This is a genomic window from Mesorhizobium sp. WSM4832, from assembly GCF_055811115.1.
In genome coordinates, this window is the sequence record NZ_JBVVQH010000011.1 from 53859 (window position 1) to 109248 (window position 55390).

Below are 55390 nucleotides of genomic sequence, written 5' to 3' on the forward strand. Positions count from 1 at the left end.
CTGGATGTTCGCAGCCCTCAGCACGGTGGAGCAGCCGATCCTCGACCGCACGACGGCCGTGATCCTGGAGCACGATGCGCCGTGGCACGATGAGCGCCTGCCGCTGGTCGACGACCGGATCCGCAAGCGGTTGGGCGAACTCTCCCGCCATCTCGGCGATTGCGACTGGCTCGATGGCGCCTTCAGCGCCGGCGACCTTGTCATGGTGGGCGTGCTGCGCCGGCTGCAGAGATCGGGGCTGCTGAACGAATTCCCAAACATTGCTGCCTATGTCGCCCGCGGCGAGGCGCGGCCAGCTTTCAAGCGCGCTTTCGAAGCGCAATTGGCGGTCGCCATGGCGACGGCGAATGGCTGACCGGCGGCGCGTCACGCCGCCTGGCGATAGCGGGAAAGACCTTCGCGGATATGGCTGGCGAAGGCCTGCGCGGCCGGCTGGGTGGCGTGTTTGGGCAGATGCAGGTTGACGGAGAAATTCGGCAGGGGTGGCAGGCCGGCATCGGACAGGATGTCGAGATCGGCCGGAACCGTCGAGGCGAGCCATGTGGTCACCGCGAGGTCCGAGCGCACCGTCGCGGTCGTTGCATCGATGTTGCCGTTCTCGAACACGGTACGCCAGTCGAGCCCGTGCTCGCTGAGTGCGGCCAGCACCGCCGGCCGGAAGGCGCAGGTGTCGGCGACGATCGAAACCGGCAGCGGCCGCTTCAGGCGCGCCGCCCCGCCTCTCGCGCCGACCCAGACCAGCCGGTCGACAAGCAGGCATTCGCCGGCGCTGGGGCCGGCGCGTTCCTCGAGGACGGCAAGGTCGATCGTGCCCGCCGCCAGGGCCGCCGCGAGCTCCGGCGAGGAAGCGCAGACCAGCGATATCTCCACTTGCGGATAGGCTTCGGCGTAAGCTTTCAGCACTGGCGCGAGCAGCGTGCCGACAAGATCGTAAGGCACGCCGATCCGCACCTGTCCGGCAACCGCCCTGCCCTTGATCTCGGTGAGGATCTCGTCGTTGAGCTGCAGCAGGCGCCTGGCCTTGTCGAGCAGCCGCTCGCCGGAGCGCGTCAGCCTCAAACCGCGGCGATCGCGCTCGAACAGGCTTTGGCCAAGCACCTCCTCAAGTCGCTTCACCTGCTGGCTGACGGCGCCCTGCGTCAGATGAAGCGCATTCGCCGCCGCCGTCATGCTGGCCTTGTCGGCCGCTGTGACAAAGGTGCGGATGAGGGTCGTGTCGAGATCGCGGATCATAATTGCCATTATAGATGCTAATGCAAACCATATCAAACATTGCATTTACTGATGCCGGACCATGCCTACCATGGAGCCTCCGAGAAGGACGCCCATGCTCCAGCCCATCCTGCCGCTCATCCTGTTTGCCTTCGTGGCCACCGCCACGCCCGGCATCGCCACGACCTTGTCCACCGCCTCGGGCGCGCAGTTCGGCTTTCGCCGGTCGGTTCCGCTGATGATCGGCAGTGCCGCCGGCCTCGCCACCGTGACGGGGGCGGCGGCCGCCGGGCTCGCGGCCCTGCTGCTTGCGGTCCCTTCGCTGCAACTGGCGATGAAGGTGATCGGCTCGCTCTATCTCCTGTGGCTGGCGCTCAAGATCGGCCGCGCCGGCCCGCCCAATCTCGATGTGACGATGGCCAGACCGAACAGCTTCCTCGGCGGCGCCGGCATCCAGTGGGTGAACCCAAAGGGCTGGGCGATGGGACTGGGCGCCGCGGCCTCGTTTGCCGCCCTTGCCGACGGCCCGGCACAGCTCGCGTTGCTGCTCGGCTCGACCTTCGGCCTCACCGCCGCCGTCTCGCTGTCCATCTGGTGCGTGGCTGGTATGATCCTGGCGCGGCTGCTCAAGACCGAACGGCAATGGCGCGCGCTCAACATCGCGTTGGCGCTGGTGCTGGCCGCCTCGATCATTCCGATGTGGCGGGGGGCATAGGGTGACGACAGAACAAGGTCGGCGCCAGTACCCCCACCCGGACCTGCGGTCCGACCTCCCCACAAGGGGGAGGTAGGAAGCGCGGCGCCACCCTCCCCCTTGTGGGGAGGGTCGCTGCGAAGCAGCGGGGTGGGGGTCCTGGTTCGCAAAGCGAACCAGCCTCTTCACTCAACCCTCAACCCGCGTAGCGGGCCGCCGGCTTGTCGGCGTGCAGGCTGTCGAAGAACACTTGCCGGGCGCCGAGGAAGGTGTCCAGCTTGGCCGCATCGGCAAGCGCGGGCACGGTAACCGCTTCGCCCCTGGCCAGGCCGACAAGGGCGGCATCGACCATATCGTCGGCGGTCATGACGATCTCCTTCGGAACGCTGTCGATATCGGTGCCGGCAAGTTCCCAGAAATCGGTCCGGGTCGCGCCCGGCAGCACGGCCTGCACTGTCACATTGGTCCCCGCGACCTCGCGATGCAGGGCTTCGGTGAAGTTGACGACATAGGCCTTGGTGCCGCTGTAGATGCCGCCGAACGAAGTGTCGAAGGCAAGCACCGAGGCGATGTTGACGATGCCGCCGCGGTCGCGTGCCAGAAGCCCCGGCAGCACGGCGCGGGTCAGGCGCGTCAAGGCGACGGTGTTGACCTTGATCATGCGCTCGGCCGCGTCGGCGTCGGCGGTGGCCACGACGGCCTGGCCGCCGATGCCGGCATTGTTGACCAGCAGCGTGATACTGTCGTCGGCCGCGATCACCTGCTCGACGCGGCGCACATCATTGTCATCGGCGAGATCGGCAGCAACAACGCTGACCTTGCGCTTGTAGGCATAACGCAGCTTTTCAGCCAGCTCTTCCAGCCGGTCGGCGCGCCGCGCCACCAGCACAAGATCGTAGCCTTGGCCGGCGAGCCGGTCGGCATAAACCGCGCCGATGCCTGACGAGGCGCCGGTCACGACCGCTGTGCCCTTGTTGTTTTCTGCACTCATTGTCCTGCTCCTTGTGTTTGACCAATTGGTTCGTTTCGACCCCGGTTGCCGGGCCTCCGTGGGCAACCGCCCTCGCCTTCACCAAAGTCGCTCTGTTCAATAGTGGCATATGCCACCATCAGCGAAGTAGGCATATGCCACTACCTTGTCAATGATCTCAACGGGGATTATTTGTCAGGCTGCGACGGACATCATGTCTCGGCCGCGAGGACCTATCATGCCGCAAGACGCCCTGCCCGGCCTGAACCTTTGCAACAACGCCATGCTGCGGCGTGCGACGCGCAAGCTCGGTCAGTTCTATGATGATGTACTGGCCCCTTCGGGGCTCAAGGCGACGCAACACGGCCTGCTCTTCCAGATCCATGCCGGCAGCGAGCCGGCCATGAGCGCCATTGCCGACGCGATGATCATGGATCTCTCCGCGCTCGGCCATACGCTGAAGCCGCTGATCCGCGACGGCTATGTCGAGACCTTCGCCGACAAGGACGACCGCCGCGTCAAACGTGTGCGGCTGACACCGCGGGGCGAGGTCAAGCTGGACGAGACGATGAAATTGTGGAGCGTCGCCCAGCAACAGTTCGAGGACAAGGTCGGCGCGGAGCAGGCCGCCAAGCTGCGCGCGGTGCTGGACACGGTGGCCGACCTCAACCTGGAAATGCCTGCAGCCGCTCCTTCGAACTGAAGAAGCGGCCGCCAGTCAGGGTTTGAAGCAGTTACTCGGCCGGCATGGCGACTGGCCGACCCAACATCCGCCCGGCAAGCACGACACCCAGGCCCACGATCGGGAACACCGCCGCGATCAGGCCGAGATCGGCCGGCGCGCCGAAGCGCAGCACGGCGCCGCCGACCACCGCGCCAAGCGCGACGCCGAAATAGAGCGCCGAGGCGTTGAGCGACAGCACGATCGGTGCGGCGTCGGGAGCGAGCTTGATGATGCGGCTTGCTTGCGCCGGCGGGAAAGCCCAGCCGACGATGCCCCACGGCACCATCATTGCCATCAGCGCCGGCCCGGCGATCGAATGCGGCAGGAAGGTCGGGATCAGCGAAAAGGTAATCAGCATCGCAGCGGAGAGCGCCAGCGACCAGCAGACGGTACGCGTCGCGCCGAAACGGTCGGCCGCCTGGCCGCCGGCGATGTTGCCGATGACGGCGCCGACGCCGAAGGCGAGCAGCATGCCGGGCAGCGCCAGCGGGCTTAAGCCGCCGCCCTGGATGGCTAAAGGCGCAATGAAGGCAAAGACGGTGAAGGCGCCGATCAAGGCCAGCACGGTCGTGACCAGGATCGGCATCACGCCGGGGCGCACAGCCGCCGCCAGCCTGCGCTTCAGCGGCAGCCTGGTGCCGACGATACCGCGCGGCAGCCGGTACCACAGGATCGCACCAGACAGCGCGCCGAGGCCGGCGATGGCGAAGAACGTGCCGCGCCAGCCGGCAATCGCCGCGACCAGCGCGCCGAGCGGCGCGCCGACCGCCACCGCCACCGTGGTGCCGCCGACGACGACGGCGATGGCCCGGGCCCGGTGATGGTCGTCGACCAGCGCCACGGCAGTGCCTTGCGCGGTCGCCGCGAACAGGCCCGACGACAACGCCATGACGATACGGGCGATCAAAAGCAGCTCGAATGACGAGCTCACCGCCGCCACCAGATTGCCGATGACGAAGAACGCAATCGTCCACAGGATGACGCGCCGCCTGTCCCATTCGCCGGTCAGCGTCGCCAGCACAGGCGCGCCGATCGCATAGGCGAGTGCGAAGGCGGTGATCAGCGAGCCGGCGAGCGGCACGGATATGCCGGCATCGGCGGCGATATCGGGAAGAAGGCTCGAGATGACGAAGCCTTCGGTCGAGATCGCGAACGATCCGAGCGCCAGCCAGAAGATCCGCTTGTCCATGGGGGAATTGTCCTTAGTTCAAGAGTTATTGAACAATCGGACATAACAGGGCATGATGTCAACCGAGCCTGCGGAAAATAGCTGAACCATGCTGACAGCCCTGTGTCAGGACCGGACCGAAAATGAAGAACCAGTCTCTATCGGCAAAGAGAGGAGCCGCGTTGAAGTTCGTGCCGTTTGTGCTTAATTCTGGGCCATGAGCTTGCCCCATCCCACCACCGACCAGATCAGCCTGCCGATCGTGCTTGCCGTGCTCGGCGATCCGACCCGGCTTGCCATCGTGCGCTATCTGGCGAGCAAGGAAGGCGTGCCGCTGAACTGCAGCAAGTTCCTCGACCTCGCCTCCAAGACCAATCTCAGCTACCACCTCGCCAAGCTGCGCGAGGCTGGCGTCACCCGCAGCGAAGCGGCCGGCACCAGCCGGCTGATCACGCTGCGCCGCGACGACCTCGACAAGCGTTTTCCTGGCCTGCTCGACAGCGTGATTGCCGCGGCCGGCGAGGACAAGGCGTTGCCCATGGTCGGCACCGCCGAGACCGAAATCGACGCCTGATGCGCATTGCCGTCCTGGCCGACATCCACGGAAATTTGCTGGCCTTGGAGGCCGTGCTCGACGACCTCGGGCGCCGCGGCGGCGCCGATCTCATGGTCAATCTCGGCGACTGTGTCTCCGGCCCGCTGTGGCCGCGCGAGACGATGGAACGGCTGCAGGCGCTCGGCCTGCCGACGGTGCGCGGCAACCACGACCGCCGCGTGGCGCAGGACACGGCCAATGAGGCCATGTGGCCGTCCGATCGCTACGCGCAGGAACGGCTGACATCGGCGCAGCGCCAGGCACTGCTCGGCTTGCCGCTGACGTTGGAGATCGCGCCCGGCGTCATCGCCTTCCACGCCCGGCCGGACCATGACGAGAAATATCTTGCCGACGCCATTGTCGATGGCCAGTTGGTGCGCGCGCCGCTCGCCGCGATCAGGCGGCGGCTGAAACCGCTCGATCCGGCCTGTCGCCTGGTATTATGCGGCCACAGCCACCGCAACGAGCTGATCCGTATCCCCGATGGTCCGGTCATCTTCAATCCCGGCAGCGTCGGCTGCCCCGCTTATGACGATGACACGCCGCCGGCGCATGTCTCCGAACAAGGCTCGCCGCACGCCCGCTACGGCATCGTTGATCTTGGCTCGGACGGCGACCGATTCGAGAGCATCGCCGTGGATTACGACCATGAAGCCGCCGCAAGGCAGGCCGAGCAGGCGGGAAGGCCGGAATGGGCCTACGCGCTGCGGACCGGTTTTATGCAGGATCGAGCGAAGCTCGTATCCCGATTGAGCGCCATGGCCGAAGGATGAAAGTTGCGCTCCGATCGACGCTGCTGATCGCCGCTCCTTTGCTGCTGGCTGCGCTATCGGCGGTGGCGCAGGACGCGCCGGGACCTATCGTTTCGATCATCGGCGGCCTCGCGCCGGATGATCTTCTCAATATCCGCGCCACGGCTTCATCGGCTGGAAAGGTCGTGGCGCGGCTGCCGAACGGCGTGGCCCTGAAGAATTTCGGCTGCAAGGCCGTCAACAACAATCCCTGGTGCAAGATCGAGGATACGCAGGACGCGCACATCTCCGGATGGGCGCCCGCCCGCTATCTCAGCCCCAGCAACCCGGCGCCGGCGCCTGAAGAAGCAGCCGCGCCGGCCACCGGCGCAGGCCGGGAAGCCGGCGCGCCTCAGCGCGCCGAAGAGACGCCGCCGGACATCGCCGCGCGCCTGGGCGCAGGCGAGCCGGCCGAGCCGCCATCGGCGGCCGAGATCGGCAGGACCGCCATGCAGGATGCCTACGCCCTCGCCTTCGCGGCCTCGGCAACCGCTGATCCTGACGCCCTTGCCCCCGATGCCGCCGGCGGCGTTCCTTGCGCGCGCCATGTCGGCCAGCCCATGACCCGCTGCGAGGCCAGCGTCAGGCACACGGGCGGCGACAGCGCCGTGACCGTGACCTGGCCGGACGGCGGCAGCCGTCTCATCACCTTCCAGGACGGCAAGCCGAGCGGTTCGGACTCACCGGGCGAATTCCGCTTCACCCGCGAAGGCAGCCTCAACATGATCCGCATCGGCATTTCCGAACGTTTCGAGATCACGGACCAGCTGGCGTTGGGATTAGGGGAATAAGCAAGTAAGGGATTAAGGCAGTAGGGCAGTAGGGCAGTAGGGGAAGCTCCCCAGCCTCACATACTGCCTTACTGCCCTACTCCCCTACTCCCTTCATTTTCAGGGTTACATCCGCCAAAACTCTTCCCTATAAGGCCCTCCTAGCCTGATACCAGAATCGCAAGCACAACCGGCCGGGTCCTCCCCGCCCGGTTTTTCGTGCAAGCCGCTCGCCGAACGGAATTATCGAACATGCCAAGACGCACCGACATCAAGTCGATCCTGATCATCGGGGCCGGCCCCATCGTCATCGGCCAGGCCTGCGAGTTCGACTATTCCGGCACCCAGGCCTGCAAGGCGCTGAAGGAAGAGGGCTTCCGCGTCATCCTGGTCAATTCCAACCCGGCCACCATCATGACCGACCCGGAGTTGGCCGACGCCACCTATATCGAGCCGATCACGCCCGAAGTCGTGGCCAAGATCATCGCCAAGGAGCGGCCGGACGCGCTGCTGCCGACCATGGGCGGCCAGACCGCGCTCAACACGGCGCTCTCGCTGCGCCGCATGGGCGTGCTGGAGCGCTACAATGTCGAGATGATCGGCGCCGACGCGCATGCCATCGACAAGGCCGAGGACCGCGCCCTGTTCCGCGAGGCGATGAGCAAGATCGGGCTGGAAACGCCGAAGTCGATGCTGGCCAATGCCACCGACGTCAAGAACGCCGACCGCAAGACGCATGAGGCCGAGCGCGCGGCGCTCAAGGCGGAGAACCCGGAAAACCTCGATGCCGCGCTCGATGCGCTGGAAACGCGCTGGAACCTCGGCGAAGGCGACCGCAAGCAGCGCTATATCAGCCATGGCATGGCGATCGCCGCGCAGGCGCTCGACCATGTCGGCCTACCGGCCATCATCCGCCCTTCATTCACCATGGGCGGCACCGGCGGCGGCATCGCCTACAACCGCGCCGAATTCTACGACATCGTCCAGTCCGGCCTCGATGCCTCGCCCACCACCGAGGTGCTGATCGAGGAAAGCGTGCTCGGCTGGAAGGAGTATGAGATGGAGGTCGTCCGCGACAAGGCGGACAACTGCATCATCATCTGCTCGATCGAGAACCTCGATCCGATGGGCGTGCACACCGGCGACTCGATCACGGTCGCGCCGGCGCTGACCTTGACCGACAAGGAATACCAGATGATGCGCAACGCCTCGCTCGCGGTGCTGCGCGAGATCGGCGTCGAGACCGGCGGCTCGAACGTGCAGTTCGCCGTCAACCCGGCCGACGGCCGCCTGGTCGTGATCGAAATGAACCCGCGCGTCTCGCGCTCGTCGGCGCTGGCCTCCAAGGCAACGGGCTTCCCAATCGCCAAGGTCGCGGCCAAGCTTGCCGTCGGCTACACGCTGGATGAGCTGGAGAACGATATCACCGGCGGCGCGACGCCGGCCTCGTTCGAGCCGACCATCGACTACGTGGTGACCAAGATCCCGCGCTTTGCGTTTGAAAAATTCCCCGGCGCCGAGCCGGTTCTGACCACCGCCATGAAGTCGGTCGGCGAAGTGATGGCCATCGGCCGCACTTTCCAGGAATCGCTGCAGAAAGCTTTGCGCGGGCTGGAGACCGGCCTGACGGGTTTGGACGAGATCGAGATCCCCGGCCTCGGTCACGGCACTGCGCCGGCCAACCACGCCGACGACCGCAACGCCATCCGCGCCGCCCTCGGCACCCCGACGCCGGACCGGCTGCGCATGGTGGCGCAGGCGATCCGCATGGGCACCTCGCTGGAAGACGTGCACGCCATGTGCAAGATCGATCCTTGGTTCCTCGAGCAGATCGCCGGCATCATCGCCATCGAGGCGCGTATCCGCGAGCATGGCCTGCCGCAGGATGCCGAAAACCTGCGCATGCTGAAGGCGATGGGTTTCTCCGACGCCCGCCTCGCGTCGCTGACGAAGACCGACGCCGAAGTCGTTCAGAAGGCTCGCGAAAAGCTCGACGTTCATCCTGTCTATAAGCGCATCGACACCTGCGCCGCAGAGTTCGCCTCGCCGACCGCCTATATGTACTCGACCTATGAAGTGCCCTTCGTCGGCGAACTCGCCAACGAGGCGCGGGTCTCGTCGCGCAAGAAGGTAGTCATCCTCGGCGGCGGCCCGAACCGCATCGGCCAGGGCATCGAGTTCGACTATTGCTGCTGCCATGCGGCGTTCGCGCTGCGCGACGCCGGCTATGAAGCGATCATGATCAACTGCAACCCGGAGACGGTCTCGACCGACTACGACACCTCCGACCGGCTCTATTTCGATCCGCTGACGGCGGAGGACGTGCTGGAGATCCTGCGCGCCGAGCAGGCCTCGGGCGAGTTGGTCGGCGTCATCGTCCAGTTCGGCGGCCAGACGCCGCTGAAGCTGGCCGACGCGCTGGAGAAGGCCGGCATCCCGATCCTCGGCACCTCGCCCGACATGATCGACCTGGCGGAGGACCGCGACCGCTTCCAGAAGCTGCTGCACAAGCTCAACCTCAGCCAGCCGAAGAACGGCATCGCCTATTCGGTCGAGCAGGCCCGCCTCGTCGCCGGCGAGCTCGGCTTCCCGCTGGTGGTGCGCCCGTCCTACGTGCTCGGCGGCCGCGCCATGCAGATCATCCATGACGAGGGCATGCTGCAGACCTACCTGCTCGACACTGTGCCCGGCCTGGTGCCGGAGGACATCAAGCAGAAATACCCCAATGACAAGACCGGCCAGATCAACACGCTGCTCGGCAAGAACCCACTTTTGTTCGACACCTATCTGTCGGGCGCCATCGAGGTCGACGTCGATTGCCTGTGCGATGGCAAGGCCACCTTCGTCTCCGGCATCCTGGAGCATATCGAGGAGGCCGGCATCCATTCGGGCGATAGCGCCTGCTCGCTGCCGGTGCACTCGCTGCACCCGGACCTCGTCGACGAGCTGGAGCGCCAGACCGCCGCGCTCGCCCGCGCGCTCAATGTCGGCGGCCTGATGAACGTGCAATACGCGATCAAGGACGGCACGGTCTATGTGCTGGAGGTCAACCCGCGTGCGTCGCGCACCGTGCCATTCGTCGCCAAGACCATCGGGCGTCCGATCGCGAAAATCGCCGCCCGCATCATGGCCGGCGAGACGCTGGAAGACGCCTTCGCCCATTACGGCCCAATGCCCGACCCGCGCAATCCCGGCCATATCGCGGTCAAGGAAGCCGTCTTCCCCTTCGCCCGGTTCCCCGGCGTCGACATCCTGCTCGGCCCGGAAATGCGCTCGACCGGCGAAGTCATGGGCCTCGACCGCGACTTTGCGCTGGCCTTCGCCAAGAGCCAGCTCGGGGCGGGTGTCGATCTCCCCCGCTCCGGCACACTGTTCGTCTCGGTCCGCGACGAGGACAAGAAGGGCATATTACCGGCGGTGAAGCGCCTCGCCGGCCAGGGCTTCAAGGTGCTCGCCACCTCCGGCACCGCCCGCTTCCTCGCCGAGAACGGCGTGGTGGCGGAAAAGATCAACAAGGTGCTGGAAGGGCGCCCCCACATCGAAGACGCCATCCGCAACCGCCAGGTCCAGATCGTGTTCAACACGACTGATGGGCAGAAGGCCGTGTCGGACTCGAAATCGCTGCGGCGCGCCACGCTGATGCAGAAGGTGCCGTATTACACGACGCTGTCAGGGGCGGCTGCGGTGGCCGAGGCGATTGCGGCGTTGAGAGCGGGGAATTTGGAAGTGAGGCCGCTGCAGGAGTATTTTGGGTGAAGCAAATTTAGGAAATTGGGCCGGTCTCGTTATGATCTCGTCCAAACCAAAGATTTAGGGAAATTATCCCTTGGCATACGTTATTCCTCTTCGCGTGATGGCATCATCGACAACGGCCATGTTCCGGTAGCGTTCTGGGGATAGATACAGACTACTCATAAAAATCCAGACTGAGGCTGGACTCCTCGACCAAGCGGGAGTATTTGAATCGCCGCGTGCCTTGATGTGGGACGCTGTTTGTCCCCTTTGGGGATACGGAGGCGGCGATGGCCGATGAAGCAAACCAGTCTGCACAACCTGCTCCCTCAAAGCAGTCGGATCGGAATTCTCGTGAGCAATCCACCATTCAGTTCCCTTACGGCGATCTAAACGATGCTTCCGCCGTCGCGAATGCGTTGATCGCGGCCGGCGGCCATCCCGCGGATATTGACCAACTCGCCGGCATGATGAAGCAGCAGCCGAACAGCGGAAATTTTCGCCTCAAGATCGCGACAGCGCGAATGTTCGGCGTCATCGAAACCGTGTCCAACAAGTACACGCTGACAGACCTAGGCTTCGCGATAGTTGATGAAGCACGAAAGAAGCCGGCCCTCGCAGACGCCTTTCTGAACGTCCCGCTCTACAGGAGAGTCTACGACGATTACCGCAACAAGCAACTTCCGCCACGGCCGTTGGCGCTTGAACGTGCTTTCGTCGGATACGGCGTAGCCCCGAAACAGGCAGACAGGGCGCGTCATGCATTCGACCGCAACGGCCGCATCGCCGGTTACTTCGAACATGGCAACGACCGACTTATCCGTCCGGTTGTGGGAAGCTTCAATGCCACAACGCCGATCGACCGCGATGTCGCGGAGCCGCAGTCGGCGGATCAGAACCAGGTTAGCCAGAAGCGCAAGAACGGAGATGGCGGCGACGGGTTCCATCCCTTCATTCAAGGCTTGCTCAAGGAGCTCCCCGAACCCGGGACTGAGTTCAAGATGCAGATGAGGGTCAAGTGGTTGAGACTAGCAGCCAGCGCCTTCGACATGATTTACGAGGGGGGCGAGGGAGAAATCCACATCGGCGAGGCATGAAGAGAGGGACGTATTCTGCCTGAACACGTCGCTCTCTCAGAAGGATCGAGTGTGTCGCGGTCTGCCAGGAAGCGTGTCGCGACACAGAACACAAGCTAGGAGGCGGTAAGGGCCGCGAAGCCTATGGTTAGGTTAGGAGCATAAAGCCCCACCGGGTGACGTTGCGAAGCAGCGGTGAACCGGTGGGCACTTTCTATCACAGAATTCATTAGTATGCCAACGAATTCAACGTGCCAGGATACGGCCGTGAGTGTTGAACGTGACCAGTTTCTAGAGGCTCATAGCCGCTATCAGGGCTATAGGGACGCCGCCTTTGATCGGACGTGGGAAGAACTCCGTCGCTCCGTTCCCAAGGATTGCGATCTCCGAGTTATGCCCATTGATGCGGAGGCGCTTGGCTATTGGCAGGCTATCAAGAGCTTTGGCTTCGTTCACCCATCTGGTGGGTTCTTGTGGGATGACATTTTCTACCAGATCTATTCCACTCCGCGCCGTTTCGACATAGCGATTTGGGACGGCCCATCGCTTTGTGGTTTGGGCGCTGGAATGACCTCCAAAGGAGGCGAGAATGTAACCCTTAGGTGGGTAGAGCGCTTTGAAACCCCCACTAACCGTCTTAAGGGCTTTGTTCTAGAGACAGTCATTACCGCAGCGGATCACTACGCTAGGATACTAAACCGTCCACGCTTGCTCGTTAGGAGGCCTCTACCTGGCACAGAAGCTAGGTACGTGGACGGGTTCGGCTTTTCGCTTGCACCTAGGCGTTTCGGAGCCATATACTACCAACGCGACGTTGCCCAATAGCTTTCCCGGCAACGAAGTGCGTCGTTTTGCGTTTAGCGATTAGTTAACCGCTATGGTATTGAGTCTAGGGGAAGCTAGGAGCCAAAACTATGTCCCGCCATCGCAACATGGCAACGCGCACGGCTCATGCTAACGGTGACTCCGTTCGGCGTGAGGCGTATGAGCGCGCCATGCAAATTGTTGCGGGTCGCCCCGGCGTAAGCAGCGTCTTAACGAACGCTCAACGTGATATAGTTCGTAACTTTGATGGTCCGGAAATCATCGGCGATCGAAATCGCCTGCCTGCGAGGCGTCGCAATGCTGACGCTTCGTGAGGCATTAGAAACCGGACGTATCGAAGATTTTATTCGTCAATAGGAAGCGGCTGGCATCGGCGCCGTTGGGGAGGCCGTGTCCTCAAGTGCACACCCGTCAGATAGCAGGCTGGCCTGCCTCTGACACGCTAAGATCCAAAATGGCTCATTCAGCCGGAAATTCAGGTCGGCAGAGGGACGCAATTTCTAAACTACCGCCACACACTCAATCTCGATATCGAACTCCATCGGCCACGACGCCACCGGCACAAAACTCCGCGCCGGCGGGTTCACGCTGAAGTACCTGGCATAAACCCGGTTGATCACATTGTAGAAGCCGGAATTGACGGCGTAGACGCGCACCATCACCACCTTGTCCAGCGAGGTGCCGGCCGCCTCCAGGCAATGCTTCAGCGCCTTCAGCGATGCCTCGGTCTGGGTTTCGATGTCGCCGCGCACCATCTCGCCGGTCACCATGTCCACCGGCGGCGTCGCCGAGATGAACACAAAGCCATTGGCCCGCACCGCCGTCGAGCACGGCAGCCCGAGCGCCCGCACCTTGGCCGACATCACGGGTACTTCGATGACTTCCTTGTCCACGGCGATCCTCCCTTGTTTGTGGAGGAGCTTATCGCGGCGCGGGAGGAACGCCAGCGGCGTTCTTGCCTTCTCCCCTTGTGGGGTGAGAAGCGGTCCGCGCAGCGGGCGAAAAGCCAATTGCTTGGCTTTTCGAGCTTCGAACGCCCTGAGCCTGCGAAGGGCCGGGTGGTGGATCGGCGCGATAGCGCCGAGACGGATGAGGGGTGTTCCAGGGAACGCCAGCGTCTCACTCCGCTGGAACACCCCTCATCCGGCCGCTTCGCGGCCACCTTCTCCCACAAGGGGAGAAGGGGGAGCCAGGCATGTCGGAGCAGGTGATGATATCGTTCGGGTTGCGCGAGCAGTTTACCTGGGCCGGGCCCTGGGAAATTAGCCGAAGCAATTCGAACATCGTCATCCACGGGCGGAGCGGGAGCGAAGCGGACGCGCAGACCCGAGGATCCATTCCGTGACCTCGCGCAAAGGGCATGGCGGAGCAGAATTCTGGATCGCAGAAACGCCTCAACGTCACGGAATGGATTCTATGGTCTGCGCGCGTCGCTTCGCTCCTTGCTCCGCCATAGAATGACGAAGAGCCAGACCGTCAGAAAGGAGCGAATTGCGTTCTTCGCAACCACCCCTCACCCCTGATGCGCGACCGCCAGTTCCTTCGCGTGCTTCTCGTGCGTCTTCAGCACCGGCAGCGTCTTCTTGGCGAATTCCTTCATCGTCGGGTCGTCGCCCGAATTGGCGTAGGTGCTGAACAGGGCGACGGCATCCTTATGCGCGTCGGTCTGCATCTTGATGTATTTGGCGTCGAAATCCTTGCCGCTCGCGCCCTTCAATTCGTCGAGCATCTGCTGCTCCCTGGGCTGCAGCGCGGGGCCGGCGGGCTTGATCGACGCGGTGGTCTGGCCCTGGCTCAGCGCTGTCTTGAAATCCTCGCCGGCCTTGGTGTGATCCTTGATCATCTGCGCCGCGAAAGCCTTGACGTCGGCCGACGCCGACTTCTGCTCGGCCAGCTTGCTCGACTGGATCTCGAACGCGTTGGCGTTGGGCACCGTCGCGACGAAGGTCTGGGTGTCGACCTTGTTGTCGGTCACCATCGGTCCCACCGCGTCCGGGTTGGTGTCGTCCGATTGGGCGAGAACAGCCGGCGCGCCGGCAAAGAGCGCAACGGCGACCAGGGGCAGCAGCGTTTTCATCTCAATCTCCGATTTGAAACAGCCCCTCTGCATCCCCAACGCGGCATCGGCGTCGGGGTTGCCTAAGAGGTTGCCTGAGGAAGCGGGGGCGGGCGCGCCGCAGCCGGCTCAGTGGCAATGCGCGCCGGTGCCCTGGCCGGTATATTGCAGCTGCTCGTGCCAATCCGGGCGGCCTTCCGGCGTGAAATCCATCAGGTTCCACAGGATCTCGCAGGTGCCGATGGCGCGCGGGTCCTGTCCGGGTTCGGTCGGCGCGAAACCGAGCTCCGACGACCAGAAATGCCGGATGCCGTCACCGTTTCGGTGGAACACCGAAAGCAGCGGTATCTGCGCGCCCTCGGCGGTTTCGGAATTGTAGTCGCGCTTGAAACTGTTGCCGGCCGACGAGACGAGCCGCATGTTCTTCCAGCCGCGGTCGCGGCCGAGCGCCGTCAAATTGTCGAGCGCGGTCTTGGCCACCACCGCGAAGTTGAAGCCCGCCGCCTCCAGATGGCCGATCGCGCCGTCGAATTGGTCGAGCAGCGCGGTGCAGGACGGGCATGGCTGGTCCTGCCGGGCGAGCTTCGCCGTCTCGCCGCCCGTCGCCACCTCGCGCGTCTCCTGCGGATGGCGCGGGAACATCATCTGGTAGAGGATCAGCGAATCCTTGTCCGGCGCGAACAGCTCCGGCAGCCTCACCTTCGACGGCCGGCCATTGTCGTCCAGGGCGTCGAACACATAGTCCTGCGGCACCAGCCCGCCGGGCGGCAAGGCGCGTCTTGCTTCAGCCACCGCCTCCATGGCGTGGCGCAGCTCGATTTCCTTGCTCAGCAGCTTTTCGCGGGCGGTGCGGTATTTTGCGGATTCATTGGGAAAGGTGATCATGATCTTCTCCTTCGCGCCGGCGTCCCGGCGCGGGTTGGTCTACGACCAAAGGACGTGCCGCCCTGGCGCGTTCCGACATTTGAAGCGCGAGCTTTTTTCCTGACCTACCCCTTCACCCCGCCGGCGGTGAGGCCGGAAACGATGCGGCGCTGGAAGATCAGCACCAGCACCACCAGCGGCACGGTGACGATCACCGAGGCGGCCATGATGTTGCCCCAGGGGATCTCGAACTGCGAATTGCCTGACAGCAGCGCGATCGCCACCGGCACGGTGCGCTGCGTGTTGGTGGAGGTGAAGGTGAGCGCGAACAGGAACTCGTTCCAGGCGCTGATGAAGGCGAGCAGCCCGGTGGTGGCGAGCGCCGGCCACATCAGCGGCAGGAAGACGCGCGTGAGGATGGTCCATGGCCCGGCGCCGTCGAGGATCGCCGCCTCCTCGATCTCGACCGGCAGGTCGCGCACGAAAGTGGTGAGCACCCAGACCGTGAACGGCAAGGTGAAGATCATGTAGGACAGGATGAGCGCCAAGAGCGAATTGTAGAGCCGCAGCGCCCGGATGATCTCGAACAGCCCCGCAAGCGCGGCAACCTGCGGAAACATCGACACCGACAGGATGGCGAGCATCAGCACTGCGCGCCCGCGGAAACGGATGCGCGCCAGCGCGTAGGCCGACGTGACGCCGAGCAGCAGCGAGACCGCGACGACCGCGCCGGAGACAATCAGCGAGTTCACCAGATTGCGCAGGAAGGGGCCTTCGGTCAGCACGTTGCGGTAGTTGGCGAGGCTGAACGATCGCGGCCACAGGCCTGCCTGGAACAGCTCGGTTCCCGATTTCACGCTGGTGACGATGGCGTAGTAGAACGGAAAGACCGCGACGAAGACGATCGCCAGCAGCAGGAGATAGAAGGCGGCGCGCTTCAGCATTCTCATGTCAGCGGCCTCCTTCCAGGCTCAGCCGGCCGATCCGGATATAGGCGATGGTGAGCAGGCCGATGATGAGGAAAAGCAGCGTCGAGGCGGCCGAGCCATAGGCGAACTTGTCGAACTCGAACAGGTTTTCGCGCGCGAAGACCGACATCGATTTCGTTTGCACGTTGTTGGGCGTCAGCACATAGATCAGGTCGAAGATGCGCAGCGCGTCGAGCGCGCGAAAGATCACCGCCACCATCACCGCCGGACGAATGAGCGGCAGGGTCACCCACCAGAACACCTGCCATGCGCTGGCGCCGTCGAGCTTGGCCACCTCGACGATCTCGCGCGGCAGCATCTGCAGTGCGGCCAGGATCAACAGCGCCATGAACGGCGTCGTCTTCCAGATGTCGACGATCAGCACGGCGATCATCGCCGTGTCGGCGCTGGCGGTCCAGGCGATCTTGGCATGGATCAGGCCGAGGCCGAGAAGCGCGGCATTGATGATGCCGAACTGGTCGTTGAGCATCCACTGCCACATCTTGGCCGAGACGATGGTCGGGATCGCCCAGGGGATGAGGATCGCGGCCCGCACGATGCCGCGGCCGCGGAATTCGGCGTTGAGCGCAAGTGCCACGACCATGCCCAGCACCGTCTCGCAGGCCACCGAAACCACGGCGAAGCGCACCGTGTTCCACACCGCGCGCCACCAGACCGGATCGACCAGCAGCCCGTCATAGAGCACGCGGCCGCTCGGCATGCGCAGCACCGAGAAGTAATTGTCGAAGCCCACCCATTGCCGGGCGTCGAGATCGGCCAGCGAGGCGTCGGTGAAGCTGTAATAGACCGTACGCAGGAACGGCCAGACGGCGACGACGGCGAGCACGAAAAGCATCGGCGCGAGAAACAGCCATGCCGTGCGCACGCGTCGGCGCATCAGCGGCGATCGCCTTGCCGCGGTCACCAGCCCTTGCCCTTCAGCTTGGTCAGCCTCGCTTCAAGATCGGCCAGATTGTCGGCCGCAGAGCCTTGGCCGGAGATCGTGTTGTGCACGGCCGTCCAGAACTGGCTCGACGCCTCGTTGTATTTGATCCTGGCGGTTGCCGAGGGCCGCGGCTGCGCGTTGAGAAAGATCTGTTTCCAGCGCGGCACGATCGGCTGCTGCCTGGCGATATCGGGGTCGTCATAGAGCGCTGCGATGGTCGGCAGGTTGGACGTCTTCAGCGTCCGGTATTTCTGCATCTCGCGCGAAGCGATGAACTTGACCAGGTCGATCGCTGCGTCCGGGTGTTTCGAATATTTGGAGACGGCAAGGTTCCAGCCGCCGAGCGTCGCGACCGGCCGGTCGCCTTCACCACTGCCTGCCGGCAGCGGCGCCACGTCGAACTTGCCCTTGATCGGCGAGTTCTCGCTGTTGCCGAGCGCATAGGCATAGGGCCAGTTGCGCATGAACACCGCATTGCCGGTCTGCCAGACGCCGCGCACTTCCTCCTCCTGGTAGGCGAGCACGCCCGGTGGCGCGATCGTGCCGATCCAGCCCTTGACCATGTCGAGCGCGGCGGCCGCTTGTGGGTTATTGATGGAGATGCCGCCGTCCGGCTCGATGATCCCGCCGCCGCCATTCGACATCACCCATTCGAGCGCGTTGCAGGTCAGCCCCTCATAAGCGTTGCCCTGGAAGACGAAGCCCCAGATGTCCTTGTTGCCGGCCGCCCGCTCCTTGTCCATGACCAGCCTGGCTGTGTCCTGCAGTTCCTTCCAGGTTGTCGGTACCTTGGCGCCATATTTGTCGAGCAGATCCTTGCGGTAATAGAGCGCCGGCGCGTCGGTGAAGATCGGCAGCGCGACCAACTTGCCGTTGACCGTCTGCGATTGGATGATCGACGGGAAATGCTCGCCCACGACATCCCTGGTCGCCTCGGTCAGGTCGACGAGTTGGCTGGCAAGCTGCGGCGCCCAGATGACGTCGGTCTGGTAGACGTCGATGTCGCTGCTGCCGGCAGCGAGCCAAAGCCGGAATTGCCCGAACTGATCAGTGGTCGAAGGTGGGATGACGACGATGTCGACCTTGTTGCCGCTCTTTTTCTCGTAGAGATCCAGTATCTCGCGCAGCACCTTGATGCCGTTGCCGGTATCGCCCGACACGATCGACAGTTCCACCGCGCTTGACGGACCGGCGGCAAGCAGAACGCCGACGGCAAGCGCCAGGAATGCGGAAGCAAGTTTCACGAGATTGCGGACCTCCTGCGCGACCGGCGACGCGTACGTCGCGGCTCATCAAGGCCCCTGCGATGAATGCGTGGCGGCGCTTAGGGTTCCCGCGCTTGTTTCGTGCTGGTCAGACGGGCGGATCGATGAAGCCGACCTCGGTCGGCTCGACCGCGTCGGTGGCCCGTTCCTTCCACCCGTTTCGCGCAAAAGCGGACGGGCTCCGAAACCCCCGCCCCGGAGCCCGCCTGGGAGTGGCTGACGCATGCCGGCACAGCCTCCTCCGACGCCTTGCCCGCGTCGATCCGCCGATCGGCCGCCCGGCACGACGACGAATTAGCATGCCCTAACGTCAGCCTATGTGAAGGAATTCACAGTGCCGGGACGCCGTTAACCTTCCCAGCCGACCTGGATCATGCCGAGCCGCTCGTAGAGCCTGAAGGCCGCGGTATTGCTCACCGTATTGGTCTTGAGATCGACATGGTTCGCCCCGCGCTCGCGGAAGACCAGGAACACGTGCCGCATCAGCGCCTCGCCAAGGCCCTGCCTTCTGGCCTCCGGATGGACGGCGAGGTCCTTGACGAAACCGGACCTCCGGCAGAGCGCCGCGCCCGCCAGCAGGCCCTTGCCGTCGATCGCCAGGAAGCAGAGAGCTGGATCGAACTCGGCATCGCCGGCGATGCGCGGCCACCATTCGTCGAACGGCCCGTCGGTGCCGTCGTCGAACACCTCTTCCAGCAGGGCGTGCAGGGCTAGAGCATGATGCCGAAAAGTGTGAAGCGGTTTTCGGGCAACATCATGCTCCCTCTCTAATGCATCCCCGTGCTCGAACGTGCGCAGGAGGAAGCCTTCCGGCCAATGCGGCGCGGTCAGCGTGTCGTCGAGGACCTTGCGCAGGCGGATGTCGTTGGGAGCCGGCGGGCGGGGCATCTTGTTTTCATGCATGGCGCTGTCTCGAAACGCCGCGCGGGACTGGACGGCCCGCTCAGGCGTCAGGCGGCAGGCGATGCCGCCTGCGGTCGACGCCGAGGCCCGTCGCCTCGAGCAGGCCCTTGCGCTTGGCGTCGTAGTAATAGCCGGTCTGGTAGAGCGTATCGGCACGCTTGGCGTTGCCGCCCGAAACCAGCCAGGCGCCGCGCAGATACTTCACCGCGAATTTGAGATTGGTCTCGGCATCGAACAGGCCGGTCGCCGGCCCGTCATAGCCCATGCCGCGCGCCGTCGCGTGCTTGATCTGCATCAGCCCCCAATGGCCATGATTATAGGCTTTCGGGTTGAAGGTGCTCTCACGGTTGACGACATGGCGCACCAGTTCGACCGGCACCTCATAGATCATCGAATATTTCTCGATCAGCCGCTCGATCTCGCCGCGCGGGCCGCTGGCGTGCTGCTCGGGCTGGCCGGGTGCTGCAAGCAACGCCGGATTTCCCGGCACGACATAGGCGACCTGCTGGACACCGGGCATCGGGGCAATTTTCGCCGACTGGCCGGTGAGCGGCATGGCGACGCCGGCAGTCGTATAGACCGCCGCCTGCTTGATGGACCCCGTTTGCTTGATGGACGATGGGCCGGTCGGTGAACCACCGGCCGCCAGCACCGGCGGCGGCGGAAACTGGCTGAGGACTGGCGTCGAACCAGCGAACGCCACCGGCTGCGCCAAGGCCACGCCGGACTGCGGCGCGCCAGGCTGGACAGGTGGCGGCAGCGCGGCACCTGGCGCCGCCGCCATAGCGGCGGCATCGCCGGTCAGCGCTGCGGTCTGCACCTGCGCCAGACCCGACGGCTCGGGCAAGACGGCCACAGTTTCGGGCAGCGCAAGCGTCGGCGTATCGTCCGCGACAACAGGCGTCGAAGCCGCCGCAAGCGCGGGCGCGGCCTTCATCTGCGAGGTCGAGGTGCAACCGCTGAGACCGGCTGCCGCAATGAGCACGCCGAGCGCGGTGATGATGATTTTAGGTGGCAAGCCGTGCGGGTCCGGTTTGTCGGTTGTTAAGGAGTCCTTACACCAGCGATTCACCCCCGGCAATCGGGGCCACCCGGCGGTTTTCGGGTGGCGACAACAGGGCTGAAGTGCCATATTGTTCTGGATATGTACTCGTTTTTCGCTGTTTCGCGGAAGGAATACGTCATGAAACCCACATCCCAGATCACGGCCGGCCACGCAGTGTTAGAAACAGTGATCGGCTTCATGGGCATTGCCTGGAGCGAGAAGGGCCTGATCCGGCTTTGCCTGCCCGAGCGCAGCCGCGAAGCGGTCGAGCGCCGGCTGCTTCGCCACCCCGGCGTTTCAGCCTCGACCGACCAGCCGCCCTGGGTGGTCGAGCTGATTGCCTCGATCAAAGCCTATGCGGCCGGCGAGGACGTCGACTTCTCCGGCGTGCCGGTCGATCTCGACGGCGTCGACGATTTCCGCCTCGCCATCTATGACGCTGCGCGCAAGCTTCGCTTCGGCGAGACCACCACCTATGGTGAGTTGGCCAAGCGCGCCGGCCATGCCGGCCTGCCGCGCGAAACGGGCGCGGCACTTGGCGCCAATCCGGTACCGCTCGTCATTCCGTGTCATCGCATTCTGGCGGCCGGCGGCAAGATCGGCGGCTTCTCGGCGCCGGGCGGCTCGGCCACCAAGGAAAAGATGCTGGCCATGGAAGGCGTTCGCGTCGGCCCGCCGCCAGCCGCGCAGGCCTCATTCGGGTTCTGAACCGACGGTCAAGGCAGCGCGCCTGGAGGCCTGGATCAGTACATTGGTCGCTTGTTCATCGGATTGGCCGGCACCGGTTGCATCACGTCCCAGTGCTCGGCGATCTTGCCACCCTCGACGCGGAAAATATCCACGATGACGGTTTCGGGCATGTTGCCTGCCTTCGGTTGAACGACCTGGGTCATGACGAGGTCGCCTTCGGCGATCACCCGCTTGAAGTCGACCTTTTGTTTTGGCCAATTGGCAACACCCAGGCTTTCGAGAAGCTTTTTGACCGAGTCTCGGCCATCGGTCATCGTCGGGTTATGCTGAATGTAAGCCTCGGCCCAATAATGGTCCAGCGCGGTAAGGTCATGGTCGCCGAACAGCGCCTGATAGGCCTTCAGGACGAGCGCCTTGTTCTTTTGGGTTAGTTCCTGTTGCTGCACCGCCTTGACTGGCTTGGTGTTTCCCGCATGTGCGACGGCGGTGAGGGCCGCGACGGCGAAAGCAGCGGCCGCAAAGGATTTAAGTTTCAACATGGATGTCCCCTCGGTGCATGTCAGGTCAGGGCGCGCGAGACCAGGACCGTATCGACATATTGCCGCATGCGGATGATCTTGCCGTCGCGCAGTTCGTAAAGATGAGCGAAGGGGGCCGTCATGGATTTTCCCGTCGCCTTGTATATGCCGGAATATACGCCGAAGGCCGCCACCCGATCACCATCGGCAATGAAGCTGTGCACGTCCGCGTGGTATCCGGTCCATTCCGAGCCAAGTCGCTTGAAGACCCCTTGCATCAGGGCCTCGACGCCGACATACGTGCCGGGATAGGGGAATCCTTCTGCCTCGGTCCATTCGATGTCAGGGGACAGAACGGCAAGAAGATTGCAGCCGTTCTCCTCGGAGGTTCCCTCGTAGGTCCTGCGGATCAGGTCGAGGTTCGTCGCCATGTCAGCCCCACTTCATCTCGCCCTTGGCGACCTTGGATCCGATATCGAGGGCGACGCCCATACCGAGGCCGGGGAAGCGGGCCTCCATTGCGGCCTTTAGCGCGGCGCTGTCGGCCGCCTTGCTCAGTTCCTCCTCGAAGGTGAGAAGATAGGACTTGGTGAATTCCACGGCTGAAGGACCGGTCGCGGCATCGGGGGCTATATGGCCAGGCACCACCACGGCGGGCTTGCGGGCGGCAATCGCCTCCAGCGTCTTGACCCAGGCGGCGCGGCTTTCCCTGGTCTGCGTGTCGGCGGTCCAGACATGAACACCGGCGAAGATCATCACACCACCGAACACGGCATTAAGCGACGGCACGAACAGGTATCGGCGATTGGCGAGTCCTTCTTCCGCGTTGACGATCTCGATCGTTTCGCCGTCGACACTAAGCGTTGGGCCGTCGAATGCTTCGGGCAGAACGATGTCGGACAGTGCCTGGGGGCCGTTTTCCTTCAATTGCGGGCTCCAGACCGCGAGCTTTTTCTCCACACTGCCTTTGATGGCTTCGAGCGTGGCGGAGGCAGCAATCACTTTTGCGTCCGGGAAGGCCTCCCGCACCGGCTTCAGGCTGAAGTAGTAATCGGGATCGGACTGGCTGACATAGATGGTGGTCAGTTTCTTGCCGGTGGCCTTGATGGCCTCGGCGAGCGCCTTGCCGTCCGGATAGGTGAAGCCGCCATCGATCAACAGGGCCTCGCTCGGCCCGGACAGCAGCACCGGCGCGCGGAAGAAGCCGTTCGGACCTGCCGGGAAATGTTTCCAGTCAAGCTTGCTGCCGGCGGCCTGGCCGCGCCTGGCGAATGCCAAAACGGCGGTTGCGCCGAGGGCCAATGAGGTCTTCATGATCTGTCTCCTAGTGAACATGGAATGACTCGTTTGAACGGGATGGCATCAGGTCGCGGTGGCAATCCGCGGGTCCGCCGCTGATGAGAGAACAGCGCGGAAGGTAGCCCTGCTGGATTAATTGATAAATTGTCCATAATGATACAGAATGTATGCTGTAAGCTTACAATCAAGCGAAGGCTTCCGTGGAACCGATCAACCTCAACCGCCTCGCCTATTTTGCCACCGTCATCGACGCGGGCTCGTTTACCCGAGCAGCCGAGCGGCTCGGCATCACGAAGGCCGTCGTCAGCCAACAGGTCGCCCGCCTTGAAGCCGAACTGCGGACCACGCTCCTCGTGCGCACGACGCGGAGGCTCGAGCCGACCGAAGCAGGCCGCCTTCTGCACGCACGATGCGTCATGATCCTGCGGGACGTTGAGGAGGCAGTCGCCGAGGTCGGCGAGGGCAACACCGAAGTGGCCGGCGTGCTGCGCGTTTCCGCGTCCAATGATTATGGGACGATCGTGTTGGCCCCGATCGCAGCCCGTTTTCGGCAGAAATTTCCGGCCTGCGGCGTCGAGCTGTTCATTTCCGATGCCATAATTGATTTGATCGGCAGCAAGATGGACCTATCCATTCGGGTCGGCTGGCTGGAGGACTCCAGCCTGCAGGCGCGCCGCATCGGCACCTTCCGGCAAATCCTGGTGGCTTCGCGGGATCTTGCCGCCAAGGTCGCGGTGGACCAGCCGGAAGATATCTCTTCCTTGCCGCTCGTTGCCAATTCCGGCCTTCGCAAGCCGTTCACCTGGAGCTTCACCCGAGGCGGTTTCGAGCGGCGAACCGTCACCATGCGCGAGACGTTCTCCATCAACTCGACACCGGCCGTACTGGAAGCGACGCTCGCCGGCGGCGGACTGGCGGTTCTGCCGGACTATCTGGTCGTCGACTATCTATCGCAGGGCCGTCTCGTCCATATGCTCCCCGACTGGGCGCTGCCCTCCGGCGGCATTCACGTCGTCTACCCGCCTGCGCGCTTTCGCCCGCAGAAGGTGACGCAGTTCGTCTCCATGCTCATGGAACAGATCCGCGAATGAAAGCGCATGCCCCCGAGAGGCGCGGTCGTTCAGTTGAGCGAAGGCTTCCGGTGCGGTCGATGACTGGCCTAGTTGTTGTGGAAGAACCGCCGGCGGAAGCGCCGCTCGAAATCCGGACGCTTGCAGACATAGACCGCGCAGGATCTGGTGTCGGCGCTCGGCACGTAAGCACGCGCCCTCACCTCGCCCGCGTCGCAGAAGCGCTCGTCGCGCACATAACGGTCGTAGAGCGGCAGCCCCGGCACGCGCGTCGACTGATAGCGCAGGATGACGGCGCCCTGCCTGGCGATCGTCGCCTGCACCCGATTGCAGCTCATGCGCGTCGGATCGTAGCGCGATGCCGCCTGCGCCTCGGCGGCCATCAGCAGCAAGCACGCGGCAAGCAGAATGGTCTTCATGGTTCCTCTCCTAAAGCAATTCCAGGAAAGATGTGTAGCGGTTTCCGTGAAACGGCGAACCGCTCTGGAACGGCAAGCATCTTCATCCCTCCACAACGCGGGGCGGCTGTCAAAACTTCCATACGCCGCTCCAATTTCTCCTCGATGAGGACGACATGCCGACAGCGCCCGGGCGGCACGCCCCGAGCAACCCGTCTTGTTTTCTTGCTCAAACTATCCTATATCCGCAGCATTGAATTTGGCCGATCGATCGGGCCGCGATCTTCGCGTTTGCTGACGTCTATCTCCAAAATTTCGATACCGCCGGCCGGGCGTTTGGTCCGGTCAAACAAAAGCAAATGTGAAGGGCATTCTATATGGCAACTGGTACGGTCAAGTGGTTCAACGCCACCAAGGGCTACGGCTTCATCCAGCCTGACAATGGCGGCGCGGACGTTTTCGTCCACATCTCCGCTGTTGAGCGCGCTGGCATGACCAGCCTGGCTGAAGGCCAGAAAATCAACTTCGAGATCGAGCAGGACCGCCGCACCGGCAAGTCCGCCGCTGGGTCTCTGAGCAAGGCAGCCTGATTTGGCTTAAGCATTTTGCAGCCAGGCGTAACCGCTTGGCGTCGCAAGGTGCGACTAAGTAAAGGCGCGCGCCGGATGAAGGTTCGGGGCGTGCGGCAAGTCACGGATGTACTGACGGTCGCGCGATAAGCGCGCCGGAGCGAAAAGACCCGACAAGCTGGAACAGCAGATAGCTGCCAGCCCGGACCAGACGCTCCCGATCAGGCTACCGGCATAGGAAGGCGGGCATTGCCCGCCTTTTTTGTTGTCTGAATTTTGGCGAGTTGCTGTCTGGGTTTGATGGTCCCACCGGTGGTACTTTTAGCCCAATAGTGGTATTATTTGCCTATGACCAAGCTTGAACAGATCGAGAAATCCGTTGCCGAATTGAGCCCCGAAGAACTGAAGGCCTTTGCCGCTTGGTTCGAGGCTCTCCAGGCCGATTTGTGGGACAAGCAAATCGAAGCCGATGCAAAAGCGGGCCGACTGGACAGGCTTGCAGAGCAGGCTCTGGCAGATCACCGCGCAGGCCGGACCCGCCCTCTGTGAATCACTTTGCCGCCCCCTCATTTTGGGCCGCCTACGATAAACTACCTAAAGCAATCAGGGTGAAGGCTGACAGCAGTTTCGCCAAGCTACGTGCAGATCCGTTTCATCCTTCGCTCCATTTCAAGCGAGTTGGACGTTACTGGTCGGCTCGAGTTGACCTGGATTACCGCGCTGTTGCAGTCCGAGATCAGGACAATGTGGTGTGGTTTTGGATCGGCACCCACTCCGAATACGAACACCTTTTGAAGTAGCGCGTTACGGCCGCAGCCCCCGACCGGGCGGTCGCCTTGTTTGCGCGCCCATCCAGGTCAGCCGCAAGCGGCGATGGCGTGATGAAGAATTACCCCACCCACTCGATCGGCACATGCCCCTTGTCCGCCTCGATACGCTTCAGCCAGGCGGCGACGGCTGGATAGGCGTCGAACTGGAAGCCGCCCATCCCGGCGGTGTGGGTGTAGGCATAAAGCGCGATGTCGGCGACGCTGTAAGCGCTACCGGCGAAGAAGGCGTTCTGCTCCAGATGCTTGTCCATGACGCCCAGCGCCTTGTTGCCGCGCTCCAGCGTCTGCGCCAGCCGTTCCGGCGTGGCGTCCTTCGCCCGCTCCGGGAACGTCAGAAGCGCCTTGCGCACCGCGATATAGGGCTCATGGCTGTATTGTTCGAAGAACAGCCATTGGTAAGCCAGCGCGCGTTCATACCTGTCGCCCGGCAGGAAGCGCGTGCCTTCGGCAAGATAAAGCAGGATGGCGTTGCTCTCGGTGATGCGCCTGCCGTCGTCGAGCTCGAGCATCGGCACCATCGCGTTCGGATTCTTGGCAACGTAGTCCGGCCTGCGCGTCTCGCCGGTGTGCGAGTTCACCTCGACCCGCGTGAAGGCAATGCCGAGCTTGGCCATCAACAGCCGCGGCTTGTAGCAATTGCCGCTGTCCGCCATGTCGTAAAGGATCATGCCACATACCTCGCGCGTTTGATCGCTAAATGCATGTCGCCCAGAAGCGGTTCTGGGACAACGACATGCATCAAAACAAAAAGCTTAAAGCGCGTCGCCTGAATCCGTTTCAGCGCGACGCGCTTCAAGGCTCTAGCGCGCCACGGCGGGTTTCATCCAGTGATTTGTTTTTGAGAAGAACCATCAGTGGCGCTGATGCGTTTTTGGGATCGAGCATCAGCGATGCTGGTGCAGGGGCACGACCCTGTTGTTGGCGTCGAGCAGAGCGTCGACGGAAAGCGGCTCATCCTTGAAGATCATGCCGGCAAGCGCCGGGCGGGCAAGATGGAAACCCTGCAGCAGATCGACGCCGCCTTCGAGCGCGACGCGCAGATGCTGCGCGTGCTCTATGCCTTCGACCAGCACCTTGGCGCCGCGCTCGTGCAGCATCCCCACCAATGGCCGGAAGAAGCGCTCGGCGGCGGCATGGCGGCAGAGCTCGGCGAACCAGCCGCCGTCGATCTTGACGATGTCGGGCGCCAGCAGGTTGATCCGCGCCTCGGTCGAATGTCCCGTACCGAAATCGTCGATGGCGATGCGGATGCCGTCGCGCCGCATTTCGCGCACGAGGCTGGCAAGAACGTGATCGTCGGCGGCCTGCTCGGTGATCTCGCAGACCAGCAGGCCCGGTTCCAGCTCGAAATCGCCGAGATGCCTGGTCATCAGCCGGATTTCAGCGAGCGCGCGCCCGAGATGGTCGTTGATCAGCGGATTGTAGTTGAAGAACAGCGTCAGTCCCTCGACGCCGATGTGGCTGTAGTTGCGGAGATGCAGCATCCGGCACATCGTCTCGACAAACAGCCGGTCGGCCGCGGGAATGCCGTCGAAAAAGATCGACGGGGTCACCGGCTCAGCGATACGCCGCGGCTCGATCAGCCCCTCGACGGCGACCGCCTTGAGTACCCCGCCCTCCGGCGCGAAAATCGGCTGGTAGGCACTCCACAGCCGGAATTCGCCATAGATGCCGAACTGCAGGCCGATTTCGTCGGCGAAGATCGCCGTGGCGACGTCGCGCCGCCTCTCACGCCTCCCGCTCATGGCGAGACCTTGCGCCCGAAGACTTTCGCTGGCCGCGCCCGCGGCGCCGGAGCCGGCGGGCTTGCGGCGGCCGATGCCTTGCTCCCTTCGGCGGGAAGCTGCTGCGCGCCGGTACCGAAGACGCGAAAGCTGGTGGGGGCAAGCTCGGGCCGGGCGAGCACATAGCCTTGCACCATGGAAGCACCGGACCTCTCGGCAAGTTCCAGCTGCCAGCCTTCCTCGATGCCTTCGAAGACGGTGCGGATACCCTGGCTCTCGAAACTCTGCACCATTGCCGTCAGCAACGCGAAGCCGGCGCCGGACTCCATCAGCTGGGTGATCCAATGCGCATCGAATTTGACGATGTCGGGCTTGAGTTCCTTGATCCGGTTGATGTCGGATTCATCAGCCCCATAGTCGTCCACCGCGATGCGGAAGCCATTGGCCCTCAGCGCCTCGACAAAGGAGTAGAGCGTTTCCTGGGACGCCGACTTCTGCTCGGTGACCTCGCAGACGATGCGGCGCGGGTCGATGCCGGCTTCGTGCAGCACCAGCCGCATGTCGCGCAATGCCTTGTCGGCGATGCTGCGATCGGTGAAGACCGACGGGTCGAAATTGACGAAGACCGACGCCTCTTGCGGCAGGCAGGCGCCGGCGTTCAGAAGATGCAACGTGCGCGTCAGCGCCTCGATATGCAGCCGGTCGCCAGCCGGGCAGGTACCGAAAAATGCCGCCGGCGACTGCGGCTCGCCGTCGCGAAACGGCCGGATCAGCCCCTCGAAGGCCACGATCGAAAGCTTGCCTTCCTTGAAGGCGAAGATCGGCTGGAACGCGCTTTGCAGCGTATAAATGCCCCAGACACCGGTCGAGGTGCCGTCATCATGACGGATGATATTGCTCATCACGGAAGCACTTGATTTCATATGATGATTCTCAGGAAAGGGCTTCCGATCACTCTAGGATCACAAGGAACCCTTGAAATGGCTACAATCAGCAAGCGAAACGGTAAGTTCAACGTCCAAGTCAGACGGCTAGGACACACGTCGAGATCAAAGACATTCATCACCCGGCAAGACGCTGAAAGATGGGGTCGGGAGATCGAATGCCAGATAGACCGTGAAGAGATCGGACCAGACCGAAAGACGCTGAAAGGGATCACCCTGGCTGAACTCGTCACCCGATACCGTGATGAGGTCCTACCCAAGAAACGATCATGCCGGACAGAGACGGTCGAGTTGAACCGTTTCCTTCGGTATCCCATCACAAGGAAATCCCTGTTCAATCTTCAGCCCAGAGACTTCGCACAGTACCGTGACGAAAGGCTTAAGGAGGTCTCGAAGATTACAGGGAGGGTGATCACGGCAAGGTCATTGAAGCGCCAGCTTGCGCCGCTCTACCACATGTTCGAGGTCGCCAAGCGTGAATGGCACATTGAGTTATCGAACCCCTTGGAAGGGCTTTATCTGAAGGTCCAGGACGACAAGCGCCAGCGTAGGCTGCGGCCCGGAGAGGAACAGCGGTTGCTCCTAGAAGCCGGGAAGCTCACACTTCTCGACGGTAGTCCGAATCCCTTTGTCGGACCTATCATTGAGTTCGCCCTTCAAACCGGAATGAGGCAGGGTGAAATCTTGGCTATCACGGCCAAGGACATCGACTTTGAAAGGTCTCTCCTGCTCATCCCTGTGGCGAAGAATGGTCACTCCCGGTTCATCCCGTTGACAGCACGGGCCAGTGAAATCCTACGGGAGGTCATCGCTTGCCCTGTCTATGTCGAGACCATCAAAGCTGGACGATCTGTCGGACGTGTCATCACAAGAGGAATGATCGGGCCGCGTCATCTGACTCCATCGTCAAGAGCATTCCCGATAGACGTCTCTGCCCTGAAATCGAATTGGGTCCGTGTCTGCAAAAGGACTCAACCACCAATTCCCGACCTTCATTTCCACGATCTGCGGCATGAAGCCATTAGCAGACTGTTTGAGCTTGGATTGACGGTGCCAGAGGTCGCTTCTGTGAGTGGTCATCGGACTGTGACGATGCTCATGAGGTACAGCCACGCGAATTTGGAGAATGTCAGGGCGAAACTCACCAGAGCCGAACCTCAATCTGCATTAAGTCGGGGAGTGGCGATACCCAAGTTAGAGCTAACCACTTGAAAACATTAAATTTCGTCTCCTTATGGGCTGTCTTCGGACGGCCCTTTCTTTTACCCCTTGGCTTCGCTAGTGCGTTACCCCTTTCGACCCCTGTTTCAAGCATAGGTGCTATTTAGGTTCAGAACCGAAGGTTCCTCTAGGAGCTTCGCTCCGTCATACAGCCTGCTACAGGGGGTTCTCTCGTCTCTCCGCTGTCCCACACCGCGTCAGCCTGAAGCCCCTGTGTGAGCCCCTGTGAGTCAAGGAAGGGCATTAACTGCGGTCAGGTCGCGCCCATTGAATTACCGCAATTGACACACCATATTGTTGTGGCGGTCACCACTGGCACCAACGCCGACGACAGTCCCCCACCGTGAGCGGACCTAGGCGAGTCAGGGCTGGATAGCTGCAATTCCAAAACTGAATCCGGGTTCACCCTCTGGCGGCGACGCATGGGAACTTGTCGGACCGGACCGGCATATAGGCTTCCTTCTGTCCCTGTGACGGGATCGAGGGGCGCTGTGTGAGCGTAGGACAGTATTCCGTAGGCACCACCACCGGTGTCGGTCCTTTTGGAAGCGCAACAAACACAGCCGAAGGCGCGGTTTTCGAATCGTGTCGGCGATCAAACGTGGCCACTGGCGGATCAGGTCTACGACCCTAGCGAGCCTAAAGGTTCCCTTCCCGGAATTAAAAGCATCGCCCTTGTGATCAAAGCTGACTCAGTCGGTGGCGACGGAAGCAACAGCAATCATGGTCTGTTCTGTTGTGGCAAGAGCAAGAGCGGCGATGAACAACCCGGATACTCCTATCACGCATACCGAACCGGAGAACAACAATGGGAACTGTTACAGACTTCTTCCGTGGCTCACGCTCTATCTCTCGATCAAAGACACTTCCATCTGACGACCAAGACCTAAAGCTGCTCCAATTAGTCGATGAAAGCCGAAGGCTCAAAATCCGGGTTGTCGAACTGGATAGACTTATTCAGATGGAGTTGTTCGAATCAAACGACGCTCATCCATAATATTACATAGCATTCTGAGTATGATATCAAGTTTTATCAAAGGCTTGTCATTTTATCTCAAATAGATTACAATTACTATTGACTTTTGTGTCTATTCGTGGTACTATATAGATGAGGATAGGGAACATTTTACTCGACCTCCCCTCAGGCCGCGCTAAGAAGCTTAGGCCATCTTTCCAAATCCAAAACAATTTAACCGTAACTCCTAGCTTCGCTAGTCGAAGCGCATAGCGAAAGGACTTTTATGTCCAACATTAGTACCCGCATTCCGTCCCCGATGCCGTCAAAGAAGGGATCGCTGCTTTGGTCTCAATACGACAAGAACAAACCTCTTCAAGAACAACTCGTAGCCAACCCTCAGAAGAACCACCCCGTGAAGAAGGGGAACAACAAGCAAGGCAGGAATATCTAGTGCGTACCCAAGAGCCTGACGGAACGAAGCTCCTAGAGGAACCGAAGGTTCTGACTGACCTATCGAAGATTGCCACTCGTTCGACTATGTATGTTGATGATATGCGATTGGACTGGACCGTCATCACCGCTGTCAAGGGCAAGCTTAAATCCTACGTCAAGTCTCACATCGATGAATACTCACACCATTACCTGACATTCCAGGGCGATCTTCTTGACCCTGAGTTGGGACGATTTACATCTTGGAATACAACCATCCATGCCCTTGTCGATTGGGCTAACAGGTCTGGCCATACTGTAGCAATCTATCACATCTCGGAAGACGGCAAAGACCGTCTGGACGTCAACGTTTATTCTATAATCTGATTTTGAAAGGAACTATTATGAGTGTAAAATACAGTGTTGGGGACCGGAACATGATCGCCGGTTCTATTGAAAAACTCTCTCTCCCGCAGCGTGAGCTACTCGCCAAGAGGGCACACGAGTCTGCAACTGCCATCCGTGAATCTGGTGTCGATGATCTCGCTATCGCCTATGCCATCTTGGAACGTGCAGGCCGTTTAGAAGCCGGTACTGTTGACCGTTATGTCAACTCAACCCCAGTCGAAGAGAAGGCCCGAGACAATCGTTTCACGAGAGAGGGCATTACTGACGAAGATCGCCAGAAGGGCTCCCGGAATGCCTATGGCCGATGAGTGGAGCAAAGCTCCTAGAGGAACCGAAGGTTCTGATGATCTCCGTCGGCAAGGCGAAGCCATGAAGGAGGCCGCACTTCGGGAGTGGATGAAAGACCAGAACTTGAGTCGCGAAGCCAAGGCAGAGTTGGTCAAGATGCGGGTAACTCAGTTTACAGAAGAAGTCGCTAGCGGTCTCGACCATGATGCGGCAGCTGCTCGTATGCTTGAAGACTTGGGAGTAGTATCCCTGTGAAAGCCCGACTGGTTCGAATCGATGGTAATTCCGTCTATGTTTCGCTGGATCGTCTCGGCTCCCGACATGCTGTTATTGACTTTGATTCTTATCGAGACCTTCTTGAACTAGGATTGAAGCCGAATTGGAACTCGCTCGGCGGTAACGTCATGGGCAGGGGCACGAACGGAGCAAGAATCCTAGTCGCACGAGTCCTGAAAGATGCAAGGTCAGGACAAGTGGTTTCATTCAAGGATTCCGATAGGTTCAATCTCCGTCGTGAGAACCTTAGTCTACGTCGGGGTTTTTCTGTCAATCATGATCGTGCGCTATTGCTCCTCGACCGTGAGAAGATTCGGGCGAAGTCTTCAGAGGAACCTTGTTCTGACCTATCATGGGGAGACTTTCAGCCCTAATTTGAGTGGTTGATTTTACCTCTCAGAGAGGGGGTACAGTAGGTTTGTACCCCTTTTCATATTTTTGACTTTTATCGTAGAAATTCTCCTTATTTTTCAAGGCTTTGCAAGGTCCAATTTTATGAAATCAACCAATGAAGTATCAACATTTGAGCCGAGGTCCCGCCAACGTCTGAGGACAGAGACAGAGGCAATAAAATATCTGGATGAAAAGACCAAGTTCCCCACTCAAAGACGCATCAAACTAATCAAGCGGGTCAGGGGGGCAAAACAGCCTTTGCGAGAGGCGAACAGGATCATCCAAGAAACGCTTGTCGGAACAGTAGACACGCAAGGTTTGGACTTTTCAGACGTTCAGGAACTCAGGATTAAGCTTATCCGCCGTGACCTCTGGCTATGTCCCGAACAAGTCGACTGGCTGGACAGGTTAGACAGGCGAATAGCCAAGAAAGACATCACTCCAAAAGAGTTCAAGAAAGAAGCCCAGACGCTTCTAGAAATGCCGAACTCACTCCCGTTGTGGCACAGGGAACATGAGGCTGGCTCATACAAAGCTCTACGCTTGAACGTCCCCAATCCCAAGACAAACCCAAAGCCCCAAACAGGCGAGATCATCTACTTAGGCTTTGTCCATCTTCACGACGAATGCCCCTCGATTGGCTCTGGTCGTCGGAATGTGGAAGTTCGTTTTGATGGCGAGAAACATGTCAAGATCACATCTCTGAGTGCACCTTGGTTGAAGGCAAGCCGAATCTCGAAAGCCCATTGGGATAGTGTGAAGAAATTCGAGGTGGCAGCATGACCTCTGTCGAAATCCAAATAGATGATGTCTGGTCTGTCCATATGCGGCGGATTGTCTGGCTTGAAGATGCAGACCAAAGGACCGGGCGGCAACGCTATCGTGACCTAATGACTTCCAGCATGAAGCCTCAATACCGGTATATCCTTCGAAGGAAGGGGCGGGACTTTCGTTCTTACGAGACTATGAGAGAGTTGATTGAAGGCGCTAGGTTTATTGCTGGCATGGACTGGAATAAGGTGGCGCTTCAAGTGGCTGACGTAATCAGGGATCGACAGCCGGAAACCTTTGAGCGTGAAGAACCAAGGGGGATATCGTATTGGCTATAGATCGGAACAATCCTAGGAACCCCTTGGGTTCTGTAAACAAGTTCGATGACCTTGCGGCGCTCCTTGGCGTTGATGACGTTGCCGAAGGTCCTCGCTATTGGGTCGATGGTGTCGAGATCACGGAAGAGGAATACCTTAAGAGTGTCGGGGCTTGGGATGATTACCTTGCTTGGAAAGAGCGACAAGGTTCAGAACCACTCGGAAAGCTAGGGTCTGCGACGATTGCGGAGACCGAAAGACTATTCCGCGATGAATACAAGCACGACCCCAATGGAGACCAATGGGAAGGTCTGAAAGAGATCGCCAAGGTCTATGAACAAATGGCCGGTGGTCGTGCTGAAAGGGCGTTCTATCTGTCGTCATTGCCTACCGGCATGGGAAAGACGACGGTAGCGAAGCAGTCTACCAAGGCCCTTCTGGATAATCCCGAGTTCAAAGACGTAGGGGTGATCTACTTCCTGTCCCGCCGCGATCAAATCGAGGAGTTATTCAATGATCTTGTCGAGGGGATGAAGTTACCGAAGGGTGATTTTGCCATCATGACCGACAAGAAAGAACTCGAAGCTCTGGGCAATCCTGATCCACGGAAGGCCCGCGTTCTCTTTACGACGCAACAGAAACTTGAAGCTTATTCGAAAAAGAACGACGGGTCTTCGTTCGCCGATATCGAAGAGTTCCGATACAACGGCAAGCCACGGCAAGTCCGTGTGTGGGATGAAGCCATATTGCCTTCACTTGCACTGACTGCGAACAGGCGTGGCCTACTCTCTTTGGGAGTGGGGTTGGCACGGCTAAATGCTGATTTGGCCGATGAGGTCGAGGAGTTCGCAATCTCATTGAATGCCCATGAGGGCGAATACATCACGATGCCGGATATCGATAAGACCGGGGTCGAGTTCTTTGAGTTCCTCGGGCTGTTCCATTCCGAAGAGCAGAAGGCGATGGCAGAGGCGCTTTGGTATCTGTCCGGGCATGTGGTGAACGTCCGTCGAGACGGGAAGCACAACATCACGCTTTCGTATGAAGACATCCTGCCTGATGACCTAGCTCCTATGTTGATCCTCGATGCGTCGGGTGACCTCAGACAGACATATCGCCATTGGGAAACCGATCGCAGGACGCTTGTCCGACTGTACTCACCTAAGAAATCCTATGCTGGACTGACAATTCACCATTGGGAGAAGGCGGCGGGGAAACATTGGTTCGACCTCTATGACCAACGAAGGCACGCCAAGAACTCTAATCAGATCGCCAGTGTTGCAGATGGGGTCATAAAGATCATTGCCGGCATTCCAGAGGATGAAGCCATTCTGGTCGTGGCGCATAAGTGGGAGACGTACAAAGACAGGGTAGGAAACGAGAAGGACAAGCCGGGCACTCTGCCTGCTCTGGTAGAGGGAAAGCGGCCATATCGGGCGGGCTCTGTCGAATTCATCAATTGGGGTCGGCATACCGCGACGAACAAGTTTCAAGATGTCAGGCATGTCATTCTAGTCGGGGCTTTGCAGTACGACGACGCTTCGTATGAGGCGATGGCACGTGGTGCCAAGAAGGCCGCTCTTGAAGATCGCATTAGCCCCGATGAGATCAGGACGACACGACTAGGTGAGATATCACACCATACCTTCCAAGCCGCTGGACGTGGGTCGATACGCAAGACCGAGAATGGTGGATGTCCTGATGGATGTCATCTCTACACGATCTTCTCGACACGGGGAAAAGGTGGCTTCCCGAAGGAACAGCTTCTTACTGTCTTTCCAGATGCGGTTTTGGAGGATTGGAGGGTTGATGGTGCAGTTGAGAGGAAGCTCATCGGGAATGTCAAACGGGCTGTAGAGTTCATCCGAGATCACGACGAAGTCACGACGACGGAAGTCATGAGACATCTTGGGATGAAAGGCGGGAACTTCAAGAATCAGATCATGGACCATCCTGACTTCATGCCATCGATTCAAGAGAGCCACCTCTTCAAGCCGGGCAAGCCGGGAGTATTCCGACGGGGTTAAATGTTATCATCGCAACGGCAGAGGTAAATTCCATTTGGTTTGATAGAGACACAACAAACAATGTTATCATCCTATTCATATAAGGTACCTCTATTGAATAAAGTAATAACATTCCTATAAGGAGGTTCTTCCAATAATTCATGCTCAATCGCTAGGTCATTGGTAACAGTAGTTCCCACTCCGTGGAGGGGTCACTTAACAATAGCCTTGACCTAAGTCAGCCCGCGCCAGCGGGGAACTTAAGTTATCGCTCAAGGCCGATCCCAATACCTAGATGCATTTACAAGATTTATTGAGAAAGCTAAATCGTTTAGCCAAAGCTATTATTCCCTTCCCCCGTGATAATCCCAATTCAGGATACCAATAGTATGGGCGGCCCGGTTCGTGCCCCCCGGTACTGATCACTGGAAATCACACCAGGATCACACTGGCGTCACACCAGAAGGTCCAGAACTCTAGGAGCTTCGCTCCGTCAAAGGGGTTCTCCCTCAGTTCGACTCTTGGCCTAGGAACCTTGGGGTTCAAGAATTTCTTGGAGAAATTTTCGAGGAGTCATACCTACTGTACGAGCCGGGGGCGTCCCCCCTTGTACCCCTACCCGAGGGGTCGCCTGTGGAGGGTAAGCCATTGATATCCCTTGTGATTCTTTGCGTTATATCGGCTGGTGTCAGACGCAGCATCGTCTTGCCCACATAGACCGGTCGAGGTCGTTGAGGTCGGGAAGTCGAAGACCTTAGGAGCTTGCGAGTAAGCCGACCGGCCATGCCGTCAGCGAGGGGACCGAGCCGAGCCTTGCTTGACAAGGCGGTCATGACGGATGATGTGGGCAAGCCCGATGCTACGCGACAAAGCTTCCTCGTTCCGTGCAACTGGCGCAATTCGATCTGCGATCCTGCCAGCCAAGGGTTTACCGGCCGTTGATGAATTTAGCGTTGCCGCTCACGTCTCCTTGACCTCTGGCTCATCGCTCAATGCTTGCGCTTCGCCCGATGATGCGACATGAGAGGCGCCGCGGTCGCTCCTGGCCGCTTTCCTAGGAGACATTTCGTCATGGCCTTTCTTGCCGACGCCCTTTCCCGCGTTAAGCCTTCCGCGACCATCGCGGTGACGCAGAAAGCGCGCGAGCTGAAAAATGCCGGCCGTGACGTGATCGGCCTCGGCGCCGGCGAGCCGGACTTCGATACGCCCGACAACATCAAGAACGCGGCGATCGAGGCGATCCGCCGTGGCGAGACCAAATATCCGCCGGTTTCCGGCATCGTGCCGCTGCGCGAGGCGATCGCCAGGAAGTTCCAGCGCGAGAACAATCTCGATTACCGGCCGGAGCAGACCATCGTCGGCACCGGCGGCAAGCAGATCCTGTTCAACGCCTTCATGGCGACGTTGAACCCGGGCGACGAGGTCATCATCCCGCGCCCTTACTGGGTGAGCTATCCCGAAATGGTGGCGATCTGCGGCGGCACGTCGGTCTTCGCCGACACCTCGATCGGCAACGGCTTCAAGCTGACACCGCAAGTGCTTGAAAAGGCGATCACACCGAAGACCAAGTGGCTCTTGATGAACTCGCCGTCCAACCCGTCTGGCGCCGCCTACACCGAGGCCGAGCTCCGGGCGCTGGCCGATGTCCTGCTCAAGCATCCCCATGTCTGGACGCTGACCGACGACATGTATGAGCACCTGACCTATGGCGATTTCGTCTTCAAGACCATCGCCGAGGTCGAGCCGAAGCTCTATGAGCGCACGCTGACCATGAACGGCGTCTCGAAAGCCTATGCCATGACCGGCTGGCGCATCGGCTACGCCGCCGGCCCGGTGCCGCTCATCAAGGCGATGGACATGATCCAGGGCCAGCAGACCTCGGGCGCCTGCACCATCGCGCAATGGGCATCCGTCGAGGCGCTCAACGGTCCGCAGGATTTCATCGCCAGGAACAAGGCGATCTTCCAGGGCCGGCGCGACCTCGTCGTCTCGATGCTCAACCAGGCACGCGGCATCTCCTGCCCGTCGCCGGAAGGCGCCTTCTACGTCTACCCGTCCTGCGCTGAGCTGATCGGCAAGAAGACCAAGACGGGCAAGGTGATCGACAATGACGAGGCCTTCTGCTCGGAACTGCTGGAGTCGGAAGGGGTGGCGGTGGTGTTCGGCTCGGCCTTTGGCCTCGGGCCGAACTTCCGCATCTCCTACGCCACGTCGGAAGCGTTGCTCGAGGAAGCCTGCACGCGCATCCAGCGCTTTACCGCGTCGTTGACCTGACCGACGCAAAGCCGCCAAACGAGAAGAACCCGGCTTCACGCCGGGTTTTTTGAGCGTCGATCGACGTCACGCCTGCTGCTTCGCCTGCCTGGCAGAGCGCGCTTCGGCCGGCGCCCGCAACAGGCGCTGATCAGCCGTTATATTGCTCGTCGGAAACTTGCTCCAGCCAGTCGGCGTGGACGCCATCCAGCGCCTCCTGCATGGCAACATGGGTCATGGCGGTTTTCGATCCGGCGCCATGCCAGTGTTTTTCGCCCGGTGCGAAGGAAATGACGTCCCCTGCCCTGATTGCTTGGACCGGCCCGCCCCAGGTCTGGGCAAGTCCGGCGCCTGCGGTGACATAGAGCGTCTGCCCAAGCGGATGCGTGTGCCAATGGGTGCGCGCGCCAGGCTCGAAACTGACCAGCGTCGCCCTCAGTCGCGCCGGCGCTTCTTTCTCGATGATCGGCGTCTGCAGCACCCGCCCGGTGAAATACGCCTCCGGCGCGACGATCGTCGGCACGCTGCCGCACGCAATGATCTTCATCTGGCAATCCTCCAGTTGGGCGGACCCGACCCTGCCCTGGTGCTGGCTACCACCCCAGCCGCGGCCAGAAAAGGCCGGCTCGACCGCGATAGGCCTGGTAGTCGCCCGCCAACGGCGTACGCGAAAATTTCTTCTCTTCGCCCAGCGCCGCAAACACATAGAGGACGGCCATCCCGGCGACCGGCACCACCGCCCAGATGGACCAGGTCGCGATCCCCCATCCAATCCAGAAGATGATGTAGGACGAGTAGAAAGGGTGGCGGACATAGCGGTAGGGGCCATCGGTCAGCAGGCTGTGCGGGTTGTCGGACGCGAAGGCGAAGTGCAGCCGCGCCTTGCGCGACGTGGCAATCGCCCACCAGAATAGGGCAGAGCTTGCCAGTTCGACGGCAAGCCCGGTGAACTTTGCCGGAACCGGCTGCGATTCGATCCACAGTATGGCGAGAAAGAAAAGCGCCGTGGCAATCACCGCCGCCGAAATCACCATGGCGCCTGGAGACGTGGCCTGCAATTGGAAATGCGCCCGCATCGACCAGACATATTGGCCAATGGTCGCAATGCTGCAAATCGAGACCAGAAGATCGAGGACTAGTTCCATTGTCGGGATTCCACGGTGGTTGCCATGCAGCCGGTGGTCATGCCGGCCGTCTATTCTAGAAATCCTTTCTTAACCACATGCCTAAAGAAGATATAGAGCCCCCGATGCGATGTTGGCCGCCAGGCAATCTGAGGGTCTAATCCAGCATGAGCGTCACTGACCGCACAATCCGCACGCCGCAGGCCGATTTGCGCCTCAGCCAGTCGTCTGGTTCCGGCATGCCCATCGTCATGATCCATGGCTCGGGCAGTTCGCGCGCCGTTTTTGCCCGTCAGTTCGACAGTCCGCTCGCCGATGCCCACCGATTGATCGCCTTCGACCTGCCCGGCCATGGCGACTCCTCCGATGCCCGCGACCCGGCCGCAGCCTATACGATTACCGGCCTCGCCCAGACCACCGCCCGCCTTCTCGATAGCCTGGGCATTGGCCAGGCCATCATCTTCGGCTGGTCGCTTGGCGGCCATGTGGCGATCGAACTTGCCAGCTTCCACCATGCGGTGAACGGTCTGGTGCTGACCGGAGCGCCGCCGGTGTCGAGAGGGCCGCTCGGCATGCTGCGCGGTTTTCACGCCAACTGGGACGTGCTGCTCACCTCCAAGAAAGTTTACTCCGAACGCGACATCGAGCGCTTTGAGGCGCTTTGCTTCGGCGACAGCACAAGTCCGTCTTTCCGCGAGGCCATAAGGCGCACCGACGGCAGGCTGCGCTCGGGCGTGGCGTTCGGCATGTTTGCCGGCAAGGGTGCCGACCAGAAACAGGTAATCGAGCATGCCCCGTTCCCGGTCGCGGTGATCAATGGAGAGCATGACCCGCTCGTGCGGCTGAGCTACTTCGAGACAGTGGCCTACGCCTCGCTGTGGGAACAGTGCCATGTCATATCCGGCGCCGGCCATGCACCGTTCTGGGAAAAGCCGGACCTGTTCAATCCGCTGCTGTCACGCTTTGCCGAGACCGTAGCGAAGCAGAGCGCAGCCAGGCCGGCGCGCCGAACCGAGGCCGGCTGAGCCTTTATTGACACCTTCCGGTTCTGGCTTCTTGACCATCGTCATCGATGGATGGCGCGGACGACCAAATTGGCGGGCGACGGCTTGGTCTCAATAGCTTTTTAACGGCTGCGCTCTTGCCGCCTGACAAACGGAAATGACGACCCGGCCAACCCAAGCCGGCGAATATCCTATTTTTCTTGCCCTCCCGACAAACCCGTGTGACGATGGCCTTGGGAAGGGGTGGATAAACCCCGCCCGCGCCGGCCGAACAGGCCGGCCGCCGCTCTGCATAGGGTGCGATCGGACGCAAAACCGGTTTCCACTTTTGCTGATCGCTCTCTTGGGAAACGCCTGAGTGGAGGTCAGCCATGGGTACTCGCGCCGGAGGACGACGCACGGGACCGAAATGCATTGCCATAGTCGGTCCCTTTGCAAGCGGTAAGACAACACTTCTCGAAGCAATACTCGCCCGCACGGGCGCCATTCCCCGCCAGTCACCAGTTTCATCGGGCAACACCGTTTCCGATCATTCGCCCGAGGCCCGCGCCCACGCCATGAGCGTCGAGGCGACCTTCGCTACCACCGAATTCATGGGCGAGCAGCTCACCTTCGTCGACTGCCCCGGCTCCATCGAATTCGCTTTCGAGGCCGAGCCGGTGCTTGCCGCTTGCGACCTCGCGGTCGTCGTCGCCGAGGCCGACGAGAAGAAGATCCCGGCGCTGCAGCTCATCATGCGCAAGCTCGACGATCTCGGCGTGCCGCGCATCCTGTTCCTCAACAAGGTCGACAAGGCGATTGCCGGCGTGCGCGACACGCTGAAGATGCTGCAGCCGGCAAGTTCGGTACCGCTGCTGCTGCGCCAGATTCCGGTGCGCAAGGACGGCGTCGTCATCGGCTCGATCGATCTGGCGCTGGAACGCGCCTATATCTACCGCGAATACGCCGAGAGCGAAGTCGCCGAAATTCCTGGCGACGACAAGGCACGCGAACTGGAAGCTCGTTTCTCCATGCTGGAGACGCTCGCAGACCATGACGATCATCTGATGGAGCAATTGCTGGAGGAGATCGAGCCGCCGAAGGATGCGGTCTTCGACGATCTCTCGGCCGACCTGCGCACTGGCGCTGTGACGCCGGTGCTGATCGGCACGGCCGAGAAGGGCAATGGCGTGCTGCGCCTGTTGAAGGCCATTCGCCACGATGCGCCGGATGTCGAGGCAACGAGGAAGCGCCTTGGCGCGCCGGACGGCCAGACGGTAGTGCAGGTGATGAAAACCATCCACACCGCGCATGGCGGCAAGCTCTCTGTGTCGCGCATACTTTCGGGCCAACTGGCCGACGCGACCGAGCTTTTCGTTTCCAATGGCGATACGGCCAAGGTTTCCGGCATCTACAGGATGCTCGGCAAGGACCAGATCAAGCAGACATCCGCAAAGGCAGGCGACACGGTCGCGCTCGGCAAGCTCGACAACGTCAAGACCGGCCAGACGCTGAGTTCGGCCAAGGGCGGCATCCGGCCGCTGGTCGCGCTTGAGCCGCCGCAGCCCGTCTTTGCCTTCGCGCTTCGCCCCAAGGAGCGCAAGGACGAGGTCAAGATGTCGGCGGCGATCCAGCGGCTGGCCGAGGAGGATCCCTCCCTCAACCTGCGCCACAACCAGGACTCCGCCGAAACTGTCCTTTCGGGCCACGGCGAAATGCATCTGCGGGTGGTGCGCGAACGCCTCGAGGGCAAGAACCAGATTCCGATCGAGGGCCATGCCCCGGCGGTGCCCTACCGCGAGACGATCCGCAAATCGGTACAGCAGCGTGGCCGCCACAAGAAGCAGTCCGGCGGCCACGGCCAGTTCGGCGACGTGGTGATCGAGATCAAGCCGCTGCCGCGCGGTTCCGGTTTCCAGTTCTCCGACACCATCACCGGCGGCGTGGTGCCGAAGACCTACATCCAATCGGTGGAGTCCGGCATTCGCGACTATCTGAAGACGGGGCCGCTCGGCTTCCCGGTTGTCGACGTCGCCGTCAACCTGTCGGACGGCTCCTACCATGCCGTCGACTCCTCCGACATGGCCTTCCAGATGGCGGCGAAGCTCGCCATGAAGGAAGGCATGGCGGCCTGCTCGCCGGTCCTGCTGGAGCCGATCATGAAGGTCGAGATCGTCACGCCCTCCGACGCCACCTCGAAGATCATTGCGCTGATCCCGCAGCGCCGCGGCCAGATCCTAGGCTATGACGCGCGGCCCGACTGGCCAGGCTGGGACGTGGTCGAGGCGACCATGCCGCAGGCGGAAATCGGTGACCTGATCATCGAGCTGCGCTCGGCGACGGCTGGCGTTGCCAGCTACAAGGCCGCTTTCGACCACATGGCCGAGCTCACCGGCCGCCTCGCCGATGAGGCGATGAATGCCAACGGCAAAGCCGCCTGACGGCTTACGCTGCGGATGTGAAAACGGCGTCCGGATGATCCGGACGCCGTTCCTATTGCGGACCGTTTTCCTGGGAGGCAACGACGGGTCCGCCGCATCCGGAAAAAATGGTTCGGACGCGGTAGCTGCCTGAGCCCGGTCATTTCGAGTGATGCCCCCATCTCCCGAACCGACCAACCGCGTCCTATGATCTACTTAATCGATAGAGTGCGTCTGCGACATGTTACCTGATGTTACATGTCACTGTTACGCGGCGGATTCAGTCGTTCTTCCGCAGGCTCGAAGGCACGCGGGCAACAAAAAAGCCGGATCAATAAAGATCCGGCTGAGTTTGATTGGAAGTGCCGATTAAGGCTAACCTCCAGAGGGGAACACTCGAGGGCGCTAATGGGAGGAGAACGCGCCCTGGAGATGTGAATATATATGTGCTCATCATGCCCAAGAAACAAGCATCTATTTTGCAACACACGCATGCAAAAAGACGCAGGCTGTGGTCCAACTTGTTCCCGGAACCGATAGGACCAGGAAAAATGGCGGGAATCATGGCTTTCTGCGCCAAAAGCGATTGCTGATATGCGAAATGAGCCGATTCTGTTCCGGAAATACGCTGAATCCCAAATGATGTGGATTCGGGCAGCCCGAGTTTATTTTTGCGGCAAGAGAGCCTGATGCGGACTTTTTCAGCAATCGCCGGTAGCGCGCTATTCCTTGTCGTCGCGCCGGGCGTTGTCGCCGGACTGGTGCCATGGCTGCTGACCGACCACTACCGCAAACCTCTGGCGGTTGTGCCGGGCTTCGTGGCTGCGGGCTCCATTCTTGTGGTCGGAGCGACCGCGGCCCTGCTTCATGCCTTCGCCCGTTTTGCCCTCGAGGGCCTCGGCACGCCCGCTCCCGTCGCGCCAACCGAGAAGCTGGTCGTCGGCGGCATCTACCGCCATGTGCGCAACCCGATGTATGTAGCGGTGCTGTCGATCATCCTCGGACAGGCGCTGCTTTTTTCCAGCTGGTCGGTCATCATTTACGGGCTGATCGCCGCGGCCGCGATGATCTCCTTCGTCAAACTCTATGAAGAGCCGACGCTCGCCAGCCGCTATGGCGCTGAATACGAAACCTACCGCCGCGCCGTCCCCGGCTGGCTGCCGCGGTTGACGCCGTGGCGTGGATGATCCGCACGCCCAGGGTGCGCTGAATGTCGAGCACCGTGCCTTAGTAGGACCAGCTACGGGCCTTGGCGATGATGAAATCGCGGAAGACATGCAGCTTCGCCTGGTTTTTCATCGCGTCGGGATATGCGAAGTAGGTGTCGAAGGACGGCACCTCGGTTTCGGGCAGCAACTGCACCAAGTTCGAGTCCTTGTTGATCACATAGTCCGGCAGCATGGCGATGCCGGCGCCGCCCTGCACCGCCCGCTTGATCGACAGGATGTCGTTGATCTGCAGCGTCGGCACCCGCTGCGCGCCCTCGAAATCGCCGACCGTCTCCAGCCAGTTCAGCTCCGACAGATGCGACGGCACCGGCACGCCGAAGGTGACAATGCGATGGTTCCTGAGTTCGGCGATCGAGGCCGGCCTGCCGAATTTCGCGATATAGGACGGCGCCGCGTAGAGATGGAAATGCACCGTGAACAGCCGGCGCTGGATAAGGTCCGGCTGCTGCGGCTGGCGCAGCCGGATGGCGCAATCGGCCTGGCGCATGGTGAGATCGAGCTCCTCATTGGCGAGGATCAGCTGCAGGCTGATCTCGGGATAGAGCTCGATGAATTCCTGCACGCGCTCGGTCAGCCAGCCGGCGCCCAGGCCCACCGTGGTCGTCACACGCAGCACGCCCGACGGCCGGTCCTTGGTCTCGGTCAGCCGCGTCTTGATGGTTTCCAGCTTCATCAGCACGTCATGCGCCGTGCGAAACAGCATCTCGCCCTGCTCGGTCAGCACCAGGCCACGCGCATGGCGGTGGAACAGCGCCACGCCGACATCGTGCTCCAGCGCGCTGACCTGCCGCGAAATAGCCGATTGCGACAGATGCAGCGTCTCGGCGGCATGGGTGAACGACCCAGCCTCCGCCGCTGCGTGAAATACGCGTAGCTTGTCCCAGTCCAGCGCCATGATTCCCCTCGCGTTGCCTTTGGCGTCTGAATGAAAAATCAGGCTTTTAAACGGCTTTTCTCAGCCGGTTTGTTATTCCGCCGCTTCGCGGTGAACCTCGATTCCCGCCAGGTATTTTTCAGCCTCCAGCGCCGCCATGCAGCCAAGCCCGGCCGCCGTCACCGCCTGGCGGTAGATGTCGTCGGTGACGTCGCCGGCGGCGAACACGCCGGGCACGTCGGTGCGGGTCGAATCCGGCGCCGTCCACAGATAGCCGTTCGGCTTCTGCTTCAGCTTGCCGGCAAAGAGTTCAACAGCCGGCGCATGGCCGATCGCAATGAAGACGCCATCGACTGGCAGCTTCGATTCCTGGCCGGTCACCACATTGCGCAGCGTCAGGCCTTCGACCGAGGGCGGCAGCGGCGCCTTGCCGGGACGGCCGGTGATCTCGTCCACGACCGTGTCCCAGATGATGCGGACATTGTCCTTCTTGAGCAGCCGCTCGCGCAGGATGCGCTCGGCGCGGAAGTCGCTGCGGCGGTGGATGACGGTGACGCTCTTGGCAAGGTTCGACAAATAGAGCGCTTCCTCGACCGCGGAATTGCCGCCGCCGATTACCGCGACGTCCTTGCCGCGATAGAAGAACCCGTCGCAGGTGGCGCAGGCCGAAACGCCGAAGCCCATGAAGGTCTGCTCCGACGGGATGCCGAGCCACTTGGCCTGCGCGCCGGTGGCGATGATCAGCGCATCGGCCGTGTAGACGGTACCGGAATCGCCCGTAGCGCGGAACGGCCGCACATTGAGGTCGACCTCGGTGATGATGTCGTTGACGATGTCGGTGCCGACATGCTCGGCCTGCTTCAGCATCTGTTCCATCAGCCAGGGGCCCTGGATCGGATCGGCGAAGCCGGGATAGTTCTCCACATCGGTGGTGATCATCAGCTGGCCGCCCTGCTGCAGGCCGGCGACCAGCATCGGCTTCAGCATGGCGCGAGCGGCATAGACCGCCGCCGTGTAGCCGGCCGGACCGGAACCGATAATGAGAACGGGTGCGTGTCTGGTGTTCATGAAAAAAGTCCCCTGCGGCGCAAAGCCGTGGTTTGTTGGGCTTAATGTAAGGGTTGCCACCCATGGCAGCAAGACGAACGGATCGTCGTCCCCGGAAAGCTGTGGCTGAGCAGGTATTCGCGAAATCGCGACTTTTGTTACGCCCGAAAAATCGCTTCGGTTAATGCATGTCGCCCAGAAGTGTGCAGCGGTTCTGGGACAACGACATGCATCAAAACAAAGGCTTAAAGCGCGTCGCCGGAATCCGTTTCAGTGCGACGCGCTTTAGGGCTGGCGCGGACACAAAAGTCGTTTAATTACAAAATTGCGAAAGATTCTTGCGCACAGCCGGGACAGCCATGCCGCTCAAAGCCGACCTCGACGCCATCGACTGGAAGATCCTGCGCGAGCTGCAGGGCGACGGGCGCATGACCAATGTCGAATTGTCCAGCCGCGTCGGCATCTCGGCGCCGCCTTGCCTGCGCCGCGTCCGGCGGCTGGAGGAGGCCGGCATCATCCGCGGCTATCGGGCCCTGCTCAACGCGCCGGCGCTCGGCATGGATGTCGTCGCCTTCTGCCTGATCGGCCTGCATCATCAGGCCGATGCCGAGCTGAAGACCTTCGCCGAGCGCACGCGCGGCTGGCCGATCGTGCGCGACGCCTGGATGGTCTCGGGCGAATCCGATTTCCTGCTGCACTGCGTGGCGAGCGACCTCGGCACCTTCCAGACCTTCGTCATCGAGGAGCTGGCCTCCGCCCCGAATGTGGACACCGTGCGCACCGCCTTGACCATCCGCCGCGTTAAGGACGAGGGCCTCGTGGCCTTCCCGGCTTAATGTGCCGGCTTCCGATAAATTCTTCGAAAAAGCAGCAGCTTAGCGCCCGGCGTTGAATCAATCAGCGATCAGAGTGATCGTATCGCCGCGAGCAGTCCGTCAAGATCCTTCACATCGCGCAACGGCAAGACCGCAAGACCATCCGTCGCGGAGGCATCGCCATCGACAAGCCAGCCTCGCTGCAGGCCGGCGCGTTGCCCAGCTTTCATGTCCGCCGGCTTGTCGCCGACGATCAGCGATCGCTTCTGGTCAAGCTCAAGCCGACGGCCCGCCTCCAGCAGCATGCCCGGATTGGGCTTGCGCATCGGATGGTCGGCAATCGCCAGCGGGCCGGCGCCGGCCTCGTGGTAGGCGCAGGCAAGCACCATGTCGACGAAGGCATTCCGTTCGCCCAGAAGATCGAGCACGCGCCTGTTGACCCGGGCGAAGGCGTCCCAACCGAAATAGCCGCGCGCGATGCCGGACTGATTGGTCACGACAACGACCGGAATGCCGCGTTGGTTCGCGGCCTCGATGATCGGCGCGATGCCGTCGCGCAGCACCATCGCCGCCGCATCGTCGGGATAGCCGGTATCGACATTGATCGTGCCGTCACGATCGAGGAACAGCGCCGGCCGTCCAGCTGGAAAGCTTCTGTGGCCGATCCGCTCGACCCACAGGCCGGGCTCGGCAAGCGGAAAGCCCGAGCTCTCAGCCATCGCTGAGACGCGCTTCGACCGCCTCGCACAGATGATGGTAGAGGCACAGATGCCCCTGCTGGATGATCGGCGTCGAGGTTGACGGCACGTTGAGCAGGATGTCGGTGAGCGGCTTGAGCTTGCCGCCGCTCTCGCCGGTCAGGCTGATCACCGTCATTCCCATCGCCCGCGCCTGCTCGGCGGCGGCAAGGATGCTCGGCGAGTTGCCGCTGGTCGAAATCGCCAGCAGCACCGCGCCTTCCGAGCCATGCGCCTCGACCTGGCGCGAGAACACGGTGTCGAAGCCGTAGTCGTTGCCCCACGCGGTCAGCACAGCGGCGTTGGCCGGCAGCGCGATGACGTTGTAGGCCTTGCGTTCCTTCAGGAAGCGGCCGACCAGCTCGCCGGCGATGTGGATGGCATCGCTGGCCGAGCCGCCATTGCCGCAGATCAGCAGCGCCTTGCCGTGTGAAAGCGCCGTCACGACCGTGCTCACGGCGCGTTCCATCTCACCGGTCAGGTCGCGCTCGACCATCGCCGAGATCGCCGCCGCGGAGCGGACCAGGTAGTCGTTCAAATCGGACATCAGACCCTCAGTTTGCGGCACGCAGCTTGCCGATCGTGTTCGTCGTGCTCTTGCCGGCAACAAGGTCGACCAGCACCACGCGGCCGCCTGCCTTCTGCACCACATCGGCGCCGACCACGGTCTCGATCGTGTAGTCCGCGCCCTTGACCAGGATGTCCGGCAGGAGCGCCTCGATCAGCTTGAGCGGTGTGTCTTCCTCGAAGACGACGACGGCATCGACCGAGGCAAGCGCGGCCAGCACGCAGGCGCGGTCATGCTGGTTGTTGACCGGGCGTCCCGGCCCCTTGAGCCGGTGCACCGAGGCGTCGCTGTTGAGGCCGAGCACCAGCCGGTCGCACTGGCTGCGCGCGGCATGCAGCAGGCTGACATGGCCGGCATGCAGGATATCGAAGCAGCCATTGGTGAAGCCGACTGCCAGCCCCTCTTCCTTCCACGCCGCGACCATCCTGGCCGCCGCATTGAAATCGAGGATGGCGTCCTGGTGACCGGTAGGCCCATGTGAGCGAAACAGCGCGCCGGACAGCTCCTCGACGTTCAGCCGCGCCGTGCCGCGCTTGCCTACGACGACGCCGCCGGCCGCATTGGCGATGACGGCCGCGTGCACCCGGTCGGCCCCGGCGGCGAGCGAAAGCGCGAATGTCGCGATAACCGTGTCCCCGGCGCCCGAAACGTCGAACACCTCACGCGCTTGCGTGGAGATGTGGCGGGCATCCTCGCCGGAGACCACGCTCATGCCCTTTTCGCTGCGCGTGGCGACGATGAATTCGAAATCATGCATGGCGATCAGGTCGCGCGCCGCGTCCACGATCTCGTCGTCGCCGAACACCTTGCGCCCGACCGCCTCGCCAAGCTCCTTGCGGTTCGGCGTCACCGCCGTCGCGCCGGCATAGCGCGCATAGTCGCGCCCCTTCGGATCGACCAGAACCGGCTTGCCGGCATCGCGGCAGATCGCGATCAGCTCGCCGGCGACGCCGTCGAGCAGGATGCCCTTGCCGTAGTCGGAGAGGATGACGATGTCGGCGCGGCCAAGCGCCGCCTGGAAATGATCGATGAGCTTCGCCCGCTCGGCGGGCGCGAGCGGCTTGATCTCTTCCTCGTCGAAACGCAGCACCTGCTGGTTGAGCGCGCTGAAGCGGCTTTTCGACGAAGTCATACGATCCTGGCGCTGCAGAAGTCCGTCCGTGTCGACGCCGACCTCGCCGAGCATGCGTATCAGATTGTTGCCCGCCTGGTCGGCACCGATCACCGATACCGGTATGGCGGCCGCACCAAGCGAAACGATGTTGGAAACGACATTGCCGGCGCCGCCCATGTTGAGCGTCTCGCCCCGTCCATGCAGCACGGGGATTGGGGCTTCCGGCGAGATGCGCTCGATCACGCCGCTGACGAAACGGTCGAGGATGAGATCGCCCACGACCAGCACGGTGACGTCGCCGAACCGGGCGATGGTGCGATGCAAAGGTTCGGGGGAAGGCAGATGGTGCTTGATCATCTCACTCGAGGTATGCCTGAGGAACGCCGGACTTGATTAGATTTCAGCGCCGGAATTGTGGCGCGGCTACTCGAGGCGATGCCGATATACCGCAATTCGGGCGAGCGCAACGGCAGGCCTGGCGCCGACCGCGGCCGGAGCCGGCTGAGCAATCAGCTCTTCTGCAGGGCAACATGGACGCCGAGGCCGACCAGTACCGCGCCGCCTGCCCGTCGCATCAATCGCTGCGCGTGCCCTGAACGCCGCAGCCGCGCGATCACCGCGCTGGCCAGGAACACGCACGCTATGTCGGCCGAGGAGAACATCAGATTGACGATGGTGCCCAGGACGATGAACTGCACCCAGACTGGAAACCCGGCTGAGGCGTCGATGAACTGCGGCAGGAACGCCATGAAGAAGATCGCCGTCTTCGGATTGAGCACCTCGACCGCGATGCTCTCGACGAAGGCGCGGCGGGCCGACTTCCGCTCGATCAAGGGTAAAGCGACGTCGCCTTCCGCCTTGGCGCGGAACAACGAGATGCCCAGCCAGATCAGATAAAGCGCGCCGACGAGCTTGACCGCCATGTACAGCGGCGGCACGGCATGGAATAGCACCGACAAGCCGGCGGCGGCGGCGAAGACATGCACATATCCCCCGAGATGAATGCCGAGTGCCGCAGTCAGGCCGGACCAGCGCCCGCGCGCCATCGTCTGCGCGGCGGCGTAAAGCATGGCGGGGCCTGGGATGTAGGCGAAGATCGCCGTCGTAGCGAAAAACGCGATCAGCAGTTCGGTCGACGGCATTTTTCGTCCCTCATGATCCGGTTGCAGGCTGTTCAGTCCGCACGCGGAATGGCTTTGGATTGGCCTTTGCGGACAACCGCAATGAAAGCGGCCATGACTTTCTTGTGGAATGACGGACTGAACGCGCCAATGCGCGCACCCGGTTCGAAATAGGCCGACGATTCCAGGATATCGTGGTTGTACTCATCGACTATGACCCAAAGAGGGATAGGGTCAAGGCTGGCGCGGCGACGTTCAATTTCCGGAATGGCAACGGCCACACGATCGCGACCCGGCTGCGTGGAAGTGATTGCGAGGATGAAGAGGTTGGTGCCGCCGGCTCTCCCGGGAAGGACGGCCACGAAGGCGACGGGGCGTTTCTTGCGGCCTTCGGTCTCGCCGCCGCCATGTTGGCGATACCACAGATATGGATATCGCCAGACATCGGCGGCTATGGGTCTAATCACGATCCAGCTCGGCAGTGTATTGCTCAAGCATCTCGACATGTTCGGCCGGAGCGTCCTTCGCCGCGTAAACGCGGCGGCTATCGTTGACGAAGCGAGCCTCGTAAGTCTCGATGCTCATCAGGACGTATCTCGGCTTGTTGTGACGCGTGATGGAGACAGGCTGCTGGCTCGCAGCCGCAAGCACATCTCCGAGATTCTGTTTCAGATCGGTCGACGGATAGTGTTTCATGGGCACTCCATTTTGTACATAATAGACAAAAAAGACAAAATAGACAAGCGCAAGAACCTCAGGACGGCGCGACGCCTGCTTTGTCGACAGCCCGGCTGGCCTCCCCTATAAGAGCCGGAATCGGAAGCAAACAGAGGCCTTCATGATCATCGTCACGGGCGGCGCCGGCATGATCGGCTCCAACATCGTCGCTGCGCTCAATGCCGAGGGGCATGACGACATCGTCGTCGTCGACGACCTCACCGACGGCCACAAGATCGCCAACCTCGCCGATCTTCGTATCGCCGACTATCTCGACAAGGACGATTTTCTCGCCCGGCTCGAGGATGGCGGGCTTGGCCGCATCGAGGCCGTCTTCCACCAGGGCGCCTGCTCGACCACCACAGAGTGGAACGGCAAGTTCATGATGGAGGTGAACTACGCCTATTCGAAGCGGCTGCTGCATGCCTGCCTGGCGCTGCGTGTGCCCTTCCTCTATGCCTCGTCTGCTTCAGTCTATGGCGGCGGCAGCGAGTTCCGCGAGGAGCCGGATTTCGAGCGCCCGCTCAATGTCTATGCCTATTCGAAAAAACTGTTCGACGATTACATCCGCCGCAACGTCTTCGATACCGACCATTCGCAGGTCGCCGGCCTGCGCTATTTCAACGTCTATGGACCGCGCGAGGCGCATAAGGGCGCCATGGCCTCGGTCGCCTTCCATCTGTTCAACCAGGTCGAGCGCGGCGAAAACCCGAAATTGTTCGGCGCTTATGGCGACTTCGGCCCTGGCGAGCAGAGCCGTGACTTCATCCATGTCGGCGACGTCGCGGAAGTCAATCTGTGGCTGTGGAAACGCGGCGCGAGCGGCATCTTCAACTGCGGCACCGGCCGCGCCCAGCCGTTCCGCGCTATCGCCGAAACGGTCATCGATACGCTGGGCAAGGGCGAAATCGAGTTCATCCCCTTTCCCGATCACCTCAAGGGCAGCTACCAGAGTTTTACGCAGGCTGATATGTCCCGCTTGCGCGCGGCCGGCTACAATGGCCAATTCCGAACAGTCGAAACCGGCGTCAGGGACTATGTCGAATGGCTGAAGGCCCAACGATCCTCGTGATCGGCCCACGCTGGGTGGGCGACATGGTGATGGCGCAGTGCCTGTTTGCGGCGCTGAAGGAAAAGCATCCGAATGCTGCCATCGACGTGCTGGCGCCGGCCTGGGCGGCACCGCTGGTCAAGCGGATGCCCGAGATCCGCAGCCAGATCGACTTCCCTCTGATGCCGGGCGCGCTCGAATTCCGCAGCCGCAGGCGCTTCGGCCGCCTGCTGCGCGGCCGCTACGACATGGCCTATGTGCTGCCGGGAAGCTGGAAATCGGCGCTGATCCCGTTCTTTGCCCGCATCCCCCATCGTGTCGGCAATCTGCGCGAAATGCGCTACGGCCTGCTGACCGATGTCGTGCCGCTGCCCGAAGCGCTGAAACGGCGTACGGCGCGTGCCTATTTCGGCCTTGCGCGCCGCGGCACCTTTCGCGCGCCGAGGCTCACCGTCGACAAGGCCAATCAAGCCGATTTGCTGGCGCGCTTCGGACTGACCGGCCGGAAATTCGTCGCCTTGATGCCTGGCGCCGAGTTCGGCCCAGCAAAACGCTGGCCGAGCGATCACTATGCCGGGCTTGCCCGGGACATGATGGCGAGGGGTCTGGGCGTCGCGCTGCTCGGTTCGAAGAACGACGCCGACGTGACCGGCGAGATAGCCGCCCTGGCGCCGGGCGCCATCGACCTTGCCGGCAAGACGCGGCTGGAGGATGCCATCGACCTGATCGCCGCGGCGAAGCTTGCGGTGTCGAACGACAGCGGGCTGATGCATGTCGCGGCGGCAGTCGGCACGCCGATCGTCGCCGTCTACGGTTCGACCTCGCCGGAAAACACCCCGCCGCTCAGCGAACGCTCGGAGCTGATCTGGCTGCACCTGTCCTGCTCGCCCTGCCACAAGAAAATCTGCCCGCTCGGCCATCTCAACTGTCTGAACACGCTCGATGTCGCTCGCGTCACCGCCGCGGCAGAGCGCTTGCTCAAGGTTCCGGCAGCCGCATGAAAGTGCTGATCGTCAAGACATCGTCGATGGGCGATGTCATCCACACTTTTCCCGCCGTCGAGGACGCGGTCCACAATCGCCCCGACATAAACTTCGACTGGTGCATGGAGGAGCCGTTTGCCGGGATCGTGGCGTTGCATCCGGCAATTGGAACCGTCCACAAGGTAGCGATCCGGCGCTGGCGCAAGACGCTTTTCACCGGCGGCACATGGCGCGCGATGGCCGGACTGCGCGGAGCGCTCCGTGCCTGCCGTTACGATCTTGTCATCGACGCGCAGGGCTTGTTGAAGTCGGCCCTGGTCGCCATACAGGCCGGGGCGCCGATTGCCGGCTTCGACCGGGCCAGCGCCCGCGAGCCTTCGGCAACGCTGTTTTATCAGCGCAAATACGCCGTGCCGCGCGACCTGCATGCCATCGAGCGCACAAGGCGGCTGTTCGGGCTGGCGCTTGGCTACCAACCTGATCTGTCGACGCTTCGCTCCGGCATCGTGCCACCGGCGGGCGATCTTCGCGGCGTCGAAGGCAAAGCCGCCTTCCTGCTGCACGGCACCAGCCGCGAGGACAAGAAATGGCCGGTCGAGGATTGGATCGAAACCGCGCGCCAGCTGACCGACCGGCAGTTCACGCCGGTGGTCACCTGGTCGAATGAGGCGGAAAAATCTGTGGCGCAAGCCATTGCCGGGGCCGTGCCGAGGACGGTGCTGGTTCCGAAATCGCCGCTCGCGGACGTTGCCGCAATCCTCGGTCGCTCGACGCTCGTCATCGGCGCCGACACCGGCCTCACCCATCTTGCCAGTGCCTTCGGCCTGCCGACCGTTGCCATCTTCCTGGCGACGGAGCCAGGCCTGACCGGCCCGCGCGGGCCGTTCTCGTCGACGCTGCTTGCGCCTGCCGGCGGCAAGGTCGCGCCGGCTGAGGTGATGGCGGAGGCGGAAAGATTGCTGGCGCTCAGGTCAAGGGCGCCAGCCTAGGTCCTCAGATGAACTGGACCTGGACGATCTCATATCCGCGGGCGCCGCCCGGAGCATTGACCTCGATGGCGTCGCCGACTTCCTTGCCGATCAGCGCACGCGCGATCGGCGATGAAATCGAGATCCGGCCGGACTTCACGTCCGCTTCCTGGTCGCCGACGATCTGATAGGTCTTCTTTTCCTCGGTGTCCTCGTCGACCAGCACCACGGTCGCGCCGAACTTCACCTTGTCGCCGCTGAGCTTGGAGACGTCGATGACCTCGGCGCGCGCGATCAGATCCTCGAGTTCGTTGATGCGGCCTTCATTGTGGCTCTGCGACTCCTTGGCCGCGTGATATTCGGCATTTTCGGACAGGTCGCCATGCGAGCGCGCTTCGGAAATCGCCTCGATGATGCGAGGACGTTCCTCCTGCTGGCGCCAACGCAGTTCTTCCTTCAATGACGCGAACCCCTCGCCTGTCATCGGGACCATGATCATATGCCTGACCTTTCCTGCCGCCGCCCCCGTTTTCGGGAGTGGCCTTGTCTCCGGGTACAAAAAGAAAACGGTCCGGCAGCCTCGGGCTAACGGAACCGTGTCACCACTATTTCCCCGAATATAGCGATCTTCGCGCGATTTTCACGCCCAAAAAATCAACTTTGGTAAAATCGTCAGCGCGTTCGCCGGACCCATGCGGCAAACCCGGCAAGCGGCGGCAAAAAAACCGGCTGCGATCGCTCGCAGCCGGTTCGAAAAGCCTTGGAGTTGGAATCAGCTCCTCAGGAAATGATCGATCTGCTCGGACAGCATGCCGTACTCGCGCGAACCCTTGCCGGTCCGCTTCTCGATTTGCTGGAGCTGCTCCTGGGCGCCGGCAAGATCGCCGATCTGCAGATGCGCCTCGCCGAGATATTCACGCACCAGCGTGTAGTTCGGATCGATCCTCAGCGCTTCCTCGTAATAGCCGAGGCCGACGGTGACGCGGCCCGAATGGCGATGCGAATAGCCGAGATAGTTGAGGATGCGCGGATCCTCTTTGTTGGCGGCGAGCGTCAGCACCGAGATCGCTTCGTCATAACGTCCGGCCATCGCCAGATCGTGGCCTGCCTCATAGATGCTGTCGTCATCCAGCATGCCGTATTGCGGCACGACGCATTTCTTCTTCTTCTTGTCCCAGACCTCGCCCTTCTTGCACGTGGTCGTCGTCTGGCCACTGCCACTGCTGCTGCCACCTTCACCGGCGGCAAAAGCCGGGGCAACAAACAGCGGCAGCGCCGCGACAGCCATGACCTGAATAAGCAAACGTCTGCGCATCGAAGCCTCCTTGAGGGCGTGAGATTGCCAGACTAACGCCGCTCCGGCATTCTTTCATCCCGAAAATACCGGCGGCGGCCCAACTATTTTGGACGGCTTTACTCCAGACGTGACGCGCGCCGCAAATCCGCTATCATCGCGCCAAGCGCATCACGTGGAGAAGGGCCGTGCAGCAGCGCCTCGAAAAGGAGTGGGAACTTTCGATCGATCCCGACACGGTGCGCCTGTTCATACTCAAGGCCAAGGCGCTGAGCGCCGCCGTCAACGAGGATTATGTCGACGGCGGCGAGCACGAAGTCGAGTTCGACGGCGACAGGCGTGCCGGTCATCACCATGACGGCCTTGTCGAGGAAGCCTC

The 55390-nt window shown here is 61.7% G+C and carries 58 protein-coding genes (2 of these 58 only partly in view); 28 read left to right on the top strand and 30 right to left on the bottom strand.

Features of this window, described 5'->3' with window-relative positions; genetic code table 11:
- Positions 1-355, top strand: the 3' portion of a protein-coding gene (locus AC0L2L_RS16930; protein ID WP_473579724.1) for a glutathione S-transferase family protein. The gene continues 296 nt to the left of window position 1, outside the view; 355 of the gene's 651 nt are visible here — the last part of the coding sequence; the start codon falls outside the window, past its left edge; its stop codon occupies positions 353-355.
- 11 nt (positions 356-366) lie between these two features.
- On the opposite strand, the gene AC0L2L_RS16935 is transcribed toward AC0L2L_RS16930, so the two are convergent.
- Positions 367-1242 (bottom strand): LysR substrate-binding domain-containing protein, encoded by an 876-nt coding sequence (locus AC0L2L_RS16935; RefSeq protein WP_473579725.1) that lies wholly within the window; start codon positions 1240-1242, stop codon positions 367-369.
- A gap of 85 nt (positions 1243-1327) precedes the next feature.
- On the opposite strand from AC0L2L_RS16935, the gene AC0L2L_RS16940 reads away from it, so the two are divergent.
- On the top strand, positions 1328-1927 hold the full coding sequence (locus AC0L2L_RS16940; RefSeq protein WP_027168176.1) for a LysE family translocator: 600 nt from the start codon (positions 1328-1330) through the stop codon (positions 1925-1927).
- 175 nt (positions 1928-2102) lie between these two features.
- On the opposite strand, the gene AC0L2L_RS16945 is transcribed toward AC0L2L_RS16940, so the two are convergent.
- Positions 2103-2897, bottom strand: a complete 795-nt coding sequence (locus tag AC0L2L_RS16945; RefSeq protein WP_473579726.1) for an SDR family NAD(P)-dependent oxidoreductase — start codon at positions 2895-2897, stop codon at positions 2103-2105.
- A gap of 217 nt (positions 2898-3114) precedes the next feature.
- Here AC0L2L_RS16945 and AC0L2L_RS16950 point away from each other — a divergent pair, with 217 nt between their 5' ends.
- A complete protein-coding gene (locus tag AC0L2L_RS16950; RefSeq protein WP_473579727.1) occupies positions 3115-3579 on the top strand; it encodes a MarR family winged helix-turn-helix transcriptional regulator in 465 nt (154 codons plus the stop codon).
- Positions 3580-3610: 31 nt separating this feature from the next.
- Here AC0L2L_RS16950 and AC0L2L_RS16955 read toward each other — a convergent pair whose 3' ends face one another.
- Complete coding sequence (locus AC0L2L_RS16955; protein WP_473579728.1) at positions 3611-4789, bottom strand: MFS transporter; 1179 nt, start codon at positions 4787-4789, stop codon at positions 3611-3613.
- Positions 4790-4985: 196 nt separating this feature from the next.
- Here AC0L2L_RS16955 and AC0L2L_RS16960 point away from each other — a divergent pair, with 196 nt between their 5' ends.
- The 5 genes from AC0L2L_RS16960 (at position 4986) to AC0L2L_RS16980 (ending at position 11753) form a co-directional block, all read left to right on the top strand.
- Positions 4986-5342 (top strand): ArsR/SmtB family transcription factor, encoded by a 357-nt coding sequence (locus tag AC0L2L_RS16960; protein WP_027168172.1) that lies wholly within the window; start codon positions 4986-4988, stop codon positions 5340-5342.
- Positions 5342-6136, top strand: a complete 795-nt coding sequence (locus AC0L2L_RS16965) for a metallophosphoesterase family protein (RefSeq protein ID WP_473579730.1) — start codon at positions 5342-5344, stop codon at positions 6134-6136. Before AC0L2L_RS16960 ends, AC0L2L_RS16965 begins: the two co-directional genes overlap by 1 nt.
- Entirely contained in the window at positions 6133-6945 is an 813-nt protein-coding gene (locus AC0L2L_RS16970; RefSeq protein ID WP_473579731.1) for an SH3 domain-containing protein, read from the top strand. The genes AC0L2L_RS16965 and AC0L2L_RS16970 overlap by 4 nt, the downstream gene beginning before the upstream one ends.
- 231 nt (positions 6946-7176) lie before the next feature.
- A complete protein-coding gene (carB, locus tag AC0L2L_RS16975) occupies positions 7177-10680 on the top strand; it encodes a carbamoyl-phosphate synthase large subunit (protein ID WP_473579732.1) in 3504 nt (1167 codons plus the stop codon).
- Positions 10681-10946: 266 nt separating this feature from the next.
- Positions 10947-11753, top strand: coding sequence for a hypothetical protein (locus tag AC0L2L_RS16980; RefSeq protein ID WP_473579733.1), 807 nt, complete (start codon positions 10947-10949; stop codon positions 11751-11753).
- Between the two features lie 1304 nt (positions 11754-13057).
- On the opposite strand, the gene AC0L2L_RS16985 is transcribed toward AC0L2L_RS16980, so the two are convergent.
- The 8 genes from AC0L2L_RS16985 to AC0L2L_RS17020 form a co-directional block, all read right to left on the bottom strand.
- Positions 13058-13450: a Rid family hydrolase gene (locus AC0L2L_RS16985; protein WP_473579856.1), complete on the bottom strand. Its 393-nt coding sequence runs from the start codon at positions 13448-13450 to the stop codon at positions 13058-13060.
- Positions 13451-14070: 620 nt separating this feature from the next.
- A complete protein-coding gene (locus AC0L2L_RS16990; protein ID WP_473579734.1) occupies positions 14071-14634 on the bottom strand; it encodes a DUF4142 domain-containing protein in 564 nt (187 codons plus the stop codon).
- Positions 14635-14742: 108 nt separating this feature from the next.
- On the bottom strand, positions 14743-15498 hold the full coding sequence (locus tag AC0L2L_RS16995) for a DUF899 family protein (RefSeq protein WP_473579735.1): 756 nt from the start codon (positions 15496-15498) through the stop codon (positions 14743-14745).
- Positions 15499-15602: 104 nt separating this feature from the next.
- Positions 15603-16427, bottom strand: coding sequence for a carbohydrate ABC transporter permease (locus AC0L2L_RS17000; RefSeq protein ID WP_473579736.1), 825 nt, complete (start codon positions 16425-16427; stop codon positions 15603-15605).
- Between the two features lies 1 nt (position 16428).
- Entirely contained in the window at positions 16429-17343 is a 915-nt protein-coding gene (locus AC0L2L_RS17005; RefSeq protein WP_473579737.1) for a carbohydrate ABC transporter permease, read from the bottom strand.
- Positions 17344-17366: 23 nt separating this feature from the next.
- A complete protein-coding gene (locus AC0L2L_RS17010; RefSeq protein WP_473579738.1) occupies positions 17367-18635 on the bottom strand; it encodes an ABC transporter substrate-binding protein in 1269 nt (422 codons plus the stop codon).
- Between the two features lie 369 nt (positions 18636-19004).
- Entirely contained in the window at positions 19005-19559 is a 555-nt protein-coding gene (locus tag AC0L2L_RS17015) for a GNAT family N-acetyltransferase (protein WP_473579739.1), read from the bottom strand.
- Between the two features lie 40 nt (positions 19560-19599).
- A complete protein-coding gene (locus AC0L2L_RS17020) occupies positions 19600-20577 on the bottom strand; it encodes a transglycosylase SLT domain-containing protein (protein WP_473579740.1) in 978 nt (325 codons plus the stop codon).
- A gap of 165 nt (positions 20578-20742) precedes the next feature.
- On the opposite strand from AC0L2L_RS17020, the gene AC0L2L_RS17025 reads away from it, so the two are divergent.
- Positions 20743-21312: a methylated-DNA--[protein]-cysteine S-methyltransferase gene (locus tag AC0L2L_RS17025; RefSeq protein WP_473579741.1), complete on the top strand. Its 570-nt coding sequence runs from the start codon at positions 20743-20745 to the stop codon at positions 21310-21312.
- A 35-nt stretch (positions 21313-21347) separates the two neighbouring features.
- Here AC0L2L_RS17025 and AC0L2L_RS17030 read toward each other — a convergent pair whose 3' ends face one another.
- From AC0L2L_RS17030 to AC0L2L_RS17040, 3 genes are read right to left on the bottom strand one after another with little or no spacing between them, the layout of a single operon-like run.
- Complete coding sequence (locus AC0L2L_RS17030) at positions 21348-21833, bottom strand: nuclear transport factor 2 family protein (protein ID WP_473579742.1); 486 nt, start codon at positions 21831-21833, stop codon at positions 21348-21350.
- A gap of 20 nt (positions 21834-21853) precedes the next feature.
- Positions 21854-22243, bottom strand: coding sequence for a nuclear transport factor 2 family protein (locus AC0L2L_RS17035; RefSeq protein WP_473579743.1), 390 nt, complete (start codon positions 22241-22243; stop codon positions 21854-21856).
- Position 22244: 1 nt separating this feature from the next.
- On the bottom strand, positions 22245-23147 hold the full coding sequence (locus AC0L2L_RS17040; RefSeq protein WP_473579744.1) for an MBL fold metallo-hydrolase: 903 nt from the start codon (positions 23145-23147) through the stop codon (positions 22245-22247).
- A 164-nt stretch (positions 23148-23311) separates the two neighbouring features.
- Here AC0L2L_RS17040 and AC0L2L_RS17045 point away from each other — a divergent pair, with 164 nt between their 5' ends.
- Positions 23312-24202, top strand: a complete 891-nt coding sequence (locus AC0L2L_RS17045; RefSeq protein ID WP_473579745.1) for a LysR family transcriptional regulator — start codon at positions 23312-23314, stop codon at positions 24200-24202.
- 68 nt (positions 24203-24270) lie between these two features.
- Here the strand turns inward: AC0L2L_RS17045 and AC0L2L_RS17050 are convergent, their stop codons facing one another.
- Complete coding sequence (locus AC0L2L_RS17050; RefSeq protein ID WP_473579746.1) at positions 24271-24600, bottom strand: hypothetical protein; 330 nt, start codon at positions 24598-24600, stop codon at positions 24271-24273.
- Between the two features lie 356 nt (positions 24601-24956).
- Here AC0L2L_RS17050 and AC0L2L_RS17055 point away from each other — a divergent pair, with 356 nt between their 5' ends.
- The 3 genes from AC0L2L_RS17055 (at position 24957) to AC0L2L_RS17065 (ending at position 25948) form a co-directional block, all read left to right on the top strand.
- Positions 24957-25169 (top strand): cold-shock protein, encoded by a 213-nt coding sequence (locus AC0L2L_RS17055; RefSeq protein WP_027168154.1) that lies wholly within the window; start codon positions 24957-24959, stop codon positions 25167-25169.
- A 327-nt stretch (positions 25170-25496) separates the two neighbouring features.
- A complete protein-coding gene (locus tag AC0L2L_RS17060) occupies positions 25497-25697 on the top strand; it encodes a hypothetical protein (protein WP_473579747.1) in 201 nt (66 codons plus the stop codon).
- Between the two features lie 59 nt (positions 25698-25756).
- Complete coding sequence (locus AC0L2L_RS17065; protein WP_473579857.1) at positions 25757-25948, top strand: ParE family toxin-like protein; 192 nt, start codon at positions 25757-25759, stop codon at positions 25946-25948.
- Between the two features lie 89 nt (positions 25949-26037).
- Here the strand turns inward: AC0L2L_RS17065 and AC0L2L_RS17070 are convergent, their stop codons facing one another.
- The 3 genes from AC0L2L_RS17070 to AC0L2L_RS17080 all read right to left on the bottom strand — a co-directional run bounded on the left by AC0L2L_RS17070 (position 26038) and on the right by AC0L2L_RS17080 (position 28604).
- Positions 26038-26646, bottom strand: coding sequence for a glutathione S-transferase family protein (locus AC0L2L_RS17070; protein WP_473579748.1), 609 nt, complete (start codon positions 26644-26646; stop codon positions 26038-26040).
- Between the two features lie 216 nt (positions 26647-26862).
- Complete coding sequence (locus tag AC0L2L_RS17075) at positions 26863-27723, bottom strand: EAL domain-containing protein (protein ID WP_473579749.1); 861 nt, start codon at positions 27721-27723, stop codon at positions 26863-26865.
- A complete protein-coding gene (locus AC0L2L_RS17080) occupies positions 27720-28604 on the bottom strand; it encodes an EAL domain-containing protein (RefSeq protein WP_473579750.1) in 885 nt (294 codons plus the stop codon). The genes AC0L2L_RS17075 and AC0L2L_RS17080 overlap by 4 nt, the downstream gene beginning before the upstream one ends.
- A gap of 78 nt (positions 28605-28682) precedes the next feature.
- Between AC0L2L_RS17080 and AC0L2L_RS17085 the strand changes: the two genes are divergently transcribed.
- From AC0L2L_RS17085 to AC0L2L_RS17115, 7 genes are all read left to right on the top strand, one after another.
- The gene (locus tag AC0L2L_RS17085; protein ID WP_473579751.1) at positions 28683-29858 is read left to right on the top strand and encodes a tyrosine-type recombinase/integrase; all 1176 of its coding nucleotides are present in this window, start codon (positions 28683-28685) and stop codon (positions 29856-29858) included.
- A 1525-nt stretch (positions 29859-31383) separates the two neighbouring features.
- On the top strand, positions 31384-31641 hold the full coding sequence (locus tag AC0L2L_RS17090) for a hypothetical protein (RefSeq protein ID WP_473579752.1): 258 nt from the start codon (positions 31384-31386) through the stop codon (positions 31639-31641).
- Between the two features lie 17 nt (positions 31642-31658).
- On the top strand, positions 31659-31970 hold the full coding sequence (locus AC0L2L_RS17095) for a hypothetical protein (RefSeq protein ID WP_473579753.1): 312 nt from the start codon (positions 31659-31661) through the stop codon (positions 31968-31970).
- Positions 31960-32205, top strand: coding sequence for a hypothetical protein (locus AC0L2L_RS17100; RefSeq protein WP_473579754.1), 246 nt, complete (start codon positions 31960-31962; stop codon positions 32203-32205). Before AC0L2L_RS17095 ends, AC0L2L_RS17100 begins: the two co-directional genes overlap by 11 nt.
- A gap of 516 nt (positions 32206-32721) precedes the next feature.
- Entirely contained in the window at positions 32722-33402 is a 681-nt protein-coding gene (locus AC0L2L_RS17105; protein WP_473579755.1) for a hypothetical protein, read from the top strand.
- Positions 33403-33751: 349 nt separating this feature from the next.
- Positions 33752-35734, top strand: coding sequence for a DEAD/DEAH box helicase family protein (locus AC0L2L_RS17110; protein WP_473579756.1), 1983 nt, complete (start codon positions 33752-33754; stop codon positions 35732-35734).
- 1050 nt (positions 35735-36784) lie between these two features.
- Complete coding sequence (locus AC0L2L_RS17115; RefSeq protein WP_473579757.1) at positions 36785-37987, top strand: pyridoxal phosphate-dependent aminotransferase; 1203 nt, start codon at positions 36785-36787, stop codon at positions 37985-37987.
- Positions 37988-38117: 130 nt separating this feature from the next.
- Here the strand turns inward: AC0L2L_RS17115 and AC0L2L_RS17120 are convergent, their stop codons facing one another.
- Together AC0L2L_RS17120 and AC0L2L_RS17125 are read right to left on the bottom strand one after the other, a co-directional pair.
- Complete coding sequence (locus AC0L2L_RS17120; protein WP_473579758.1) at positions 38118-38513, bottom strand: (R)-mandelonitrile lyase; 396 nt, start codon at positions 38511-38513, stop codon at positions 38118-38120.
- Positions 38514-38559: 46 nt separating this feature from the next.
- Positions 38560-39111 (bottom strand): methyltransferase family protein, encoded by a 552-nt coding sequence (locus AC0L2L_RS17125; RefSeq protein ID WP_473579759.1) that lies wholly within the window; start codon positions 39109-39111, stop codon positions 38560-38562.
- 146 nt (positions 39112-39257) lie between these two features.
- Here AC0L2L_RS17125 and AC0L2L_RS17130 point away from each other — a divergent pair, with 146 nt between their 5' ends.
- The 3 genes from AC0L2L_RS17130 (at position 39258) to AC0L2L_RS17140 (ending at position 43680) form a co-directional block, all read left to right on the top strand.
- Entirely contained in the window at positions 39258-40115 is an 858-nt protein-coding gene (locus AC0L2L_RS17130; protein WP_473579760.1) for an alpha/beta fold hydrolase, read from the top strand.
- A 350-nt stretch (positions 40116-40465) separates the two neighbouring features.
- Positions 40466-42514: an elongation factor G gene (locus AC0L2L_RS17135; RefSeq protein ID WP_473579761.1), complete on the top strand. Its 2049-nt coding sequence runs from the start codon at positions 40466-40468 to the stop codon at positions 42512-42514.
- A gap of 668 nt (positions 42515-43182) precedes the next feature.
- The gene (locus tag AC0L2L_RS17140; RefSeq protein WP_473579762.1) at positions 43183-43680 is read left to right on the top strand and encodes a methyltransferase family protein; all 498 of its coding nucleotides are present in this window, start codon (positions 43183-43185) and stop codon (positions 43678-43680) included.
- 40 nt (positions 43681-43720) lie between these two features.
- Here the strand turns inward: AC0L2L_RS17140 and AC0L2L_RS17145 are convergent, their stop codons facing one another.
- Both AC0L2L_RS17145 and trxB read right to left on the bottom strand, forming a co-directional pair.
- Positions 43721-44617, bottom strand: a complete 897-nt coding sequence (locus tag AC0L2L_RS17145; protein WP_027168144.1) for a LysR family transcriptional regulator — start codon at positions 44615-44617, stop codon at positions 43721-43723.
- Between the two features lie 72 nt (positions 44618-44689).
- Complete coding sequence (gene trxB / locus AC0L2L_RS17150; protein ID WP_473579763.1) at positions 44690-45664, bottom strand: thioredoxin-disulfide reductase; 975 nt, start codon at positions 45662-45664, stop codon at positions 44690-44692.
- A gap of 338 nt (positions 45665-46002) precedes the next feature.
- Between trxB and AC0L2L_RS17155 the strand changes: the two genes are divergently transcribed.
- Positions 46003-46479 (top strand): Lrp/AsnC family transcriptional regulator, encoded by a 477-nt coding sequence (locus tag AC0L2L_RS17155; protein WP_320234677.1) that lies wholly within the window; start codon positions 46003-46005, stop codon positions 46477-46479.
- 68 nt (positions 46480-46547) lie between these two features.
- On the opposite strand, the gene AC0L2L_RS17160 is transcribed toward AC0L2L_RS17155, so the two are convergent.
- The 6 genes from AC0L2L_RS17160 to AC0L2L_RS17185 all read right to left on the bottom strand — a co-directional run bounded on the left by AC0L2L_RS17160 (position 46548) and on the right by AC0L2L_RS17185 (position 50694).
- Positions 46548-47177, bottom strand: coding sequence for a D-glycero-alpha-D-manno-heptose-1,7-bisphosphate 7-phosphatase (locus tag AC0L2L_RS17160; protein ID WP_473579764.1), 630 nt, complete (start codon positions 47175-47177; stop codon positions 46548-46550).
- Positions 47170-47742: a D-sedoheptulose-7-phosphate isomerase gene (locus tag AC0L2L_RS17165; protein ID WP_473579766.1), complete on the bottom strand. Its 573-nt coding sequence runs from the start codon at positions 47740-47742 to the stop codon at positions 47170-47172. The genes AC0L2L_RS17160 and AC0L2L_RS17165 overlap by 8 nt, the downstream gene beginning before the upstream one ends.
- Before the next feature lie 7 nt (positions 47743-47749).
- On the bottom strand, positions 47750-49234 hold the full coding sequence (gene rfaE1, locus AC0L2L_RS17170; protein WP_473579767.1) for a D-glycero-beta-D-manno-heptose-7-phosphate kinase: 1485 nt from the start codon (positions 49232-49234) through the stop codon (positions 47750-47752).
- Positions 49235-49386: 152 nt separating this feature from the next.
- On the bottom strand, positions 49387-50019 hold the full coding sequence (locus tag AC0L2L_RS17175; RefSeq protein WP_473579768.1) for a LysE family translocator: 633 nt from the start codon (positions 50017-50019) through the stop codon (positions 49387-49389).
- Between the two features lie 32 nt (positions 50020-50051).
- A complete protein-coding gene (locus AC0L2L_RS17180; protein WP_473579769.1) occupies positions 50052-50492 on the bottom strand; it encodes a hypothetical protein in 441 nt (146 codons plus the stop codon).
- Positions 50458-50694, bottom strand: coding sequence for a type II toxin-antitoxin system Phd/YefM family antitoxin (locus tag AC0L2L_RS17185; RefSeq protein ID WP_473579770.1), 237 nt, complete (start codon positions 50692-50694; stop codon positions 50458-50460). Before AC0L2L_RS17185 ends, AC0L2L_RS17180 begins: the two co-directional genes overlap by 35 nt.
- Before the next feature lie 142 nt (positions 50695-50836).
- Between AC0L2L_RS17185 and rfaD the strand changes: the two genes are divergently transcribed.
- The 3 genes from rfaD to waaC are packed head-to-tail and all read left to right on the top strand — an operon-like array spanning position 50837 to position 53738.
- A complete protein-coding gene (gene rfaD / locus AC0L2L_RS17190) occupies positions 50837-51787 on the top strand; it encodes an ADP-glyceromanno-heptose 6-epimerase (RefSeq protein WP_473579771.1) in 951 nt (316 codons plus the stop codon).
- Entirely contained in the window at positions 51760-52767 is a 1008-nt protein-coding gene (waaF, locus tag AC0L2L_RS17195; protein ID WP_473579772.1) for a lipopolysaccharide heptosyltransferase II, read from the top strand. The genes rfaD and waaF overlap by 28 nt, the downstream gene beginning before the upstream one ends.
- On the top strand, positions 52764-53738 hold the full coding sequence (gene waaC / locus AC0L2L_RS17200; protein ID WP_473579773.1) for a lipopolysaccharide heptosyltransferase I: 975 nt from the start codon (positions 52764-52766) through the stop codon (positions 53736-53738). Before waaF ends, waaC begins: the two co-directional genes overlap by 4 nt.
- Positions 53739-53742: 4 nt before the next feature.
- Here waaC and greA read toward each other — a convergent pair whose 3' ends face one another.
- On the bottom strand, positions 53743-54216 hold the full coding sequence (gene greA, locus AC0L2L_RS17205) for a transcription elongation factor GreA (RefSeq protein WP_320234686.1): 474 nt from the start codon (positions 54214-54216) through the stop codon (positions 53743-53745).
- 273 nt (positions 54217-54489) lie between these two features.
- Entirely contained in the window at positions 54490-55032 is a 543-nt protein-coding gene (locus AC0L2L_RS17210) for a tetratricopeptide repeat protein (RefSeq protein WP_473579774.1), read from the bottom strand.
- A 167-nt stretch (positions 55033-55199) separates the two neighbouring features.
- Here AC0L2L_RS17210 and AC0L2L_RS17215 point away from each other — a divergent pair, with 167 nt between their 5' ends.
- Positions 55200-55390 carry the 5' end (the start) of a DUF3775 domain-containing protein gene (locus tag AC0L2L_RS17215; protein ID WP_473579775.1) on the top strand. It continues 235 nt past the right edge of the window, so the window shows 191 of its 426 coding nt (coding positions 1-191); its start codon is at positions 55200-55202; its stop codon lies beyond the right edge, outside the window.

What these genes read in the sequence shown, in the direction of transcription:
- AC0L2L_RS17165 (WP_473579766.1), bottom strand. Translation starts at nt 47,742, where the DNA reads ATGTCCGATTTGAACGACTACCTGGTCCGCTCCGCGGCGGCGATCTCG.
- carB (WP_473579732.1), top strand. Translation starts at nt 7,177, where the DNA reads ATGCCAAGACGCACCGACATCAAGTCGATCCTGATCATCGGGGCCGGC.
- AC0L2L_RS16970 (WP_473579731.1), top strand. Translation starts at nt 6,133, where the DNA reads ATGAAAGTTGCGCTCCGATCGACGCTGCTGATCGCCGCTCCTTTGCTG.
- AC0L2L_RS17120 (WP_473579758.1), bottom strand. Translation starts at nt 38,513, where the DNA reads ATGAAGATCATTGCGTGCGGCAGCGTGCCGACGATCGTCGCGCCGGAG.
- AC0L2L_RS16965 (WP_473579730.1), top strand. Translation starts at nt 5,342, where the DNA reads ATGCGCATTGCCGTCCTGGCCGACATCCACGGAAATTTGCTGGCCTTG.
- AC0L2L_RS17160 (WP_473579764.1), bottom strand. Translation starts at nt 47,177, where the DNA reads ATGGCTGAGAGCTCGGGCTTTCCGCTTGCCGAGCCCGGCCTGTGGGTC.
- AC0L2L_RS17080 (WP_473579750.1), bottom strand. Translation starts at nt 28,604, where the DNA reads ATGAGCAATATCATCCGTCATGATGACGGCACCTCGACCGGTGTCTGG.
- AC0L2L_RS17115 (WP_473579757.1), top strand. Translation starts at nt 36,785, where the DNA reads ATGGCCTTTCTTGCCGACGCCCTTTCCCGCGTTAAGCCTTCCGCGACC.
- AC0L2L_RS16945 (WP_473579726.1), bottom strand. Translation starts at nt 2,897, where the DNA reads ATGAGTGCAGAAAACAACAAGGGCACAGCGGTCGTGACCGGCGCCTCG.
- rfaD (WP_473579771.1), top strand. Translation starts at nt 50,837, where the DNA reads ATGATCATCGTCACGGGCGGCGCCGGCATGATCGGCTCCAACATCGTC.
- AC0L2L_RS17185 (WP_473579770.1), bottom strand. Translation starts at nt 50,694, where the DNA reads ATGAAACACTATCCGTCGACCGATCTGAAACAGAATCTCGGAGATGTG.
- AC0L2L_RS17025 (WP_473579741.1), top strand. Translation starts at nt 20,743, where the DNA reads ATGAAACCCACATCCCAGATCACGGCCGGCCACGCAGTGTTAGAAACA.
- AC0L2L_RS17105 (WP_473579755.1), top strand. Translation starts at nt 32,722, where the DNA reads ATGAAATCAACCAATGAAGTATCAACATTTGAGCCGAGGTCCCGCCAA.
- AC0L2L_RS17060 (WP_473579747.1), top strand. Translation starts at nt 25,497, where the DNA reads ATGACCAAGCTTGAACAGATCGAGAAATCCGTTGCCGAATTGAGCCCC.
- AC0L2L_RS17030 (WP_473579742.1), bottom strand. Translation starts at nt 21,833, where the DNA reads ATGTTGAAACTTAAATCCTTTGCGGCCGCTGCTTTCGCCGTCGCGGCC.
- AC0L2L_RS16980 (WP_473579733.1), top strand. Translation starts at nt 10,947, where the DNA reads ATGGCCGATGAAGCAAACCAGTCTGCACAACCTGCTCCCTCAAAGCAG.
- AC0L2L_RS17210 (WP_473579774.1), bottom strand. Translation starts at nt 55,032, where the DNA reads ATGCGCAGACGTTTGCTTATTCAGGTCATGGCTGTCGCGGCGCTGCCG.
- AC0L2L_RS17100 (WP_473579754.1), top strand. Translation starts at nt 31,960, where the DNA reads ATGGCCGATGAGTGGAGCAAAGCTCCTAGAGGAACCGAAGGTTCTGAT.
- rfaE1 (WP_473579767.1), bottom strand. Translation starts at nt 49,234, where the DNA reads ATGATCAAGCACCATCTGCCTTCCCCCGAACCTTTGCATCGCACCATC.
- waaC (WP_473579773.1), top strand. Translation starts at nt 52,764, where the DNA reads ATGAAAGTGCTGATCGTCAAGACATCGTCGATGGGCGATGTCATCCAC.
- AC0L2L_RS17125 (WP_473579759.1), bottom strand. Translation starts at nt 39,111, where the DNA reads ATGGAACTAGTCCTCGATCTTCTGGTCTCGATTTGCAGCATTGCGACC.
- AC0L2L_RS17145 (WP_027168144.1), bottom strand. Translation starts at nt 44,617, where the DNA reads ATGGCGCTGGACTGGGACAAGCTACGCGTATTTCACGCAGCGGCGGAG.
- AC0L2L_RS17155 (WP_320234677.1), top strand. Translation starts at nt 46,003, where the DNA reads ATGCCGCTCAAAGCCGACCTCGACGCCATCGACTGGAAGATCCTGCGC.
- AC0L2L_RS16940 (WP_027168176.1), top strand. Translation starts at nt 1,328, where the DNA reads ATGCTCCAGCCCATCCTGCCGCTCATCCTGTTTGCCTTCGTGGCCACC.
- trxB (WP_473579763.1), bottom strand. Translation starts at nt 45,664, where the DNA reads ATGAACACCAGACACGCACCCGTTCTCATTATCGGTTCCGGTCCGGCC.
- AC0L2L_RS17140 (WP_473579762.1), top strand. Translation starts at nt 43,183, where the DNA reads ATGCGGACTTTTTCAGCAATCGCCGGTAGCGCGCTATTCCTTGTCGTC.
- AC0L2L_RS17175 (WP_473579768.1), bottom strand. Translation starts at nt 50,019, where the DNA reads ATGCCGTCGACCGAACTGCTGATCGCGTTTTTCGCTACGACGGCGATC.
- AC0L2L_RS16935 (WP_473579725.1), bottom strand. Translation starts at nt 1,242, where the DNA reads ATGGCAATTATGATCCGCGATCTCGACACGACCCTCATCCGCACCTTT.
- AC0L2L_RS17005 (WP_473579737.1), bottom strand. Translation starts at nt 17,343, where the DNA reads ATGCGCCGACGCGTGCGCACGGCATGGCTGTTTCTCGCGCCGATGCTT.
- AC0L2L_RS17135 (WP_473579761.1), top strand. Translation starts at nt 40,466, where the DNA reads ATGGGTACTCGCGCCGGAGGACGACGCACGGGACCGAAATGCATTGCC.
- AC0L2L_RS17040 (WP_473579744.1), bottom strand. Translation starts at nt 23,147, where the DNA reads ATGTTCACTAGGAGACAGATCATGAAGACCTCATTGGCCCTCGGCGCA.
- AC0L2L_RS17085 (WP_473579751.1), top strand. Translation starts at nt 28,683, where the DNA reads ATGGCTACAATCAGCAAGCGAAACGGTAAGTTCAACGTCCAAGTCAGA.
- waaF (WP_473579772.1), top strand. Translation starts at nt 51,760, where the DNA reads ATGGCTGAAGGCCCAACGATCCTCGTGATCGGCCCACGCTGGGTGGGC.
- AC0L2L_RS17070 (WP_473579748.1), bottom strand. Translation starts at nt 26,646, where the DNA reads ATGATCCTTTACGACATGGCGGACAGCGGCAATTGCTACAAGCCGCGG.
- AC0L2L_RS16955 (WP_473579728.1), bottom strand. Translation starts at nt 4,789, where the DNA reads ATGGACAAGCGGATCTTCTGGCTGGCGCTCGGATCGTTCGCGATCTCG.
- AC0L2L_RS17095 (WP_473579753.1), top strand. Translation starts at nt 31,659, where the DNA reads ATGAGTGTAAAATACAGTGTTGGGGACCGGAACATGATCGCCGGTTCT.
- AC0L2L_RS17055 (WP_027168154.1), top strand. Translation starts at nt 24,957, where the DNA reads ATGGCAACTGGTACGGTCAAGTGGTTCAACGCCACCAAGGGCTACGGC.
- AC0L2L_RS17050 (WP_473579746.1), bottom strand. Translation starts at nt 24,600, where the DNA reads ATGAAGACCATTCTGCTTGCCGCGTGCTTGCTGCTGATGGCCGCCGAG.
- AC0L2L_RS16995 (WP_473579735.1), bottom strand. Translation starts at nt 15,498, where the DNA reads ATGATCACCTTTCCCAATGAATCCGCAAAATACCGCACCGCCCGCGAA.
- AC0L2L_RS17015 (WP_473579739.1), bottom strand. Translation starts at nt 19,559, where the DNA reads ATGCATGAAAACAAGATGCCCCGCCCGCCGGCTCCCAACGACATCCGC.
- AC0L2L_RS17035 (WP_473579743.1), bottom strand. Translation starts at nt 22,243, where the DNA reads ATGGCGACGAACCTCGACCTGATCCGCAGGACCTACGAGGGAACCTCC.
- AC0L2L_RS17000 (WP_473579736.1), bottom strand. Translation starts at nt 16,427, where the DNA reads ATGAGAATGCTGAAGCGCGCCGCCTTCTATCTCCTGCTGCTGGCGATC.
- AC0L2L_RS17130 (WP_473579760.1), top strand. Translation starts at nt 39,258, where the DNA reads ATGAGCGTCACTGACCGCACAATCCGCACGCCGCAGGCCGATTTGCGC.
- AC0L2L_RS16950 (WP_473579727.1), top strand. Translation starts at nt 3,115, where the DNA reads ATGCCGCAAGACGCCCTGCCCGGCCTGAACCTTTGCAACAACGCCATG.
- AC0L2L_RS17075 (WP_473579749.1), bottom strand. Translation starts at nt 27,723, where the DNA reads ATGAGCGGGAGGCGTGAGAGGCGGCGCGACGTCGCCACGGCGATCTTC.
- AC0L2L_RS16990 (WP_473579734.1), bottom strand. Translation starts at nt 14,634, where the DNA reads ATGAAAACGCTGCTGCCCCTGGTCGCCGTTGCGCTCTTTGCCGGCGCG.
- greA (WP_320234686.1), bottom strand. Translation starts at nt 54,216, where the DNA reads ATGATCATGGTCCCGATGACAGGCGAGGGGTTCGCGTCATTGAAGGAA.
- AC0L2L_RS16960 (WP_027168172.1), top strand. Translation starts at nt 4,986, where the DNA reads ATGAGCTTGCCCCATCCCACCACCGACCAGATCAGCCTGCCGATCGTG.